Source organism: Nocardia sp. NPDC101769, from assembly GCF_044766925.1.
In the GTDB taxonomy this organism is placed as follows: Bacteria; Actinomycetota; Actinomycetes; order Mycobacteriales; family Mycobacteriaceae; genus Nocardia.
Map to the genome: position 1 here is coordinate 451,777 of NZ_JBIWMX010000002.1, position 55,623 is coordinate 507,399.

Annotated in this window: 58 protein-coding genes, 1 tRNA gene and 1 pseudogene (2 of these 60 cut by a window edge); 24 read left to right on the forward strand and 36 right to left on the reverse strand. The window is 69.5% G+C overall.

From position 1 onward, the window contains the following. Positions 1 to 54, forward strand: partial view of an inositol monophosphatase family protein gene (locus ACIRRA_RS05090; protein ID WP_402763252.1) — the end only. Its footprint begins 879 nt before the window's first position; the window shows 54 of its 933 coding nt (coding positions 880-933); the start codon falls outside the window, past its left edge; the stop codon is at positions 52 to 54. 177 nt (positions 55 to 231) lie between these two features. Here the strand turns inward: ACIRRA_RS05090 and cei are convergent, their stop codons facing one another. Next, positions 232 to 909 (reverse strand): envelope integrity protein Cei, encoded by a 678-nt coding sequence (gene cei, locus ACIRRA_RS05095; RefSeq protein ID WP_402763255.1) that lies wholly within the window; start codon positions 907 to 909, stop codon positions 232 to 234. 435 nt (positions 910 to 1,344) lie between these two features. On the opposite strand from cei, the gene ACIRRA_RS05100 reads away from it, so the two are divergent. Next, positions 1,345 to 1,647 (forward strand): DUF4193 domain-containing protein, encoded by a 303-nt coding sequence (locus ACIRRA_RS05100; protein ID WP_364618887.1) that lies wholly within the window; start codon positions 1,345 to 1,347, stop codon positions 1,645 to 1,647. A gap of 134 nt (positions 1,648 to 1,781) precedes the next feature. On the opposite strand, the gene ACIRRA_RS05105 is transcribed toward ACIRRA_RS05100, so the two are convergent. Next, positions 1,782 to 2,276, reverse strand: a complete 495-nt coding sequence (locus tag ACIRRA_RS05105; protein WP_402763709.1) for a DUF3093 domain-containing protein — start codon at positions 2,274 to 2,276, stop codon at positions 1,782 to 1,784. A 79-nt stretch (positions 2,277 to 2,355) separates the two neighbouring features. Between ACIRRA_RS05105 and dut the strand changes: the two genes are divergently transcribed. Both dut and ACIRRA_RS05115 read left to right on the forward strand, forming a co-directional pair. Then, a complete protein-coding gene (dut, locus tag ACIRRA_RS05110) occupies positions 2,356 to 2,856 on the forward strand; it encodes a dUTP diphosphatase (protein ID WP_402763257.1) in 501 nt (166 codons plus the stop codon). A 5-nt stretch (positions 2,857 to 2,861) separates the two neighbouring features. Then, on the forward strand, positions 2,862 to 3,719 hold the full coding sequence (locus ACIRRA_RS05115) for a DUF3710 domain-containing protein (RefSeq protein WP_402763711.1): 858 nt from the start codon (positions 2,862 to 2,864) through the stop codon (positions 3,717 to 3,719). Positions 3,720 to 3,901: 182 nt separating this feature from the next. Here ACIRRA_RS05115 and ACIRRA_RS05120 read toward each other — a convergent pair whose 3' ends face one another. Further along, a complete protein-coding gene (locus tag ACIRRA_RS05120) occupies positions 3,902 to 4,618 on the reverse strand; it encodes an alpha/beta fold hydrolase (RefSeq protein ID WP_402763260.1) in 717 nt (238 codons plus the stop codon). A 164-nt stretch (positions 4,619 to 4,782) separates the two neighbouring features. On the opposite strand from ACIRRA_RS05120, the gene ACIRRA_RS05125 reads away from it, so the two are divergent. From ACIRRA_RS05125 to ACIRRA_RS05135, 3 genes are all read left to right on the forward strand, one after another. Next, the gene (locus tag ACIRRA_RS05125) at positions 4,783 to 5,175 is read left to right on the forward strand and encodes an OB-fold nucleic acid binding domain-containing protein (protein ID WP_402763263.1); all 393 of its coding nucleotides are present in this window, start codon (positions 4,783 to 4,785) and stop codon (positions 5,173 to 5,175) included. Between the two features lie 158 nt (positions 5,176 to 5,333). After that, entirely contained in the window at positions 5,334 to 6,011 is a 678-nt protein-coding gene (locus ACIRRA_RS05130; protein ID WP_402763714.1) for a DUF3159 domain-containing protein, read from the forward strand. A gap of 296 nt (positions 6,012 to 6,307) precedes the next feature. After that, positions 6,308 to 6,889, forward strand: a complete 582-nt coding sequence (locus tag ACIRRA_RS05135) for a sigma-70 family RNA polymerase sigma factor (RefSeq protein ID WP_356998072.1) — start codon at positions 6,308 to 6,310, stop codon at positions 6,887 to 6,889. Between the two features lie 86 nt (positions 6,890 to 6,975). On the opposite strand, the gene ACIRRA_RS05140 is transcribed toward ACIRRA_RS05135, so the two are convergent. Together ACIRRA_RS05140 and ACIRRA_RS05145 are read right to left on the reverse strand one after the other, a co-directional pair. Beyond that, entirely contained in the window at positions 6,976 to 7,665 is a 690-nt protein-coding gene (locus ACIRRA_RS05140; RefSeq protein WP_402763266.1) for a potassium channel family protein, read from the reverse strand. A gap of 19 nt (positions 7,666 to 7,684) precedes the next feature. Beyond that, positions 7,685 to 8,350 carry a potassium channel family protein gene (locus ACIRRA_RS05145; RefSeq protein WP_402763268.1) on the reverse strand — a complete coding sequence of 222 codons (666 nt, stop codon included), beginning with the start codon at positions 8,348 to 8,350 and terminating at the stop codon, positions 7,685 to 7,687. A 212-nt stretch (positions 8,351 to 8,562) separates the two neighbouring features. Here ACIRRA_RS05145 and ACIRRA_RS05150 point away from each other — a divergent pair, with 212 nt between their 5' ends. From ACIRRA_RS05150 to ACIRRA_RS05160, 3 genes are all read left to right on the forward strand, one after another. Beyond that, the gene (locus ACIRRA_RS05150) at positions 8,563 to 10,551 is read left to right on the forward strand and encodes an APC family permease (RefSeq protein ID WP_402763270.1); all 1,989 of its coding nucleotides are present in this window, start codon (positions 8,563 to 8,565) and stop codon (positions 10,549 to 10,551) included. Then, on the forward strand, positions 10,548 to 12,149 hold the full coding sequence (locus ACIRRA_RS05155) for a class I SAM-dependent RNA methyltransferase (protein ID WP_402763273.1): 1,602 nt from the start codon (positions 10,548 to 10,550) through the stop codon (positions 12,147 to 12,149). Before ACIRRA_RS05150 ends, ACIRRA_RS05155 begins: the two co-directional genes overlap by 4 nt. 147 nt (positions 12,150 to 12,296) lie before the next feature. Beyond that, positions 12,297 to 13,106: a hypothetical protein gene (locus tag ACIRRA_RS05160; protein ID WP_402763275.1), complete on the forward strand. Its 810-nt coding sequence runs from the start codon at positions 12,297 to 12,299 to the stop codon at positions 13,104 to 13,106. 3 nt (positions 13,107 to 13,109) lie between these two features. On the opposite strand, the gene ACIRRA_RS05165 is transcribed toward ACIRRA_RS05160, so the two are convergent. After that, entirely contained in the window at positions 13,110 to 13,796 is a 687-nt protein-coding gene (locus ACIRRA_RS05165) for an SIMPL domain-containing protein (RefSeq protein WP_402763278.1), read from the reverse strand. Between the two features lie 96 nt (positions 13,797 to 13,892). After that, a complete protein-coding gene (locus tag ACIRRA_RS05170; RefSeq protein WP_402763281.1) occupies positions 13,893 to 14,492 on the reverse strand; it encodes a winged helix-turn-helix transcriptional regulator in 600 nt (199 codons plus the stop codon). A 94-nt stretch (positions 14,493 to 14,586) separates the two neighbouring features. Between ACIRRA_RS05170 and ACIRRA_RS05175 the strand changes: the two genes are divergently transcribed. Next, positions 14,587 to 15,798 (forward strand): pyridoxal phosphate-dependent aminotransferase, encoded by a 1,212-nt coding sequence (locus ACIRRA_RS05175; RefSeq protein WP_402763284.1) that lies wholly within the window; start codon positions 14,587 to 14,589, stop codon positions 15,796 to 15,798. Positions 15,799 to 15,801: 3 nt separating this feature from the next. On the opposite strand, the gene ACIRRA_RS05180 is transcribed toward ACIRRA_RS05175, so the two are convergent. The 8 genes from ACIRRA_RS05180 to ACIRRA_RS05215 form a co-directional block, all read right to left on the reverse strand. Beyond that, entirely contained in the window at positions 15,802 to 16,545 is a 744-nt protein-coding gene (locus ACIRRA_RS05180; RefSeq protein ID WP_402763287.1) for a glucose 1-dehydrogenase, read from the reverse strand. Beyond that, a complete protein-coding gene (locus tag ACIRRA_RS05185) occupies positions 16,542 to 17,741 on the reverse strand; it encodes an NADH:flavin oxidoreductase (RefSeq protein WP_402763290.1) in 1,200 nt (399 codons plus the stop codon). Before ACIRRA_RS05185 ends, ACIRRA_RS05180 begins: the two co-directional genes overlap by 4 nt. Further along, positions 17,738 to 18,313: a TetR family transcriptional regulator gene (locus ACIRRA_RS05190; protein ID WP_402763292.1), complete on the reverse strand. Its 576-nt coding sequence runs from the start codon at positions 18,311 to 18,313 to the stop codon at positions 17,738 to 17,740. Before ACIRRA_RS05190 ends, ACIRRA_RS05185 begins: the two co-directional genes overlap by 4 nt. A gap of 292 nt (positions 18,314 to 18,605) precedes the next feature. Beyond that, positions 18,606 to 18,953, reverse strand: coding sequence for a hypothetical protein (locus tag ACIRRA_RS05195; protein WP_402763294.1), 348 nt, complete (start codon positions 18,951 to 18,953; stop codon positions 18,606 to 18,608). Positions 18,954 to 19,183: 230 nt separating this feature from the next. After that, positions 19,184 to 20,182 (reverse strand): hypothetical protein, encoded by a 999-nt coding sequence (locus ACIRRA_RS05200; RefSeq protein ID WP_402763296.1) that lies wholly within the window; start codon positions 20,180 to 20,182, stop codon positions 19,184 to 19,186. 68 nt (positions 20,183 to 20,250) lie between these two features. Further along, a complete protein-coding gene (locus ACIRRA_RS05205) occupies positions 20,251 to 20,424 on the reverse strand; it encodes a hypothetical protein (protein ID WP_402763299.1) in 174 nt (57 codons plus the stop codon). A 15-nt stretch (positions 20,425 to 20,439) separates the two neighbouring features. Next, positions 20,440 to 20,859: a DUF1707 domain-containing protein gene (locus tag ACIRRA_RS05210; RefSeq protein ID WP_402763302.1), complete on the reverse strand. Its 420-nt coding sequence runs from the start codon at positions 20,857 to 20,859 to the stop codon at positions 20,440 to 20,442. Positions 20,860 to 20,952: 93 nt separating this feature from the next. Further along, entirely contained in the window at positions 20,953 to 21,879 is a 927-nt protein-coding gene (locus tag ACIRRA_RS05215; protein WP_402763304.1) for a LysR family transcriptional regulator, read from the reverse strand. Positions 21,880 to 21,943: 64 nt separating this feature from the next. On the opposite strand from ACIRRA_RS05215, the gene ACIRRA_RS05220 reads away from it, so the two are divergent. Then, positions 21,944 to 22,510 (forward strand): UbiX family flavin prenyltransferase, encoded by a 567-nt coding sequence (locus ACIRRA_RS05220; RefSeq protein ID WP_402763307.1) that lies wholly within the window; start codon positions 21,944 to 21,946, stop codon positions 22,508 to 22,510. Between the two features lie 38 nt (positions 22,511 to 22,548). Beyond that, positions 22,549 to 24,042: a UbiD family decarboxylase gene (locus ACIRRA_RS05225; RefSeq protein ID WP_402763309.1), complete on the forward strand. Its 1,494-nt coding sequence runs from the start codon at positions 22,549 to 22,551 to the stop codon at positions 24,040 to 24,042. On the opposite strand, the gene ACIRRA_RS05230 is transcribed toward ACIRRA_RS05225, so the two are convergent. Then, complete coding sequence (locus tag ACIRRA_RS05230) at positions 24,033 to 24,644, reverse strand: glutaminase (protein WP_402763312.1); 612 nt, start codon at positions 24,642 to 24,644, stop codon at positions 24,033 to 24,035. The two genes, ACIRRA_RS05225 and ACIRRA_RS05230, sit on opposite strands and share 10 nt — an antisense overlap. 18 nt (positions 24,645 to 24,662) lie before the next feature. Here ACIRRA_RS05230 and dxs point away from each other — a divergent pair, with 18 nt between their 5' ends. Both dxs and ACIRRA_RS05240 read left to right on the forward strand, forming a co-directional pair. Then, complete coding sequence (gene dxs, locus ACIRRA_RS05235) at positions 24,663 to 26,609, forward strand: 1-deoxy-D-xylulose-5-phosphate synthase (protein ID WP_402763315.1); 1,947 nt, start codon at positions 24,663 to 24,665, stop codon at positions 26,607 to 26,609. 113 nt (positions 26,610 to 26,722) lie between these two features. After that, positions 26,723 to 27,526 carry an enoyl-CoA hydratase gene (locus ACIRRA_RS05240; protein WP_356998043.1) on the forward strand — a complete coding sequence of 268 codons (804 nt, stop codon included), beginning with the start codon at positions 26,723 to 26,725 and terminating at the stop codon, positions 27,524 to 27,526. Between the two features lie 29 nt (positions 27,527 to 27,555). Here ACIRRA_RS05240 and ACIRRA_RS05245 read toward each other — a convergent pair whose 3' ends face one another. The 4 genes from ACIRRA_RS05245 to ACIRRA_RS05260 form a co-directional block, all read right to left on the reverse strand. Next, complete coding sequence (locus ACIRRA_RS05245) at positions 27,556 to 28,095, reverse strand: hypothetical protein (RefSeq protein WP_402763319.1); 540 nt, start codon at positions 28,093 to 28,095, stop codon at positions 27,556 to 27,558. A 28-nt stretch (positions 28,096 to 28,123) separates the two neighbouring features. Continuing rightward, positions 28,124 to 28,624, reverse strand: coding sequence for a hypothetical protein (locus ACIRRA_RS05250; protein WP_402763322.1), 501 nt, complete (start codon positions 28,622 to 28,624; stop codon positions 28,124 to 28,126). Positions 28,625 to 28,747: 123 nt separating this feature from the next. Then, positions 28,748 to 29,992 carry an HRDC domain-containing protein gene (locus ACIRRA_RS05255; protein ID WP_402763715.1) on the reverse strand — a complete coding sequence of 415 codons (1,245 nt, stop codon included), beginning with the start codon at positions 29,990 to 29,992 and terminating at the stop codon, positions 28,748 to 28,750. 202 nt (positions 29,993 to 30,194) lie between these two features. After that, a complete protein-coding gene (locus ACIRRA_RS05260) occupies positions 30,195 to 30,821 on the reverse strand; it encodes a DUF3000 domain-containing protein (RefSeq protein WP_356998038.1) in 627 nt (208 codons plus the stop codon). 74 nt (positions 30,822 to 30,895) lie between these two features. On the opposite strand from ACIRRA_RS05260, the gene hemE reads away from it, so the two are divergent. Together hemE and ACIRRA_RS05270 are read left to right on the forward strand one after the other, a co-directional pair. After that, complete coding sequence (hemE, locus tag ACIRRA_RS05265; protein ID WP_402763325.1) at positions 30,896 to 31,963, forward strand: uroporphyrinogen decarboxylase; 1,068 nt, start codon at positions 30,896 to 30,898, stop codon at positions 31,961 to 31,963. Positions 31,964 to 32,469: 506 nt separating this feature from the next. Next, entirely contained in the window at positions 32,470 to 33,816 is a 1,347-nt protein-coding gene (locus ACIRRA_RS05270; protein ID WP_402763328.1) for a protoporphyrinogen oxidase, read from the forward strand. 193 nt (positions 33,817 to 34,009) lie between these two features. On the opposite strand, the gene ACIRRA_RS05275 is transcribed toward ACIRRA_RS05270, so the two are convergent. Beyond that, the gene (locus ACIRRA_RS05275) at positions 34,010 to 35,017 is read right to left on the reverse strand and encodes a threonine/serine dehydratase (protein WP_402763330.1); all 1,008 of its coding nucleotides are present in this window, start codon (positions 35,015 to 35,017) and stop codon (positions 34,010 to 34,012) included. Positions 35,018 to 35,080: 63 nt separating this feature from the next. Here ACIRRA_RS05275 and ACIRRA_RS05280 point away from each other — a divergent pair, with 63 nt between their 5' ends. Both ACIRRA_RS05280 and hemQ read left to right on the forward strand, forming a co-directional pair. Beyond that, positions 35,081 to 35,278 (forward strand): hypothetical protein, encoded by a 198-nt coding sequence (locus ACIRRA_RS05280; RefSeq protein ID WP_402763333.1) that lies wholly within the window; start codon positions 35,081 to 35,083, stop codon positions 35,276 to 35,278. A gap of 61 nt (positions 35,279 to 35,339) precedes the next feature. Continuing rightward, positions 35,340 to 36,035: a hydrogen peroxide-dependent heme synthase gene (gene hemQ / locus ACIRRA_RS05285; RefSeq protein ID WP_356998029.1), complete on the forward strand. Its 696-nt coding sequence runs from the start codon at positions 35,340 to 35,342 to the stop codon at positions 36,033 to 36,035. Between the two features lie 135 nt (positions 36,036 to 36,170). On the opposite strand, the gene msrB is transcribed toward hemQ, so the two are convergent. The 4 genes from msrB to ACIRRA_RS05305 form a co-directional block, all read right to left on the reverse strand. Continuing rightward, entirely contained in the window at positions 36,171 to 36,629 is a 459-nt protein-coding gene (gene msrB / locus ACIRRA_RS05290) for a peptide-methionine (R)-S-oxide reductase MsrB (RefSeq protein ID WP_402763336.1), read from the reverse strand. A gap of 9 nt (positions 36,630 to 36,638) precedes the next feature. After that, positions 36,639 to 37,925: a glycosyltransferase family 87 protein gene (locus ACIRRA_RS05295; RefSeq protein ID WP_402763338.1), complete on the reverse strand. Its 1,287-nt coding sequence runs from the start codon at positions 37,923 to 37,925 to the stop codon at positions 36,639 to 36,641. Positions 37,926 to 38,103: 178 nt separating this feature from the next. Beyond that, entirely contained in the window at positions 38,104 to 39,666 is a 1,563-nt protein-coding gene (locus ACIRRA_RS05300; protein ID WP_402763340.1) for an alpha/beta fold hydrolase, read from the reverse strand. Between the two features lie 32 nt (positions 39,667 to 39,698). Further along, entirely contained in the window at positions 39,699 to 40,472 is a 774-nt protein-coding gene (locus ACIRRA_RS05305; protein WP_402763343.1) for a pyrimidine reductase family protein, read from the reverse strand. A 35-nt stretch (positions 40,473 to 40,507) separates the two neighbouring features. Between ACIRRA_RS05305 and zapE the strand changes: the two genes are divergently transcribed. From zapE to ACIRRA_RS05320, 3 genes and pseudogenes are all read left to right on the forward strand, one after another. Beyond that, positions 40,508 to 41,530, forward strand: coding sequence for a cell division protein ZapE (gene zapE, locus ACIRRA_RS05310; RefSeq protein ID WP_402763346.1), 1,023 nt, complete (start codon positions 40,508 to 40,510; stop codon positions 41,528 to 41,530). 153 nt (positions 41,531 to 41,683) lie between these two features. Beyond that, entirely contained in the window at positions 41,684 to 42,490 is an 807-nt protein-coding gene (locus tag ACIRRA_RS05315) for a tyrosine-protein phosphatase (protein ID WP_402763349.1), read from the forward strand. Between the two features lie 18 nt (positions 42,491 to 42,508). After that, positions 42,509 to 42,967, forward strand: a pseudogene (locus ACIRRA_RS05320) (ATP-binding cassette domain-containing protein); the annotation flags it as partial. On the opposite strand, the gene ACIRRA_RS05325 reads toward ACIRRA_RS05320, so the two are convergent. Then, positions 42,943 to 43,467, reverse strand: coding sequence for a GNAT family N-acetyltransferase (locus tag ACIRRA_RS05325; protein ID WP_402763716.1), 525 nt, complete (start codon positions 43,465 to 43,467; stop codon positions 42,943 to 42,945). The pseudogene ACIRRA_RS05320 and the gene ACIRRA_RS05325 overlap by 25 nt on opposite strands. 20 nt (positions 43,468 to 43,487) lie before the next feature. After that, entirely contained in the window at positions 43,488 to 44,720 is a 1,233-nt protein-coding gene (locus tag ACIRRA_RS05330; RefSeq protein ID WP_402763352.1) for an MFS transporter, read from the reverse strand. 221 nt (positions 44,721 to 44,941) lie between these two features. Between ACIRRA_RS05330 and ACIRRA_RS05335 the strand changes: the two genes are divergently transcribed. Continuing rightward, the gene (locus tag ACIRRA_RS05335) at positions 44,942 to 45,973 is read left to right on the forward strand and encodes a hypothetical protein (RefSeq protein WP_402763354.1); all 1,032 of its coding nucleotides are present in this window, start codon (positions 44,942 to 44,944) and stop codon (positions 45,971 to 45,973) included. Positions 45,974 to 46,116: 143 nt separating this feature from the next. Further along, positions 46,117 to 47,544 carry a rifampin monooxygenase gene (gene rox, locus ACIRRA_RS05340; RefSeq protein WP_402763356.1) on the forward strand — a complete coding sequence of 476 codons (1,428 nt, stop codon included), beginning with the start codon at positions 46,117 to 46,119 and terminating at the stop codon, positions 47,542 to 47,544. 92 nt (positions 47,545 to 47,636) lie between these two features. On the opposite strand, the gene ACIRRA_RS05345 is transcribed toward rox, so the two are convergent. The 9 genes from ACIRRA_RS05345 to ACIRRA_RS05385 all read right to left on the reverse strand — a co-directional run. Further along, positions 47,637 to 48,821: a hypothetical protein gene (locus ACIRRA_RS05345; protein ID WP_402763358.1), complete on the reverse strand. Its 1,185-nt coding sequence runs from the start codon at positions 48,819 to 48,821 to the stop codon at positions 47,637 to 47,639. 99 nt (positions 48,822 to 48,920) lie between these two features. Next, positions 48,921 to 49,220 carry a hypothetical protein gene (locus ACIRRA_RS05350; protein WP_354837076.1) on the reverse strand — a complete coding sequence of 100 codons (300 nt, stop codon included), beginning with the start codon at positions 49,218 to 49,220 and terminating at the stop codon, positions 48,921 to 48,923. A 116-nt stretch (positions 49,221 to 49,336) separates the two neighbouring features. Beyond that, a tRNA-Gly gene (locus ACIRRA_RS05355) sits at positions 49,337 to 49,409 on the reverse strand. Positions 49,410 to 49,559: 150 nt separating this feature from the next. Then, a complete protein-coding gene (locus ACIRRA_RS05360) occupies positions 49,560 to 50,756 on the reverse strand; it encodes a hypothetical protein (protein ID WP_402763361.1) in 1,197 nt (398 codons plus the stop codon). Further along, on the reverse strand, positions 50,753 to 52,435 hold the full coding sequence (locus tag ACIRRA_RS05365; RefSeq protein ID WP_402763364.1) for a cutinase family protein: 1,683 nt from the start codon (positions 52,433 to 52,435) through the stop codon (positions 50,753 to 50,755). The genes ACIRRA_RS05360 and ACIRRA_RS05365 overlap by 4 nt, the downstream gene beginning before the upstream one ends. 17 nt (positions 52,436 to 52,452) lie before the next feature. After that, on the reverse strand, positions 52,453 to 53,163 hold the full coding sequence (locus ACIRRA_RS05370) for a hypothetical protein (protein WP_402763366.1): 711 nt from the start codon (positions 53,161 to 53,163) through the stop codon (positions 52,453 to 52,455). 158 nt (positions 53,164 to 53,321) lie between these two features. Next, positions 53,322 to 54,125, reverse strand: a complete 804-nt coding sequence (locus tag ACIRRA_RS05375; RefSeq protein ID WP_402763369.1) for a MinD/ParA family protein — start codon at positions 54,123 to 54,125, stop codon at positions 53,322 to 53,324. Positions 54,126 to 54,473: 348 nt separating this feature from the next. Next, positions 54,474 to 55,229 (reverse strand): hypothetical protein, encoded by a 756-nt coding sequence (locus tag ACIRRA_RS05380; protein WP_402763372.1) that lies wholly within the window; start codon positions 55,227 to 55,229, stop codon positions 54,474 to 54,476. 352 nt (positions 55,230 to 55,581) lie between these two features. Then, positions 55,582 to 55,623, reverse strand: partial view of a hypothetical protein gene (locus ACIRRA_RS05385; RefSeq protein ID WP_402763374.1) — the 3' end only. The gene runs 1,164 nt beyond the window's last position; the window shows 42 of its 1,206 coding nt (coding positions 1,165-1,206); its start codon lies beyond the right edge, outside the window — the gene reads right to left on this strand; its stop codon occupies positions 55,582 to 55,584.

The following is a 55,623-nucleotide window of genomic DNA, read 5'->3' on the forward strand; positions in this document are numbered from 1 at the left end:
CTTTTCGGTCTGTTCGGGCGTCTGGACGTCACCACCCCTATCCCGGTGTCGTGACAGAGGGCTGGACGACCACGGGGCCCGGCTGACCGTCGCTCCGGACCGGGCAAAACGAATCGCCGCGATCGAAGGATCGCGGCGATTACTGTTATCCGGATTCATATATATGGTTGCGCCGGTTGGAGTTTCGCGCCGGGTCTGTCGGTCAGAGCGCACACCCCGCGAAAGAGATTCTCAGCACTTCGCGTGCCGCGCGGCCTCCAGCAGCTTCGGGTCGATGGCCGGCGCGGTGCCGGGCGTCGGGTTCTTCAGGGACTTCAGCACCTCCTCGGCGTCGGTACCGGGCCGGATATCGCGGAACAGCGAGCCCAGCACCATGTCCACGGTGTCGTCCTGGCGCTGATCCTCGATGAGCTCGGCACACGGAACCACCAGCTGTACCGACGCCGCGGCGGGCCGGCCCTTCGCGCCGAAACGGATCTGCCCGGTGCATTCGAGGTCGCCGTTCACGTATACCGGATCGTTACCGATCTGCACGTCCGGCGCGCTGGCGAAACCGAGGTCACCCAGCTCGGAGGCCACGTGCGCGGCCTGACCGCGCTGGCCGTTGGCATTGAACACGCGCACCTTCGACTGGCTGAGGGCCGCCGGCTCCACATCCCGCAATCGCGACGCCGACACCCGCTCGCCGAGGGGGGCGGGCGGAGCCGTGGACGTGCTCGAGGCGGGGCTGGGGGAGTTGCAGGCCATCGCACCCTGGTCACCCTCGCTCGTGGTCAGCGCCTTGTACCACACGCCGACGCAGATGAGAGCGATGACGCCCACCATGGCCGCCCACGGCTCCCAGCGCCGCCGGATGAAGGACCGTCCGTTCGGGTCGGTCGAGTTACCTTGGGTGATCAGTGAAACCACGCCCACACTCTACGAAAACGTCGGGATTGTCGTGTGAACGGCTACGGCAAGTCGGCCGCTGGGTGTGGCGGGGAGGTCTCGGACGATGCCGGGAAGATCTCGAAGAGTTCCCCTGTCGGTGACGATTACCCCTCAGTTTCAACTCGCGGGGGTTTTGATTGCGACTTTTGTCCCGGGGTCCGCTATTGTCTGGCGGCCCAGATCGTACAAGCCAGGTGAAACTGGGGTTCGATTTCGGGAACAACAAGGGCATGTCCTGCGTTGACCGAGCGCGATCCGGTGCGGATGAGGAGTATCCGGCTCGGATCTGTGACCGGTGTACGCGTGACGTACACCACGGGCGGGGCGGCATCCCACCCGATCCGGCTCCTGCCAGGAGCCGGTCAGGAGGGTGCCGGTCCGGGATATACGGAGTAAGGACGAGGGGAAGACGACATGGCAACCGACTATGACGCACCGCGGCGCAATGAATCCGACGACGTGTCGGAGGACTCGCTGGAGGAGCTGAAGGCTCGCCGCAACGAAGCCGCGTCCGCCGTCGTGGATATCGACGAATCCGATACCGCGGAATCGTTCGAGCTTCCCGGCGCGGACCTTTCCGAGGAAGTGCTCTCGGTCCGGGTCATCCCGAAGCAGGCGGACGAATTCACGTGTTCGAGCTGCTTCCTGGTGCACCACCGCAGCCGACTGGCCACCGAGTCCGGCGGTCAGCTGATCTGCATGGACTGCGCCGCGTAAGGCACGGTCCCGGAGCGTAATCCGTCAGCCCGCGCTCGGTCCGCCGAGCGCGGACCGGGCGGGGCTGCGCGGAAAACCCTTTGCGAGGCAGGGCGGAAGATCTCTTCGCAGCAGGGCGCGGAAACCTCGATGAATCAGGATTGCTCGGCCGCGTTCTTCAGGCCGAGGGCGGTGATGATGCGTTCCGGATAACGCGTACTGACCAGCCAGTACGGCGTCGGATCATCCGGATCATCGAGCACGAGCAACACCAGTGGCCCGATCCAGGCCCGATGCTGGACGAACGCGGCGGGGTCGAGCTGTCGGCCCAGCGCCGCGCTTTTCGCACTGGTCGGCACCGGCGCGGCGCGCTTGACGAAGGTCGCGGGCAGGTGGGCGCGATCGGTGCGTAGTTCCGGGACACCGGCGTCGTCGGGAGCCACTTCCACGCGATGGCGGGAGAACCACAGCAGCACCCACACCGGGACCGGGAACAGCAGCACGTACGGCAGCCAGGCCCGCACTCCCGGTGCGCCCATGTGGATTTCGGCTGCCAGCAGCCCCGTCACGACGAGCGCGACGGGCCACCACCACAGCGGCACCCAGAGGCGCTCGGTGTAGAGGGGCTCGGTCTGCTGCTTGGGATCCATGGTCACCTGAGGGGGCTGGTCGGACACGACATCAGACTAGGTCAATGACCGAGAGGGTGAACGCGTAGGCTCGGCCTACGTGACCGGTATTCCACCTATTCCCCTGCTGCGGCTCGATCCCGGCATCCCCGTACCGACGCGTGCCCACCAGGGCGACGCCGGCGTGGACCTGTGCACCACCGAGGACGTCATCATCGAACCGGGGGAGCGGGTGCTCGTCGGCACCGGCGTCGCGGTGGCGCTCCCGATCGGCACGGTGGGGCTGATCCACCCGCGGTCGGGCCTGGCGGCGAAGGCGGGACTGTCGGTTGTCAATACCCCCGGCACGGTCGACGCGGGCTACCGCGGTGAGATCAAGGTGTGCCTGATCAATCACGATCCGCGCACGGCCATCGAGCTCCGCCGGGGTGACCGCATCGCGCAGTTGCTGGTGCAGAAGGTCGAATTGGTGGACTTCGTGGAGGTCGAGGCGCTCGACGACACCGCACGCGGCGCAGGAGGATACGGATCCAGCGGTGGGCACGCCAGCCTGTCCGCGCAGTCCGGTGGGGCGGGTCAGGCGACCGGCAAGGAGGCATAACGATGGTGTTCGGACGCAAGAAGAACAAGGGCGGCGACAGAGACGACGCGTCGCAGTACGACGACGAGTACACCGAGTACGACGAGTACGAGGACGCGGACGAGTACGACGAGACCGGTTACGCGGCAGACGAATTCGAGGAGTTCGACGAACCCGCGGTCCGTGGCCCGGAGACCGGTCCCTACGACTACGAGGACGTCGCCGACCGGCTCGAGTCGATCGCCGAGCAGCGTCTGGATCTGGGCTCGGTCATCGTGCCGGTGCCGCCGGGCGGGCAGCTGCAGGTCGAGATGACCCCCGAAGGCGCGCCCCAGGCGGTGCACCTGGCCACCCAGCACGGCCGGATCACCGTGGCGGCCTACGCCGCTCCCAAGACCTCGGGCCAATGGCGTTCGGTGGCAGCCGATCTGGCCGAGACGCTGCGCAAGGACGGCGCGCAGGTGTCGGTGGTGCAGGGTCCGTGGGGGCGTGAGCTGCACGCCGTGACCCAGGGCGCGGATCTGCGCTTCATCGGCGTGGACGGCTACCGCTGGATGGTGCGCCTGGTCGCGGCCGGTCCGACCGGTGCGGCAGACGAGAACACCCCGCTGGTGGCCGCGGCTCGCGCGGTCATGAGCGAGACCGTGGTGCGCCGCGGGGACGAGCCGCTGCCGGTGCGCGAACCGCTGCCGGTGGTCCTACCCCAGGAGCTGGCCGATCAGCTCGCCGCCGCCCACCAGCAGCAGCTGGCCGCCCAGCAGCAGGCCATGCAGGCCCAGATGGCCGCCATGCAGGGCGGCCCGGCCTTCCAGCCCGAGCAGGCGCCCACCGAACCGCGTCGCGGCGCGGAGGGCTCGGCCATGCAGCAGCTCGGCCTGAACTGACCGGACGGTCCGGACCGGTCTGCCCGGATTCGGCTGCACGACAAGCGAAACGGGGCTCCGCCATAGCGGCGGAGCCCCGTTTCGCTGTCAGCGCCATGAAGGTACGCAGCGCGGTCGCCGGGCTGTCGTGGGCACGACCTACCGCAGTCACGGACGGGCGTTGTGGCGGGGACGGATTCCGGTCAGGGGGTGGGGATGCGGCGGGGGAGCAGGGCGTTGATCCCCCGGACGCCGAGGACCGACGGGTCCGCGCCCAGCTCGTCGAGGGTGATCGAGTGCAGGGTGGCGTGCGGGAGCAGCGTGGTCCAGCGTTCGGCGACGACGAAGGGGTGGACGGGATCGTCGATCGCGCCGATGATCTCGACGGGGGCGGTGACGGCGGCCAGGACCTCGGGTTCGGGCCAGCGGTAGGCGGCGGCCTCGTCCAGGGCGGCGGGCAGCTCGGGCCACTGGGAGGTCCAGGAGCGGGTGAGGGCCTCGGCCAGCCAGGCGGGGCTGGACTCGCGCATGCGGGTCAGGACGGCGTCGATGCCGTCCGCGCGCAGCTGGGCGGCGGTGGCGGCGGCGCTCAGGGCGGCGGGGCAGCCTGTGGTGTCGGCGCCGGTCCAGGCGGGAAGAGCGGCGACCACGCCGTATACCGACTCCGGGTGGTGCGCGGCCCAGTCGACGGCGACGGCCGCACCCAGCGAGATGCCCGCGATCAGCACGGGGCCCGAGCGCGCGGCGGCGTCCAGGGCGCTGCGGTAGCTGTCGATCACCCCGCGCGGGTCCGGGTCGACCGCCAGGAACGGCAGATCCAGTGCGGCGCAGGCGGATCCGAAGGCGCGGCGGACGAAATGGGCGTCGGAGCCGGTTCCGGGCAGGGCGACGGCGACCGCCGGACGTGGTAGATCGGGCACCGATCGAGAGTACTGGTGACGTGCGTGCGTGGCGGGTACAGGCCGTCCCATCTACAGTGGCGGAGGTACGGCCACTGGCGGCCGGGTGGCAGACCGCCGGGCGCCGTGGAAGGAACGAACGACGTGAGACCCACGCCGTAGAGCTCTACAGGAGAGCGTGCGAGATGCCATCCGCGGGTGGGAGGGACACCCCGTCGGGCTATTTCCGGCGGCTCGGCCGGCGCCTGACAGAGGACCTGGATCGTTTGGATGCCGAGGAGCTCGCCGAGACGTCGGAGGCGTCGGGGGCGTGCCGGGCATCGGAGTGCCGGCGTGGTGAAGAAGTCACCATGCTCGGCCGGCTCCGCAGTGTCGAGGCCTGTCCCAAGTCGGCGGGCGCCGAGGTGGAGGCCGAGTTCTTCGACGGCACCGACAGTGTGGCGCTGGTGTTCATCGGGCGGCGTCGCATTCCGGGAATCGAACCGGGCCGTCGTATCCTGGTCCGAGGCCGGGTCGGCGAACGCGACGGCGGCAAGGTCATCTACAACCCCTACTACGAACTCCGCGGGAACTCCTGACACTCATGCCGAACCCCACCAGCAGCGGCGACCAGGGCCGTGATCGCACCGAGTCCTTCGGCGCGCCTGCCCCGTTCGATCCGCCCACGGTCCAGCTCAATGCCGTCTCGGGCGACGAACCACCACTGCGCATGGACCACGCGCTGCTGGACGAGGACATGCAGGCGCTGGTAGACGCCGAGTTCGCGGCCCGGGACGACGAGGACGGGCAGGAACCCGAGCAGACGCTGCTCGAGCAGATGGGTGGCCTCAGCGGCCTGATCTACTCCTCGCTGCCGGTGCTGGTGTTCGTGCCGGTGAATTCGCTGCGTGGGCTGACCGCCGCCATCTGGGCGTCGCTGGGCGTGGCCGCGGCGATCCTGGTGTGGCGCCTGGTGCGCCGCGGTCCGATCCAGCCGGCCATCTCCGGATTCCTCGGGGTGGGCGTGTGCGCGTTCATCGCCTACCGGATGGGTGAGGCCAAGGGCTTCTTCCTGTTCGGCATCTACGCCAGCCTGGTCTACGGCGGCGTGTTCCTGATGTCGCTGGTGGTGCGCTGGCCGTTGGCGGGCGTGATCTGGGGTGCGTTGAACGGGCACGGCACCGAGTGGCGTTCCGACAAGCGCGTCATGCGGCTCTACGACATCGCGACCGCGGTGTGGGCGGTGGTGTTCGTGGCCCGCTACCTGGTGCAGAACCACCTCTACGACGCCAACAGCACCGGTCTGCTGGCCGTGGCGCGCATCGCCATGGGCTGGCCGCTGACCGCGGTGGCGGCGCTGGTGACCTTCTGGGCGGTGCGCAAGGCGGGCCATCTGCCCTCCTCGGCCGCCAAGGCCCCCGAATCCGCGGGCTAGACAACCGCCCGATCGGGCCCTTATCGCGCTGGATGTCAGGGGCGCAACACCTTCGGGGCCATCGGGGGACGAAAGGGGGTGACCAACCCACCCCTGGGGTACCTATTTCGTCGGGCCTCCGGCGAGCACGATCTTTCTCAGAAGCTCTCAGCAGCTCATTCGGAGAAAGGATCGCGGAGTTGGTTACCGACGGCAAGGCAGTGGCAGCGCAGGACCGGGGCGAGGGTCTCGGGACCGCGGTGCAGACAGCAGCCTCGCGCCGGCACCCGGCGGGGCGGGGAGGCAAAGCAGGAAGTGTGGCGACGTCGGAGTCCCGGCGCGCCGCAGCGGAATTGGAGCAGCTGATCGGCCCGGCCGCCGCCGGTGACCGGGCCGCGGTCTCGGAGATTCTCAAGATCGTGTATCCGCTGGTGCGCCGCTACTGCGCGGCGCGCATGGGCGGCGCGGGTCACCTGCACGTGACCGCGGACGATGTGGCGCAGGAGATCTGCCTGGCGACGGTGCAGGCCATCCCGCGCTACCGGGATCAGGGCAAGTCGTTCCTGGCGTTCGTTTACGGCATCTCGGCGAACAAGGTGGCCGACGCGTTCCGGCGGGCGCAGCTGCACCCGGCCTACCCGGTCGCGGAGTTCCCGGACGCGCCGATGAACGAGGCGGGACCCGAGGAGCGGGCGCTGGCGATGGAAACCCGCCGGGCAACACGCGATCTCATGCAGGTGCTGTCCTCGACCCACCGTGAGGTGCTGGTCATGCGGATCGTGCTGGGGTGGACGGCGGCGGAGACCGCCGAGGCCATCGGCACCAGCCCTGGCGTGGTGCGGGTCATGCAGCATCGCGCGCTGAACCGGCTGCGGGCCGAACTGCGGGTGGCGTCCTGACGGTTCGGTGTGGACAACGGCGAGTGGGCCGGGCGCAGGGGGTGCGCCCGGCCCATTGTTGTGTCCGGATCGGTGGTCGGCGCGGGTCAGGCCGGAGCGTCGGCTGTGCTGTTGAACCCGTTGACGCCGAGCGCTTTGCGCAGCTCGTCCTCGGCTTCGGTCGAGGCGACGAACAGCAGCTCGTCCTCGCCTTCCAGGGGGTCGTCGGCCTGCGGGACGATGACGCGGCCGCCGCGCAGGATGGTGACCAGGGCGGCGTCGCGGGGCAGGGTGAGGGTGCGAACGGCCTTGCCCGCCAAGGGGGTGTCGGTGGGCAGGGTGATCTCGACCAGGTTGGCCTGCCCCTGTCGCAGGGTCATCAGCCGGACCAGGTCGCCCACCGAGACGGCCTCCTCGACCAGGGAGGCGAGCAGGCGCGGGGTGGAGACCGCGACGTCCACCCCCCATGACGAGTCGAACAGCCACTCGTTGCGGGGGTCGTTGACCCGGGCCACCACGCGCCCCACGCCGAATTCGGTCTTGGCCAGCAGGCTGAACACCAGGTTCACCTTGTCGTCGCCGGTGGCGGCGATGACCACGTCGTAGGTTTCCAGCCCGGCCTCTTCGAGGGTTTCGAGTTCGCAGGCGTCGGCGTGGGTCCAGACCGCGGAGGGCGCGATGGTGGGGTCGATGTGGTCGAGGCGGCGTTCCAGCAGCATGACCTGATGGCCGCCGCGCAGGAGTTCCTGGGCGATGGAGCGGCCGACGGCCCCGGCGCCGGCGATGGCTACCTTCATGCTCGGGCTTCTTTCACGATCAGTCCTGGATAGCGGGGGGATTGGCGGCCAGTGCGACGGCCTCGCCGACGGTGCCGGAGGCGGCGGCGACATAGACCAGGTCGTCGGCCTGCAGCATGGACTTGCCATTGGGCAGTACGCCCTGCCCGAAGCGGATGATAAAGGCCACCCGCGCGCCGATCGCGTCCTCGAGCGAATGCACCGAACGCCCGTACCAGTTCTCGTGCAGGACGAGTTCGGTGACCGCGACGGTGCCGGTGGGGTCACGCCAGGTGGTGGTCGACTGGTCGGCGACCAGGGCGCGCAGGAAGCGGTCGGTGGTCCAGGGCACGGTGGCGATGGTGGGGATGCCGAGTCGCTCGTACACCGCGGCGCGCTTGGCGTCGTAGATGCGGGCCACCACGCGTTCCACGCCGAAGGTCTCGCGGGCCACGCGGGCGGAGATGATGTTGGAGTTGTCGCCGGAGGACACCGCGGCGAAGGCGCCCGCGCGCTCGATTCCGGCGCGGGTCAAGACATCTCGATCGAAGCCGACGCCGGTGATGCACGAACCGGGGAAGTCGCGACCGAGCCGCAGGAAGGCGCTCGAGTTCTGATCGATCACCGCGACCTCGTGGCCGATGCGGACGAGGGCGCGGGCGAGCGAGGAGCCGACCCGCCCACACCCCATGATCACGACGTACACCGTACGAACCCCATTCCCGAAAACCGTGGTGTGCGGTCTGGTTGCTTGCCCGGGTCGCAACCGTACCGTTCGAGCTTCACTGCGGGCACTTTCCCCCTCCGGACGGCATTCAAACCGGAACCGGGAAACCTCACAGCCCGTACCCGCCACCCTACGACGGCGAGGTCGCGCCCCGAACACGGTCACTCGCGCCCTGCCTTATGCTGGCTGGAGTGTCGAAGTTGACGACGGCCACCAAGCGCATGCTGGTCGGCCGCCCATTCCGCAGCGATTCTCTCGGGCATACGTTGCTGCCCAAGCGGATCGCGCTCCCGGTGTTCGCCTCGGACGCGTTGTCCTCGGTGGCATACGCGCCGGAGGAGATCTTCCTGGTGCTGTCGGTGGCCGGACTGTCGGCCTACGCCTACGCGCCGTGGATCGGTCTGGCGGTCGCACTGGTGATGGCCGTGGTGGTTGCCAGCTACCGCCAGAACGTGCACGCCTACCCCTCGGGCGGCGGCGATTACGAGGTCGCGACCAAGAACCTCGGCGCCGCCGCGGGATTGACCGTCGGCAGCGCGCTGCTGGTGGACTACGTGCTCACGGTGGCGGTGTCGATTTCGTCGGCGGCTTCCAATATCGGGTCGGCGGTGCCGTTCGTCGCCACCCACAAGGTGTTGTTCGCGGTCTCGGCGATCGTGATCCTCACCGCGATCAATCTGCGCGGCGTGCGGGAATCCGGTACGGCCTTCGCGATTCCCACCTACGCCTTCATGATCGGCATGTTCGTCATGCTCATCTGGGGCTTCGCCCGGATCGGCCTCGGGCAGACCGTGCACGCCGAGTCGTACGGCTTCGGTCTGAAGGCCGAGGACGAGCATCTGTTCGGGCTGGCGTTCGTGTTCCTCCTCGCGCGTGCGTTCTCCTCCGGTTGTGCGGCGTTGACCGGTGTCGAGGCGATCAGCAATGGCGTGCCCGCGTTCCGCAAACCCAAGTCCCGCAATGCCGCGACGACTCTGCTGCTGCTCGGCTGTATCGCGGTGACGCTGTTCATGGGCATGATCGTGCTCACCCAGAAGGTCGGCATCGTGTACGCGCACAACACCGACGACCTGATCGGCGCACCCGCCGGGTACGAGCAGAAGACGCTGGTGGCGCAGCTGGCGGGCGCGGTGTTCTCCGGATTCCAGCCCGGCTTCTACTTCATCACCATCGTCACCGCGCTGATCCTGGTGCTGGCGGCCAATACCGCCTTCAACGGCTTCCCGGTGCTGGGTTCGATTCTGGCGCAGGACCGTTTCCTGCCGCGGCAGCTGCACACCCGCGGTGATCGGCTGGCGTTCAGCAACGGCATCCTGTTCCTGGCGGGCGCGGCCATCGCCTTCGTGGTGTTGTTCGGCGCGGAGGTGACGCGCCTGATCCAGCTCTACATCGTGGGTGTGTTCGTGTCGTTCGTTTTGAGTCAGACCGGCATGCTGCGGCATTGGACGCGACTGCTGCGCACCGAGGCCGATCCGGCGGTGCGGGCGCGGATGAAGCGGTCGCGGGTGATCAACGCCATCGGCCTCGCCATGACCGCGACCGTGCTGCTCATCGTGCTGGTCACCAAGTTCCTGGCGGGCGCGTGGATCGCCATCGTCACCATGGCGGCCATCTTCGGGCTGATGAAACTCATTCGCCGCCACTACGACACGGTGTCGCACGAGCTGCACGAGTCCGAGTGGGACGGCGTGTTGCCCAGTCGAACGCACTCCATCGTGCTGGTGTCCAAGCTGCACCTGCCAACCAAGCGCGCCCTGGCCTACGCCCGCGCGACCCGGCCCGACACGCTCGAGGCCATCACGGTGAACGTCGACGAACCCGACACCCGGGCGCTGGTGCGGGAGTGGGAGCACAGCGATGTCGCGGTGACGCTCAAGGTGATCGAGTCCCCGTACCGTGAGATCACCAAGCCGGTGGTGGATTACGTGAAGCGGGTGCGCAAGGACTCCCCGCGTGACGTGGTGACCGTGTTCATCCCCGAATACGTGGTCGGCCACTGGTGGGAGCAGTTGCTGCACAACCAGAGTGCGCTGCGGCTGAAGGGCCGCCTGCTGTTCGAGCCCGGCGTCATGGTGACCAGCGTGCCCTGGCAGCTGTCCTCCTCGGCGGGCCGGGCCCGGCCCGGCCGGTTGGTCGATGCGCCCGGTTCGGTGCGCCGCGGATTCGGAGACGAGGCATGAGCGCCGGATCCGATTGGTACGGAGAGGTCTTCGAGGTCCGCTTGGGCCCGCCCGGCCACGGCGGTTTCTGCGTGGCCCGTCACGAGGGCCGCGTCCTGTTCGTCCGCCACGGCCTGCCCGGTGAACTGGTCCGCGCTCTCGTCACCGAGGACCGCGGCGGCTCCTTCTGCCGTGCCGACGCCATCGAGATCCTCGACGCCTCGCCCGACCGCATCCCCGCCACCTGCCCGGTCTCCGGCCCGGGCGGCGCCGGCTGCTGCGACTTCACCTTCGCCACCCCCGCGGCCCAGCGCGAACTCAAACGCCAGGTCGTGGCCGAGCAGCTGCGCCGCCTCGCCGACTGGGAACCGGACTTCGCCGTCGAACCGATCCCGGCACCGCCCGGACTGGCGATTCGTGGTGTGGCACAAGGAACCTCGCTCGGTGCACCGATCCCGGACCTCGGCCATCCCGGGCGGCTCGGCAGCGTGACGACCGACCTCGGTTCGACTCTGCTCGGCGGTCGCGCCGAGCCCGCCGCGACGGCCCCGCGCCCGACCCCGGGCACGAGCGTCCCGCCGGGTCGAATCGGCGGAGTGTCGACACCCTCGGCGCGTGCGCTCATCGCTCGTCCCGGTGCCGGGGAAACGACGCAGGGCGGCGAGCCTCCGGCGGAGTCGTATACCGCCGGGTGGCGGAGCCGGGTGCGGCTGGTGGTGGACGCCGAGGGGCGGGCCGGGGTGCACCGGTATCGGAGCACCGAGGTGATCGCGGATCTGCGGTGCCCGCAGCCGATGGCGGGGGCCATGGCGGGGATCGGCGAGCGGGTGTGGACGCCCGGGGCGGATCTTGTCGTGGCCGTGGACGGGGACGGGGTGCGGCATCTCGTCGAGCTGGCTCCGGCCGGGGCGGAGGAGGGCGGTCCGCGCGGGCGTCGTGAAAGAGGCGGTGGGACAGGGGGTTCCGGTCGGCGTGGCGGGGGTGATCGGCGCAGTACCGCCGCGCGGCGAGCGGCGGCGCACAGTGCGCGGACCGAGCGCGTGGTGGATGGCAGTGGCCGGGCGGTGCAGTACGTGGGCGAACGGCGGTGGGAGCTGTCGGCGACCGGGTTCTGGCAGCCGCATTACGGTGCGGCGCAGTGCTATTCGGATGTGGTGGCGGAGTGGGCCGACTGCGCGCCCGGGGCGCTGGTCTGGGACCTGTACTGCGGTGTGGGCGTGTTCGCCGCGCGGCTGGCGGAGCAGGTCGGCGTGACCGGAATGGTGCACGGTGTCGAGTTCGCGCGCACCGCGGTTGCCGAAGGGCGTGCCGCGCTGCGGGATCTGCCGTGGGTGGACCTGACCGTCGAACGTGTCGAGCGGTGGATTCACGAACAGCCGGATGCCGCACCGGATGTCGTCGTGCTCGACCCGCCGCGCGCGGGCGCGGGCAAGGACGTGATCAACGCGCTGAGTGAGCGTTCCCCGCGGCGCATCATCCACATCGGTTGCGACCCAGCCGCTTTCGCCCGGGACATCGGTCTCTACCGCGCCGCCGGCTACCAGCCGGTGGACCTGCGCGTCTTCGATGCCTTCCCCGGCACCCACCACGTCGAGTGCATCGCGGTCCTGGAGCGCTGACAAGGTCCTTCGAGATCGGGGAGCTGTCCCCCGCGGAATGTCGCCCGATGCTCCGCACCGACGCTCCCCGATCTCGGTGTCGCGCGTCGAGGTCGAGGGGGATGGGTTGGGGCGCGGGCGGTTTGGGGGTGCGCCAAGATGTTGCCCATGACTACGTTGTCGGATCCGACTGTGGCGTCGGTGGTGGAGCTGATCTATGGGGATCAGTCGCGGTTCCACTCGCTCGAGGCATTGCTGCTGGGGGTGGATCTCAAGCGGCCGGAGTACGGCGTCGAGTTGTGGGTGAACGCCGACAGCTACTGGGGGCGGCTGGTGACGCCGGTGTACGGGGCGCGGCTGGCGGCGCAGGGCGGGAACGCGGAGGCGGATCGGGCGCTGCTGGATCTGGTCGAGGTGACGGTGGCGCGGTTCCTGCAGGGAGAGTCCCTGGCGCGCAAGAGCCTTCCGGCGTGGATGCCGGCGCTGCGCACGGCGCTGCTCGAGGACGGCTACCGGATGAAGATCGACCGGGTGATCGGTGCCGGGACGGAGGCGAGCGTGCGATGTCGCCTGAAACCCACGGCGTGGCTGCCTGTGCGGCTGGCCGAGCGGGTGGCGCTATTGGTGACCGAGCTCGAGGTGCGCGGCCAGCAGACCGCGCTGGATCACCTGCGGAAGGCGGTCGAACACTATGAGCGCGGCCGGTTCCCGGCGTGCGAGAAGCGGCTGCGGTCGGCGTTGCAGCAGGTGACGGCGTATGCGGCGGGGACCGGTGATCCGGACGGCGGCCGCAATGTGCGGCACCTGGTGGACACCGGCCGCCTCACCATCACGCAGGGCACGCGGCTGCTGCACGATCTGCGCGGGATGATTGTCGAGGACCCGTTCCCGCATCGAACCCGGGCGGACGCCACCCGGTTTCGCATTCAGCTCGCCGCCGTGCGCGCCGGTTCCCTGCTGGCGCAGGTCGAGCTCTGAGGTTCAGATCAACTGCCAGGTGATCCGGACGCTGGTGGACAGCTCGCTCTCGCCGAGCTCCACCGGCACCGCGCCGCCCGGAGCGGTCATCTTGCTGGCGGCGAACGCGATTCGCGGCGCGGGCGCGGGACCGGATACGTTCTCGGTGATCTCGATGACCGATCCCAGCCTGCGGCTCGCCCGGAACACGTACTGCTCGGCTTTGCCCAGTGCGTGGTCCCAGGCGGCGTCGCGGGCGCGGACCATGAGGCTCTCCTCGTCGGCGACGGTCAGCGTCAGCCCGCCCAGGCGTACATCGTCGCCGCCCGCGTCGACGGCGTGCGCGATGATCGCGGCGGGCCCGCCGTCAGCGGCGGGTTTCGCCTCCCCGCCGGGTCCGCCGATCTCGCGCAGCGTGACCGTCAGTGCGGTGCCCGCGATATAGCCGACCAGCTTCTCCCGATTCCCTTCGGCCCATACGGTTTCCGCGCGCACCGTGAGCCCGCTGGTCGTGATGTCGCGACCCGCCACGCCGTCCGCGCGCAGTGACGAGATCACCGCGTCGGCGCGTTCCGCGGCCCGCGCGTAGGCGGTGGCCACGGTATCGGCGCGTGTCTCCACCGAGATCGACACCCGCATGATGTCCGGAGTGGCACTGGCACTGCCGGAGCCGATGATCGTGATGGTGCCGATGGTGTTCTCGCTGGTCACGGATTCCTCCTCGATCGATGCGGGCACAACCCAGCCGATGCTACCGACGGCAGCCGAGCACCCGACGTCACCGCGTCGAACGAGGCGTGACGCGGTTCAGGCGACCGGTTGCCCGGTTCCGGTCGCCTGGTCGAGGGTGGCGGCGAGCGAGCGGGCGCCGGTGGCGATCTCGCTCGCCGCGGCCAGTTCCAGCCGGATCTCCAGATCCGGCGCGGCGGCCGGGCCGTCGTGATGGGTGAGGCCGGATTCGGTGATCACGTAGTGGAAGGCGGTCTCGCCGATGCGGACCGTGACGGTGCCGGCGGGCACCAGCTCTGCCACGGCATGTCCGAGGGGGAGCGCGAACCAGTGCGCCCGCACGGCGTCGGTCGCGCGCTGCTCGCCGAGTTGTGCCGCGCCCCAAGCGGACAGCGAGTCCAGCACCGGCCGCAGCGCCGCGCCGGAGTCGGTGAGTTCGTAGACCGCGGTCCCGGCGCGGGGGCCGACGCGGCGTTTGGTGAGAATCCCGTCACGCTCGAGGTCCTTGAGCCGGGCGGCCAGCACGTCGGTGCTGATGCCGGGCAGGTCGGCGAACAGGTCGCTGTATCGGCGCGGGCCCGAACACAATTCGCGGACCACCAGCAGGTTCCACCGGTCGCCGACGATGTCGAGGGCGCGGCTGACGGTGCAGTAGTGGTCGTAGCTTCGGCGTGTCACGATCCCACTCTAACCAACAACTTGGAAATACCAAGTGCAAACTTGGAATTTCCAAGTAGAGTGTGCGGCAACCACACCGAGAAGGGGTCGTTTGATGCAGGTGAAGCAGTCGAGCAAGCTGGCGGGCGTGTCCTACGAGATCCGCGGGCCGGTCGCCGAGCACGCCGCACGGCTGGAGGCGGAGGGGCATCACGTCGTGAAGCTCAATACCGGCAACCCACTGACCTTCGGCTTCGAGGCGCCCGCCGAACTGCTTCAGGACATGGTGCGCAACCTGCCGCAGTCCAGCGGCTACTCGACCTCCAAGGGCCTGCTTTCGGCGCGGCGCGCGGTGGTGCAGTACTACCAGACGCTCGGACTGTCCGAGCTCGACGTCGAACAGGTCTTCCTGGGTAACGGCGTCTCCGAGCTCATCATGATGGCCATGACCGCGCTGCTGGAGAACGGCGACGAAGTCCTGGTTCCCGCACCGGATTTCCCGCTCTGGACCGCCGCCACCGCGCTCAACGGCGGCCGGCCCGTGCACTACATCTGTGACGAGGGCTCGGACTGGATGCCGGACCTGGCCGATATCGAGTCCAAGATCACCGACCGCACCCGGGCGCTGGTCATCATCAACCCGAACAACCCTACGGGCGCTGTGTATTCGCCCGAGGTGGTGCGCCAGATGCTGGAGATCGCCCGCCGTCACAACCTGGTGGTGTTCTCCGACGAGATCTACGACAAGATCCTCTACGACGGCCTGACCCACACCGGGACCGCCGCGCTGGCCCCGGATCTGTTGTGCCTCACCTTCTCCGGGCTCTCCAAGTCCTACCGCGCCGCCGGATTCCGCGGCGGCTGGCTGGTGGTATCGGGCCCGGTCGAGCACGCCGAGAACTATCTCGAGGGCCTGACCATGCTGGCGGGTCTCCGGCTGTGCGCGAATGTCCCTGCGCAGCAGGCGATTCAGGCCGCGCTCGGCGGACATCAGAGCATCTACGACCTCACCCTGCCCGGCGGCCGCCTGCGCGAGCAGCGCGACCGCGCGTGGGAGGCGCTCAACGCCATCCCGGGCATCTCGTGCGTGAAGCCCCGGGGCGCGCTGTACGCCTTCCCGCGCATCGACCTCGACATGTACCGGATCCACGACGACGAGCAGTTCGTGCTGGATCTGCTGCTGCGCGAGAAGATCCACATCGTGCAGGGCACCGGCTTCAATTGGCCACGCCCCGACCACTTCCGGATCGTGACGCTGCCGCACGCCGATGAGCTCGAGGCCATCATCGAGCGCATCGGACGTTTCCTGGCGACCTACAAGCAGTAGGTCTCAGACCGGGCGGCCCGCCGTCATACCGCCGTCGACGACGAACTCGGCGCCATTGCAATAGCTGGATTCGTGGCTCGCGAGGAACACCACGAGCGCCGTGACCTCATCGGGCACTCCGAGGCGGGTCAGAGTGTTCGCATCGCGATCCGTGGTCGAACCCTCGGGCACGCCCAGCATGGGGGTCAGAATCCCCCCCGGGTGAACCGAATTCACCCGCACTCCGTGCTGGGCGAGCTCGAGCGCAGCGGATTTGGTGAGCCCGCGCACCCCGAACTTCGATGCGGTGTAGGCGTGCGCGCCCGGCACGCCCTGGATCCCGGCGGCGGAGGAGATGTTCACCACCGCCGCCGGACGGGCTGCCACCAGGGCGTCGCGGGCGGCAGTCAGTCCCAGGAAGGGGCCGGTGAGATTGATGGACAGGGTCCGCTGCCACTGCTCCTCGGTGTAGGTGCCGAGCGGTCCGAAGTCGAGGATGCCGGCATTGTTGACCAGCACGTCGAGCTTGCCGAACCGTTCGACCGCGCTGTCCACGGCAGCGCGCCAGTCCGCGGCGCTGGTGACGTCGAGGTGGACGTACGTCGCGGTGTCACCGAGTTCGGCGGCCAGCTTCGCGCCCGCCTCGTCGGTGATGTCCCCGATGAGCACCGAGGCGCCCTCGGCCACGAACGCGCGGGCGTGCGAGGCCCCCATTCCCGATGCCGCGCCGCTGATCAGCGCCACCCGCCCGTCGAGTCGTCCGCTCATGCTCGGTGCCTTCCGTCGAGATCGATGATGGTCCGCTCCGGCCGGAACACGCAGCGGGTGGTGGTGTAGATGGTGGGCATGCACTTGTTGCAGTGCACGCACGCCGACCGCGTGGCCGCGTCGGCCTGGATGCGCTGCAACAGATTCGGTTCCCGCAGCAGCGCTCGGCCCATGGCCACGAAGTCGAAGCCCTCGGCCCGGGCCAGGTTCATGGTGTCGAGATTGGTGATGCCGCCCAGCAGGATCAACGGCATGGACAGTTCGCGGCGGAACTGGCGGGCCTGGTCGAGCAGGTACGCCTCCTGATACGGGTACTCCTTGAGGAAGGCGCGCCCGACCAGCCGGAAACCCAGCCGAGCGGGACCGGGCAGCACCTGCGCGAATTCGCTGCGCGGTGCGTCGCCGTGGAACAGCAGCATGGGATTGAGCAGCGAACTGCCCGCGGTCAATTCGAGGGCGTCGAGCGCGCCGTCGGCCTCCAGCCAGGCGGCCACCTGCACGCTCTCGGGGACCGTGAGCCCGCCGCGGCGACCATCCTCCATGTTCAGCTTGGCGGTGACCGCCAGCCGGTCGCCCACGACTTCCCGTACCGCACAGGCGATTTCGCGGGCCAGGCGGGCGCGATTGGCGAGCGCGCCGCCCCAGTGGTCGTGGCGGCGGTTGAGCAGCGGGCTCAGGAACGAGCTGACCAGATAGTTGTGGCCGAAATGGATTTCGACCGCGTCGAATCCGGCCTGCTCGGCCAGCAGCGCCGCATTCGCGTGTGCCGCAATGAGTTCCCGGATCTCGGAGTCGCCGGGCACATGCATGGCCCGCATGCTCAGCGGGCTGAACATGCGGCTCGGCGCGAGCGCGGGCGCGCGATTGGAGGCGGCGTTGGCGACCGGCCCGGCGTGCCCGATCTGGGCGCTGGCGGCCGCGCCCTCGGCGTGCACGGCGTCGGTCAGTTCGCGTAGTCCGGGAACGGCTTCGGGCCGCATCCAGATCTGGTGCCGGTCGGTGCGTCCGCCCGGCGCGACCGCGCAGTAGGCGACGGTGGTCATGCCCACCCCGCCCGCGGCGACCTCGCGGTGGAAGTCGATGAGCTCGGGGGTGACCAGCGCGTCGGGGGTGCGTCCCTCGAAGGTGGCGGCCTTGATCACCCGGTTGCGCAGGGTGATCGGGCCGAGTTTCGCCGGTGCGAAGATCTCGTTCATGGTTGTTCTCCCGGTGCGGTGAGTCCGGCCACCACGAAGTTCCGCAGGGCCGTCAGCGCCGGTTCGGGCATCCCGTGATCCTCGATCTCGGGAGCGCCGAACCGCATGATGATCAGGTCGAAGGCCAGCATCCAGCGCCGTCGCGCCTCGCCGGCTCCCAGGTCGGGCAGCAGCGCGGTCCAGGAGTCCATCCGGAACCACGGCCCCTGCCACGACGTCTGATGCCGGCCCAGCACGAAGCGGGCCAGCAGCCGGAGATGCAGGCGCCCCAGCGGATCCGCGGCCAGCTCCTGGAACGGCGCGAGGATGGCGTCCACCACCGCGGGCGCCGAATCCCGCCCGCCCGTGGCCCGGGCCAACCCGTCCTCCCACAGCGGCCCGAGCCGGGCCTCGATGAGGGCGGCGATCAGCGCCTCCTTGGATCCGAAGTGGTAGTGCACCGCTGCGGGATTGGCTCCCGCCGCCGCGCACACGGCGCGCACCGATACCTCGTCATAGGGCTCGGTCAGCAGTAGCCGCTCGGCCGCCGCGAGCAGCCGTTCCCGCGTTCCCGCGGACACCTTCTCGACCATGCAAGCAGTGAAACACGGTTCAATCAGTAATTCAATCATTGATTGAAAATTGCTGGATGGCGTGTGGCGTGGCGCCGGGACCGAGTGGGGCCCGCAGTAGTCCGGCGGGTGTGTCGGGCGATCCTGGTGGGGCGGTTCAGCACCTTCTTCCGCACCATGCTGCCGCAGCTGGTGGGCATGTCGCCCATGCCTTTTCGGCGTCTCGTGCTCGCGAGTGCGATCATCTGGAGCGCCGTCCGGTGTTCGCCGTGCCGGGCCTGGTCTATCGGAAGTGGCGGCCGGCAGTGAGCGGTCACTCGCTCTGCGACCAGGCCGCTACCGGCAGGGTCAGGTAGACGCCGATATTCGCGTCGACGAACTTCTCGATATCGGCGAGCAGGCGGTCGCAGCGCTCCTGCCGGTTCTCGGCCCGGCTCGCGAAATACTTCGACCGGACCTCGATGACCACATCCATCCCGGAGCGATCGAACTTGCCCAGCGGATGGAAGCGGATCTCGACATCCCCCGGCTTCAGGTCGCCGTCGTAGGGCTCCTCCGGGCATTCGACGGCGATGGACACCAGGTGCGGCAGCCATTTGCCCAGCTCACGCAACACGGTCTCGGGAAGCTCCGGCTTGTAGGTCACCTCGACGAGGGGCATTCGGCCAGTGTATTAGCCGAGGCCCCGAGGTGGACCCGGTGTGCTCGAGTCGGAAGACCTTCGGCCCCAATGCCGCTCGGATCGCCCGGGCGTCGTCGTACCAGGTGGGCCAGCGGGGTTGGGCTCCTCGAGGATCACCGGCACCGCGCAGGGCGTCGGCTCGCCGACGAACGCTGCGGAGATCTCGTCGTCGTCCATGGTGGCCACGACCTCAGCCTGATCGGCGCGGGTCAGGAGGCGCGGAGGCTGGCGACCATCTGCGCGGCCCGGTCGGCGGCGAGTTCGCCCTGGGTGCCGCGGTCGGCCAGGATGGCCAGCACCAGCAGCGCCTTGTTCGGGCCGGAGAACGCGAAGGTGTAGATCGAGTAGCTGGTCGTGGTGCAGCCCGGCGCGGACGGCTGCCAGCTGCCGGAAGTCTCGACCTGCTGGCCGGTGACGCCGCTCGTGGTGGTGACCGCGACCGGCGCGCCCTGGCTGCCGCCGGTCGCGTCCGAATAGCCGCCCTCGGCCGAGATTCTCGCCACCTTGACGGCCGCGGCGGCGGGATCGCTGCCGTCGACGTGGGCGACGAAGGCGAGGGTCCGATACGCGGAGCCCGCGCAGTAGTCGTTGCCCTCGGTGGACTTGGCGTGCCCGATGACCGAGCCGTCGGTCCCGGTCTGCACGGTGATATCGGTGGGCTCGGCGATCGTCCACCCGGCGGGCACGTCGTAACTGATACCCAGTGCCGGGGCGACCACGGTGGTGCTGCCGGGCTTGGGGGCGCCGGACCGGGACGGCCCGGTGCCGGACGGCCCGCCCGAGGATGCGGCGCCGGTCGTGGCGGGTGCGGCGGTGGTATCGCTGTCGGAGGAATCCCGAGTCAGCGCGTACGCCGCGATACCGCCGCCGGCCAGCACGATGACCGCGGCCAGCGCGGCGAGGATCACCAGGGTGCGACGGGGCCCGCCGCCGGGTGCGGGTGGCTGCGCGTAGCCCGGAATCGGTTGCTGCCCCGGATAATTCGGGACGGAATGCTGCCCGGTGACGTACTGGGGCTGCTGGCCGGTGATGTACTGCGGGGGCGCGGGTTGGTACCCCGGCGGCAGCTGCGCGGCAAAGCCGAGATACTCGGCCGGCTGCGGTGCCTCGCCGGCCGGGTAACCCCAGTCCTGTTGTCCCGCATCGGGATAGCCCCAGCCCTGTGGCCCGCCGTGGGGGTTTGCCCAGTGATCATTGTTGTCGGTCACGTGTTTTCACCCTCCGGCCGCACCGAGCCGCCTCGGCTTGGTCGAAGCCCGACCCTATCGGGTGTGTACTAGCCCTGCGACGCGGGCGCGTCCGGGCCGGGAGCCGGCCGGGCCGGGGACACCCGGATCACCCCGGCATCCAGATCGAGGCTGACCCGGGGCCGATGGCCCTCGCCGCTGCCGTCCTCGCTGCCCTCGTCCTGCAGCTTCTTGCCGGGGAACAGTTCGCCTATGACGCCCACGAATCGACCCTAGCCTCACATGCGGTGGTAGCGCGGACCGTGATACCCGTACCCGCGCCGCCCCCGCGCGATGACGAAGAACAGCACCGGGAACAGGAAGAACGGGAAGAAGTGGGTGGTCACCGCGAACGCGATCACGAACACGAGCAGCACGCCCGCACCGATCGGGGCCAGCGGCATCGGGCGGCGTGGGGCGGGCGGCGGGGTGGGGATCCGCGGCGCGGGCGGTTGTGGCCGGGGTAGGTCACCGAACAGCACCGCCAGCTCGCCCGCGGTCTTGGCCGCGTACGCCCGGCCTACCCGCTCGTCGTATTCCGCGACGTCGAGCCGGCCGGCGGCGAAATGTTCGCCCAGTGCCGCGGCGGCCTGCTCGCGTTCCGCGGTGCCGACGCGGACGGTGGACGGTCCGTAGACCGCGGGATCGAAATCGGTCATGACAATCCACCTCGGGGGAGGGAAGCAATCTCGTTGTCCGCCAGCGTAGGCGCGTTCGCGGCGGCGCGCCTGCACGCGTGTGCGTAATCCCGGCTACGCCTGCCGACGTAGGCCCGCCGCGGGCTGTCCGGCGGCCAGTCCCGCGAATTCGGCGATCTTGGGATGGTCGGTGTCGGTGCGCCACACCAGCCGGACCCGCGCCTCGGGCAGGCCGGTGAGCGGGACGAATGCCACCTCCGGATGGGTGAAGTAGGTGGGCATGGCGGTCGTGGTGGCGAAGACGGCGTTGTTGTGGGCGACGGCGGTGAGCATCTCGGGTTCGGTGCGCGCGGGCGCGACCCGCGGGATGGGCCGCCCGCGCGGGGTGGTGGCGGGCGGCCAGAAGGCGCGCGCGAATTCGGGCGCGACATCCGGATGCGGTCCGATCACCTGCAATTCGGCCAGATCCTCGACATCGATGCTGTCGCGGGTGGCCCACGGATGACTGCGGGCGATGGCCAGCAGCCGCGGGAACACTCCCACCTCCGGTCCGACGGTCAGGCCGAGCTGCTCGACCGGGGCCAGGCAGATCTGGATGTCCACCTCGCCGCGCCGCAGCGGGCCGAAGATGTCGGTCCACGCCAGCTGGGTCAGCGTGACCTGGCATTCCGGATGGCGGGCCCGGAATCCGGTCAGTGCCGTGTCGAGGGTGGACGCGTAGGGACCGAGGAATCCGATGCGCAGACCCCGTGCCGCGGTGCGGGTTTCGGCGAAGGCCCGCTGCAGCTCCCGGAAGGCCGGGCGGGTGCGGGCCAGCAGATGCTCGCCCAGCGGATTGAGGGTGACCCGGCGACTGGTGCGCTCCACCAGGCGGCGGCCGACGCGGCGCTCCAGGCTGCGGATCAGCTGGCTGACCCGGGGCTGGGACAGTCCGAGGCGGTCGGCGGTCCGGCCGAAGTGCAGTTCTTCGGCGAGGACCACGAACGCTTCCAGTTCGGCCGGGTCGACGCGGGGGTCTCGAGGCGAGTCTTCGATCAGCATTTCTTATCGATCTTCGCGGATTTCGGCGTTGATGGCTATCCGACACGTGACGGATGCTGAGGCGGTGAGTGAATCGCGTCGACTTGTGGTGGGCATCAGCGGAGCCACCGGCATTGCCTACGGCGTGCGGGTGCTGGAGCTGGCCCGCAAGGCCGGGGTGGAAACGCATCTGGTGGTGACCCCGGCCGGGCAGCAGACGCGGGCCTACGAAACGGATCTGACCGCGGCCGATCTGTCGGCCATGGCCGATGTGGTCTATCGGCCGGCCGATATCGGCGCGGCCATCGCCTCGGGTTCGTTCCGGACCGCGGGAATGATCGTGGCCCCGTGCTCGATTCGCACGCTGTCCGCGGTGGCCTACGCCAACAACGACAATCTGCTCGCCCGCGCCGCCGACGTGACGCTCAAGGAGCGCCGCCGCCTGGTGCTCATGGTGCGCGAGACCCCGCTCACCATGGCGCATCTGCGCGCCATGACCGCGGTCACCGAGATGGGCGGCATCGTCATGCCGCCGGTGCCCGCCTTCTACCTGAATCCGGAATCGGTCGCCGACATCGTCGACCACACCGCCGGACGCGCCCTGGACCTGCTCGGCATCGACGTGCCCGACCTGCCCCGCTGGGGCGAATGACCGACCCCGGCGAACACCCGACGCTAAGGAAAACCCCTGTGCCGCATTTGAAGAGCCTGCGCGAGTTCATCGAGGCGCTCGACGCCATCGGCGAGGTCCAGCACATCGACACCGAGGTCGACTGGAATCTGGAGATCGGCGCGATCATTCGCCGCTCCTACGATCTGCGAGCGCCCGCGCCGCTGTTCGGCAACATCACCGGATACCAGGACGGCGGTTTCCGTGTGCTCGGCGCGCCCGGCGCGCTGTCGGGTCCGCAGCACCGGTTGGCGCGCATCGCGCTGGCGCTGGGCCTGCCCGCCGACGCCACCGGTCAGCAGATCGTGGAGGTGCTCGCCGACGCCCGCGCCAAGCCCGGTATCCCACCGGTGGTGGTGGACCGATCGGCGGCGCCCTGCAAAGAGAACGTCATGCTCGGCGACGACATCGACCTGTTCGTCTTCCCGACCCCGAAGCTGCACGGCAATGACGGCGGCCGCTACATCCAGACCTATGGGATGAACATCGTCAAGACCCCCGACGGCTCGTGGACCAACTGGTCGATCAACCGCATGATGATCCACGACCGGAACACCCTGGCCTGCCTGATCCCGGGCCCCCAGCACCTGGGCATCATCCGCTCGAAGTGGACCGAGATCGGCGAGCCCATGCCGATCGCGCTGGCCATCGGCGTCGAGCCGGGCCTGCCGTGGGTGGGCGGCATGCCGATTCCCGAGGGCGAGGACGAAACCCATTACCTGGGCGCGCTCTTCGGCGAGGGCCTGGAACTGGTCCCTGCCGAGACCGTCGATCTGCTGGTGCCCGCCACCGCCGAGATCGTCATCGAGGGCCATATCGCCCTCGACGAGACGGTCGTGGAGGGCCCGTTCAACGAGTTCCCCGGCTACAACGCCACCGAGGCCAGCCCCAAGGCGGTCTTCCACGTCTCGGCGATCACCTATCGCGACGGCGCGATCCAGCCGACCGTGGCGGCGGGCCCGCCGGTGGAGGAGGACCACACCATCATCGGCACCACCAGTGCCGCCGAGATCCTCCACCTGCTGCGGCAGGCCGGGCTGCCGATCTCCTCGGCCTGGTACAACTTCGAGGCCGCGGTGCACTGGCTGACCCTGGCGGTGCGGCAGGACTGGCACGAGACCACCGGCCTGGGCTCGCACGAGCTGGTGGATCAGATCGCCAAGATCATCTTCACCGGCAAGCCGTCGGTCAACGCGCCCAAGATCCTGGTGGTCGAGGACGATGTCGACATCACGAATGTCGACGAGGTGGTGTGGGCCTTCGCCACCCGCTCCCACCCGGATGTCGAGCGTGGTGAATTCCATTACCCGGCAGCGGTTTCCGATCAGCTCGCGGTCTACCTGTCGCCGGAGGAAGCGCATTCCTTCATGGCGGGCAAGGTGATCTACAACTGCCTGCTGGCCGATCACTTCCCGCAGGGCCGCCGCCCGATCAAGGGCAGCTTCGAGAACGGCTGGCCCGCCGAGATCCAGCAGCGCGTCCTGGACCGCTGGCAGGAGTACGGCTACCGCTGATCGCGGGAACGACTACGGGCGGCGTCGTGCGACCGGACGAGGGGTGTCGGACGAGGCTCGGCCCGAGGCGGGTCAGATGCCGCCGTGCGCCGCGCACGGCGGCATCGGCCTGTGTGCAGGCGGCGGCCGCCAGCCGTTCCAGCAGTGCCGGTTCGATCTCCGGGGCCCGAACGGTGGGCTGGTCGAAACGCGCGGGCGGCGGGACGGCGACCCGACCGTCCGGCACGAGGAACAGGCCGCAGCGGAGACTGTCCCGCGCGCGACGATGAGCTCGCCGACTGAATCGTGAAGGCGGCGTCCAGATCTCCGCTGCCGTACATCCGCCCATCCGCGGTAGCCAGGCAGATGCCGAACGAATCGGGTTGTACTGCCGCCAGTTCCGGAATGCAGTCGGGCAGCGTTCCCGACGTGTCGGCCCGGTACAGCTCGTACACTTCGTCGTTGATGCGGGCGACGACGCCGCCGGAGGGGCCACCGGGCCACTGCAACCGGCGCAATCTGTGTTGAGCCTCACATCTGCTACGGATGTTGCAGGTGGCGTTTCGTTCCTGGCATCGGGGGCCGGAATGGGCTCCGTAGACTGTTGCAAACACAGGAGACATCCGGAGGGAGCAATAGCCGTGGGAGTGCTTTCCCGGGTCGACACGCCCGAGGACCTGCGTCGGCTGTCGGTACCGGAGCTGCACGAGCTGGCCGAGGAGATTCGTGAGTTCCTGGTGCGGAAGGTCGCCGTCACCGGCGGGCACCTGGGGCCGAACCTCGGCGTCGTGGAGCTGACCATCGCGTTGCACCGGGTTTTCGACTCGCCGGCCGACCCGATCATCTTCGATACCGGGCATCAGGCCTACGTGCACAAGATCCTTACCGGCCGCAAGGACGGGTTCGACACGCTGCGCAAAGAGGGCGGACTGTCGGGGTACCCGAGCCGGGCCGAGAGCGCCCACGACTGGGTGGAGTCCTCGCACGCGTCGGCCTCGCTGTCCTATGCGGACGGCATCGCCAAGGCGTTCGCGCTGACCCGGCAGAAGCGGCATGTGGTCGCGGTCGTCGGTGACGGCGCGCTCACCGGCGGCATGTGCTGGGAGGCGCTGAACAATATCGCCGCCGGGCAGGACCGCTCGGTCATCGTGGTGGTCAATGACAATGGCCGCTCCTACGCGCCGACCATCGGTGGGCTCGCCGAGCGGCTCGCCGGGCTGCGCACTCAGCCCGCCTACGAGCACGCGCTCGACGCCACCAAGCGGATCGTCCAGAGCATTCCGCGCGTGGGGGATTCGGCGTACTCGATGCTGCACGCCATCAAGACCGGCATCAAGGACGCGGTCGCGCCGCAGGAACTGTTCAGCGATCTCGGGCTGAAGTATGTGGGCCCGGTCGACGGGCACGATCCGGTGCAGTTGGAGGCCGCGCTGCGGCGGGCCAAGGACTTCGGCGGTCCGGTCATCGTGCACGCGGTGACGCAGAAGGGTCGCGGCTACAAGCCGGCGGTGGATCATGAAGCCGACCAGATGCATTCGATCGGCGTGATCGATCCGGAGACCGGTGAACCGCTCGCCGGATCCTCGGGCACCAGCTGGACTTCGGTGTTCTCCAAGGAACTCATCGCCCAGGGCGAGCAGCGCGACGATATTGTCGCCATTACCGCCGCCATGCCCGGGCCGACCGGACTCACCCCGTTCGGAGAACGCTTCCCGGACCGCATGTTCGACGTCGGCATCGCCGAACAGCACGCCATGACCTCCGCGGCCGGAATGGCCCTGGGCGGTCTGCATCCGGTGGTGGCCATCTACTCCACCTTCCTCAATCGGGCCTTCGACCAGCTGCTCATGGATGTGGCGCTGCTCAAGCTCCCGGTGACCCTGGTGCTCGATCGCGCCGGCATCACCGGCGACGACGGCGCCTCGCACAACGGCATGTGGGACCTGTCGGTGCTGGGCATCATCCCGGGCATCCGGGTCGCCGCCCCGCGCGACGCCGCCCGCCTGCGTGAGGAATTGGGGGAGGCCCTGAACATCCGCGACGGGCCCACCGCCATCCGCTTCCCCAAGGGTCCTGCGATCGAAGAGATTCCGGCGGTGGAACGCTTCGAGGGCGTGGATGTGCTGCGCCTGCCCGACGTGAAAGATGCTGCCGCGTACTCGGTGCACGCCGATGTCCTGCTGGTCGCGGTCGGCGCCTTCGCCGACCTCGCTCTCAAGGTCGCGGATCTGCTGGAGGCCGAGGGCGTCTCGGTGACCGTCGTCGACCCGCGCTGGGTCCTCCCGGTCTCCGACACCGTGGTGAAGCTGGCCGAGAACCACCGCCTGGTGGTCACCCTCGAGGACAGTGGCCTGCACGGCGGCATCGGCTCCACAGTTTCCGCCCGGCTCCGCAGTTCGGGTGTCGACGTCCCGGCCCGCGACCTCGGCGTCCCCCAGCAATTCCTGGACCACTCCTCCCGCGCCAAGATCCACCAGGATCTCGGCCTCACTCCGGGCGAGGTGGCCCAGCGTGTGCACGTGTGGCTAGGCGCCGCCGACGCCTCCGGCAGCGAGATCGAGCAGGCCCTGCTCCCGGCGGTCGAGTGACGTTCCGCTCGTGACGGGCCCGCGATCCTCCGATCGCGGGCCCGTTTTCTATACGGAGCTGGGGTTCTCGCGTAGATTCTGAAACAGGTTACAGTTTCGGGACGGGAGTTCGGATGTCGTTTGTGCTTGTCGAGAAGCCGCGGCCGGGGATTGCGTTGGTCACGTTGAACCGGCCGGACCGGATGAACGCCATGGCGTTCGACGTGATGGTGCCGCTGCGGGAGACCCTCGAGGGCGTGGCGGCCGACAACGACGTGCGGGTGGTGGTGCTCACGGGTGCCGGGCACGGGTTCTGCTCGGGCGCGGATCTGCAGCACGCGGGCAAGGTGCCCGGGGTAGAGGGGTTGACGCGCACCAGCATTGCGCGGCGCTCGATGGAGCTGCTGAACAATGTGATGCTCACGATCAAGCGGATGCACCAGCCGGTGATCAGTGCCATCAACGGCGCGGCCATCGGCGGCGGGTTCTGCCTCGCCATGGGGACCGATATCCGAATCGCCTCGGAGGACGCGTATTTCCGCGCGGCGGGCATCAACAACGGCCTGACCTCGGCCGAACTCGGTATCAGCTACACACTGCCGCGGGCCATCGGCTCCACCCGCGCCTTCGAGATCATGCTCACCGGCCGCGATGTGGATGCCGCGGAAGCCGAGCGCATCGGCATCGTCTCCCGTGTCGTCCCCGGCGACAAACTCCTCGAGGCCGCCTACGACACCGCCGACCAGATCATCCGCTGGAGCCGGGTCGGCGGCGAACTCACCAAACGCCTCCTCTGGAATGGCTTGGAGGCGGGCAGTTTCGAATCCCACATGCAGAACGAGGGCATGGCCCAGCTCTACGTCCGCCTCACCACCGACAACTTCGACGAGGCCATCCGAGCCCGCCGCGACCGCCGCCCACCCGAATTCCAGGACTGAGCGAACGGCCGCCGCGCGCCCGGCGCGTTCTAACTGCCGGATCCGAGCAGGTTCGCACTGCCGGAGCCGAGCAGACTGCCGCTGCCGGATCCGACGCAGGTGCCCTGCGGCGGTGGCTGCTGTGGGGTAGGTGATCCCGGTGGCGCGGCGACCACGGACACCGGGATCACTGTCGGCTGGGACGCCATGAACGGGATAACGCCTATGAGCGTGAGGGAGAGCTTGTGTGTTCCGGTGGTGGTCGGAACCCACGTGACGGCCACGTGGCCGGCGTGCGGGAGTGAGATGCTGCCGAGGCATTTCCCGTCGTCGTAGAAGTTCGCGGAAGAGTACATGGACTGCCAGGAGTCCGTGCCCCCGGGGGAACCCGTGTCGAAGGAGTAGGTGTGTCCGACGACGTAGGTTGATGGCAGCGTGCAGGTGCCGGTCGAGCAATCCCAGACATTGGGAACCTCGTACTCGATATCGGCGGTCGCGGTGGGCGTGGACAGTGCGGTGATGATCGCTGCCAGTGCCAGAGTTGTTGTGCCCCAGCCGATGCGCCGTGCGGTGTGGTGAGTGATGCGCATTTCGTTGCCGTCTATTCCGCTTTCGTGATCAGAGTCCGGCGCTGCCGGATCCGTCGAGGGCGGCGCTGCCGGATCCGATGAGGTTGGCGCTGCCGCCACCGCCGCAGCCGGGTTGCTTCGGCGGCTGGGCGGGGGTGGATCCCGCGGGCGCGGCAGTCACGTCGTACTTCTCCGAGATCTCCTTGACGCCGCCGACGATGGTGAGCGTGTGCGATCCGGTGGCGGCGGGAACCCAGGTGATCTGGAGTGCACCCGGACCCGATATCGGGGCGCTTCCGATGCATTGCCCGTTGTCGTAGAAGTCCGCTGTGCTCGCCAACATGGGCTGGAAGTTGATGCCCGCGTAGTACGTGTACGCGTGTCCGACGACCGCGGACCCCACCTCCGCGCCGGTTGCGGCATCGATGAGCACGGGAAATCCGAGGGAGGCGGCAGCGGTGGTGGTGGACAGCGCCGTGATGGTAGCGGCCAGGGCCAAAGTTGTTGCGCCCCAGTTGATGTGACGCATGGTGCGAGCGTCGCGGTGCATTCGTGGACTCCTCTTTCGTACCCCTTTGTCCGGGGTCGACAGAATCTAACTTCGCCCGTCAGTGAAATGCGCTCGCTTCAGAAAAACCGTGTGCCCCGACTTTCTTGGGCGATATTCCCGGGGTCAGTCCTTCGGGTACAGGGCTTCGCTCAGGCGCGGGACGGTCAGGGCGCGCTGCCAGGGGCGGGCGCCGCCCGCGGCGAGGTAGCCCTCGATGAGGGTCGGCGCCTCGCCGTTGGCGACCGATTTGGGCAGGCCATCCCAGCACATGCGGCGCAGCAGGTCCGGGGTGAGCAGGTTCTCGACCGGGACCGACACCTCGGCGGAGAGGTCGGTCATGGCCGCGCGGGCGCACTGCAGGCGAGCGGCGGCGGCCGGGTCGCGGCGCTCCCAGCGGTTGACCGGGGGCGGGCCGTCGAAGGGCTGGGTGAGCGGCGGGAGCTCACTGTCGGGAAGGGTGCGGGCGCGTTCCACCGCGCCGAGCCATTCACGCGAGTAGCGACGCTGGCGGGGGCCGCCGAAGATCGGCAGGGTGCGCAGCTGGGCGATGGACCTGGGCTCATTGGTGGCGGCGGCCACGATGGCCGAGTCCGGGAGGATGCGGGCGGGGGCCACGTCGCGCAGGCGGGCCAGGCGGTCGCGGGTCGTCCATAGTTCGCGGACGATGGCGAGCTGGCGGGTGCGGCGCAGGGTGTGGATGCCGGAGGTGCGCCGCCAGCGGTCGGCCTTGGGGCCGGCCGGCTCGGCGGTGCGCACGTGCTCGAATTCCTCTGCGGCCCACTCGGATTTGCCCTGGTCGGCCAGGTCCGCGGCGACCGCGTCGCGCAGCTCGATGAGTAGCTCGACATCGAGGGCCGCGTAGTTCAGCCAGTCGTCGGGCAGCGGCCGGGTGGACCAGTCGGCCGCGCCGTGGCCCTTGCGCAGCTCACGGCCGAGCAGCTTCTCCACCATGGCGGCCAGGCCCACGCGCTCATAACCCGCGAGGCGGCCACCGAGTTCGGTGTCGAAGAGCCGGGCGGGGTGCAGCCCGAGTTCGGCCAGCCCGGGCAGATCCTGATCCGCGGAGTGCAGCACCCACTCCAGATCGTTGATCGCCTCGGCCAGCGGCGCGAGTTCCCCGTCCACCGGGATCGGGTCGATGAGGAAGGTGCCCGCACCCTGGCGGCGCAGCTGGATCAGGTACGCACGATTGGAGTAGCGGAAGCCGGAGGCGCGCTCGGCGTCGACCGCGAGCGGTCCGCTGCCGGCGGCGAGCCGGCGGGCGGCGGCGGCCACTGTGGCGGCGGAGTCCAGTACCGGCGGTACACCGTCCACTGGCGCGAGCAACGGTACCGCGGCAGTGGCTTCGGGTTCATCTGGTACGGACATGGTCTTGAACTCTACGGGTTGGGCATTGGCGGGCCGCGTCACGTCGGTGAAACGACCGGCCGTGACACTGCGTCGGGCCATGGGGAATCGTACGTGGCGGCCGTCGATTTCGTTGCAGTACAGATGTTCTCGCAGGCGAGAGGGGATTTTCCGGCGACCGGCGCGAGAATTCGCGGATCGGCCGCCCCGATCTCGCGCCCAACTACTCGGTGCTCTCGCCCCGGCGCACGTCCAGAGGGGTTACCCCCGCGGGCGGCAGTCCGGCCGCATAGGCGAGCACCTCGCAGAAGGCTTCCACGTGCGGCCGCATGACGGTGTCGGACACCGTCCAGGAGGCGCGCAGTTCGAGCTGGTGCGCGCGCGGCGGCCCGGCGATGTCGCCGTAGCGCACCGAGCTGGTGGAAGTGACCGTGCCGCCGAGGGCGGTGAAGGAGGTGCGCGAGTCCAGCGCGTCGACCAGCCAGCTCCACGCCACCTCCGGCAGCAGCGGGTCGGCGGCGAGGGCGGAGTCGATGTCGGCCTGGATGTAGGCGACCAGACGGAACACCCCGTGCCAGGCTTCCTGCCCGGCCGGGTCGTGCAGCAGGATCAGCCGGCCGAACGCATCGCCCTCGGAGTCGACGGGCACCACATTCGTATCGGGTCGCGTGACCTCCGCGCCGAGGGCGTACGAGTACGGGGCGAGGCGCTGCGGCGGGCGGATCGGTGCCAGCTCGATTCGAGGATGCACAGATGCGGTTCCCATGGCCTCGACCGCGGCGCGGAACCGGGGTGGTTCTTCGGGCTCCGGGGTGGGGGCAGCGCCGTCGCGGAAGTCGAGCGGTGTCACGAAAGGCACCGTAGACCTCTCCGGTGCCCAGTAGTGCGAGGCGCGCCGCCGGGCCCCCTTTACGATGGGCGGTGATGAGTACTCACACCCGACGCCTGCTGACCGATGCCCCGTTCCTTGCCGCCGCAACCGGTGGCGTGCCGCATCGGCGTCCGGTGTGGTTCATGAGACAGGCTGGCCGGTCCCTTCCGGAGTATCGCGAGGTGCGCGCCGGAATCGGCATGCTGGAATCATGTTTCGATCCGGAGCTGGTGTGCGAGATCACCATGCAGCCGATCCGCCGCCACCAGGTGGATGCGGCAATCCTCTTCTCCGACATCGTGGTTCCGCTCAAGGCCGCCGGCATCGATCTCGACATCGTGGCCGGCGTCGGCCCGGTGATCGCGAATCCGGTGCGCAGCGTTGCCGATGTGCGCGCGCTGCCGCGCCTGCGCGCCGAGGAGGTGGGCGCGGTCACCGCCGGTGTGAGGCTGCTGCTGGACGCGCTCGGTGACACCCCGCTGATCGGATTCGCCGGTGCCCCGTTCACTTTGGCGTCGTACCTGGTCGAGGGCGGGCCCAGCAAGAACCACGAGCGCACCAAGGCGATGATGCTCGCCGATCCCGAGACCTGGCACCAGTTGCTGGGCGTGCTCACCGACATCACCATCGAATTCCTGCGCGCCCAGATCGACGCGGGCGTGGACGCCGTGCAGCTGTTCGACTCCTGGGCGGGCGCGCTGAGCCTGGCCCAGTACCGGGAATACGTTCTGCCGCACTCGGAACGGGTCTTCACCGAGATCGCGTCCGCGGGTGTGCCGCGCATCCACTTCGGCGTCGGCACCGGAGAACTGCTGGGCGCCATGGGCGAAGCGGGCGCGGACGTGGTCGGCGTCGATTGGCGGATTCCACTGAACGAGGCCGCGCGCCGGGTCGGTCCCGGAAAAGCGTTGCAGGGCAACCTCGATCCGGCCGTGCTCTTCGCGGGCCCGGCGGCGATCGACGCCGAGGTGCGCCGCATTGCCCGCGAGGCCGACGAGGCAATCACCTTGGGCGCCAAGGGTCACATCTTCAACCTCGGCCACGGCGTCCTCCCGAATACCGACCCCGGCGTCATCACCGAGACCGTAGCCCTGATCCACAGCCTCCCGCTCCCGCTCTGACCAGCGCTTCCCGCCGGCCGAGGGAGGTGGGGAGTTCGGGGTGGGGTCGCCGAGGCCACCCACCGCCGATATGACGGCCTGCGTGAGGGCCGGCTCGACGACGTCGGGTGTGAGCTTCCGCTCGTCATCCAGGGATGGCCGCCTGCTCGAAGCCCGGCATCGGTTCGGCCGGGATTCATCGAGATTCCGGCCGAACGCTCGCCGGAATGACCGGGCGGATGCGCGCCGGGTGTGACGGGCAGGACCGTGACCGGCGGGGTGTTCGCGGGGCGGTGTCGATCACGTCCCGATGCGTGCCATTTCTGGGCGGACGGCTCGAAGGTGCTGGTGAGCGTGATTCGGGGCGGCTGTGCCGACGTGGAACGGGGCTGCGAGAGGCGGGCACCGGAGGCGGGGACAGCGGGTGGCGGGAGTAGGTTGGCTCGGGGCGGCTCGAGGTCGAGGTGCGGGTCGCGGGTCGCGGGTTCGTGTGGTCGCGGCGTTCGACGAGTGGCGAGGAGTTGTCGATGCGGGTCGCGGTTGTCGGTGGTGGCATCAGTGGGCTGGTGGCGGCGTATCGGCTGCGGAAGGCACTCGGGGAGTCTGCGGAACTGATGCTGGTGGAGCGGCGGGATCGGGTCGGGGGGATCCTGCGGACCGTGGAGATCGAGGGGGATCCGGTCGATCTGGGGGCCGAGGCATTCGTGGGCCGGCGGCCCGAGATTCCCGAACTGATGGGGGAGTTGGGGATTGCGGACCAGCTCGTTCATCCGGCGGGCAAGCGGCCGCTGGTGTGGTCCGAGGGGGTGGGGCATCGGCTGCCGGAGCGGACGCTGATGGGCATCCCCACCGCGCCGGAATCGGTTGCGGGGCTGGTGGATGCGCAGACCCTGGCCGCCGTCGCGGCGGAGCCGTCCCGGCCGCTGCGGTGGGAGCGGGGCGGGGACATGTCGGTGGGGGAGCTGGTGCGGGATCGCTTCGGGGAGCAGGTGGTCCGGCGCAGCGTGGACCCGCTGCTCGGGGGAGTGTATGCGGGACTTGCGGATTCGATCGGCGTGCGGGCCGCGCTACCGACGCTGGCCGCCGCCCTGGATCGCGGCGCGACCAGCCTGACCCGGGCCGTGTCCGAGGCCCTGCCGCCGCCCAGCACCACACCGGTGTTCGGCGGCATCCGTGACGGTTACCGCGCCCTGTTGGACGCGCTGCGTGCCGCCGCCGATGTGAAGGCCGAAACCGGCACGGCGGTCACAACTCTCACCCGCACCGCGCAGGGCTGGCGGCTCGACCCGGTCGGCGACGTGGACGGCGTGATCCTCGCGACCCCCGCCCCGGTCACCGCGGAACTCCTGCGCGAGGTGGCCCCGGAGGCCGCCGAACTGGCCGCCGGAATCGACCTGGCGTCCTCGGCGGTGGTGGCCCTGGCCTTGCCGCCCGAGACCCCCCTCCCCGACAACTCCGGCATCCTGGTCGCCACCGGTGAACCGTTGCGCGCCAAGGCCTTCACCCTTTCCAGCCGCAAGTGGCCGCACCTGGCCGCCCGTGACGTGGCCCTGGTCCGTGCCTCCTTCGGCCGCTTCGGTGACCCGGCCCCGCTGTCCTGGTCCGACGACGACCTCATCACCGCCGCCGTCGAAGACCTCACCACCGTCACCGCCGCCGCCATCCGTCCCCTGCGTGCCGTGGTCCAGCGCTGGCCCGGCGGCCTCCCGCAGTACGCCCCCGGCCACACCACCCGCATCGCCGATCTGCGTTCCGCCACAGCCGACCTGCCCGGCCTGGCCCTGGCCGGCGCTTACCTCGACGGTGTCGGCGTCCCCGCCTGCGCCGCCACCGGTACCAAGGCCGCCGCCCGCATCATCGCGCAGCTGTCCTGACCCACTCGCCGGGACCGCTATCGTTCCTGGCTCCAGTCCCGCCCGGCCCACCCCGGCCTCCGTCGATACCGGGCGCTGACCCTCCGTCACGCCGCCACCGCGACGAGCCGCGGCGGGCACGGGCAGACGCCAGTCGTGACCGATTCCGACGGACTGGTCAATGTGATTGCCCGCGAAAGGTTTCCGGCTGGGTTCAGCGGGGTACCAGGTCGACTGGATCGGTGTTCGCGCCGCAGACGATGACCGCCACCCGTTCACCGGGGTCGGGGACGTAGGCGCCCGACAGCAGGGCGGCCAGGGCCGTCGACGCGCCGTGCTCGACGGCGATACGGCGGCAGTCCCACAGGGTTTGCCGAGCAGCGATGATCTGCTTGTCACTGACCAGGACCGAGCGGACATCGCCTGCGTTCGCAGCGGACAGGGCCATCGGCGTGACGCGGCGCGCGCCGAGGGAATCGGCTGCGACGGAGTCGATTTCGACATCGACCGGTTCCCCGGCCTCGACCGCCGCATTGAAGGCGCGGCAGTGTTCGGGTTCGACCGCCACCACCCGCACACCGTGATGATTGGCCGACACCGTGATTCCGGTCAGCAGCCCGCCGCCACCGACCGCGACCAGCACGGTGTCGAGTTCCGGCACCTGCGCGACGATTTCGTCGAGCAGTGTCCCCGCGCCCGCGGCGATGTAGGGATCGTCGTAGGCGTGTGAGCGCAGCGCCCCGCTGGCCGCGGCGTAGCGCTCGCATTCGGCGGCCGCGTCGGCGTAGGCGTCGCCACCGCACAGCACCTGCGCCCCCAGTGCCCGCAGCCGCGCCACTTTCACCGCGGGTGCGGAGTCGGGGAGGAACACGGTGGCGGCGGAGTCGACCAGCCGGGCGGCCCACGCGCATGCCACCCCGGCGTTCCCGCCGGACGCGATGGTGATCCCCACCTTGGGCAGCATCCCCTGTTCCCGCTGTGCCAGTACGAAATTCGCGGCCCCGCGCGCCTTGAAGCTGCCGGTGTGCTGCATGTGCTCGAGCGCGAACCAGACCTCGCCGGCCACCGGGACGGTGTCGGCGTCCGCGCGGGCGAGAACCACCGGGCGGGTGTGGCCGGCGATTCGATCGGCAGCCGCTGTCACGTCCCCATATGTCGGATGCACTGGCGCTTCTCTCGTTTCCGTCGCTGATTCTCGTTCCGCCGAGCGGCCGCACGGCACGGCTCACGGAACACACCCGAGTCGATGGACCCCCCTTGTTCCACTGTAACCGACGCTGGTCGTGTGCCTGGGAACTCGAAGTTGCTCGAGGAGGCGACGCCCGAGGCCATCGCCCGGTCCAGCCCGGCCGCCCTCGGCCCGGACGAATACCCGGTGCCGGCAACTCATCTGGACGTCAACAGTGAACTGCTCACCAGCGACGCGGTTTTTCACGACGGCCTGCGGCGTCTCATCGCCGCCCGGGCCGCCGGTGCGAGCTGAATCACGCTGTCCGCCGTGCCCCATTTCGGGCGGGTTCGGGCGCAGTGGCACGATGGAGGCCATGGCGCGACTCGACTACAAGGCCCTCAACGACACCATCCGCTACCTCATGTTCTCGGTGTTCCAGGTGGAGCCCGGCGTGCTCGGCGAGGATCGCCAGGCGGCGATCAAGGAGGCGCGGGCCTTCTTCGACTCGCTCGAGGAGCGCGGCGTGGTGGTGCGCGGTATCTACGATGTCGCCGGCCTGCGCGCCGACGCCGACTTCATGATCTGGTGGCACGCGGAGAAGATCGAGGATCTGCAGGCCGCCTACGCCGACTTCCGCCGCGTCACCGAGCTGGGCCAGATCTCCAACCCGGTCTGGAGCAATGCGGCCCTGCACCGCCCGGCCGAGTTCAACAAGTCCCACATCCCCGCCTTCCTCGCGGGTGAGGAGCCGGGCAACTACATCTGCGTCTATCCGTTCGTGCGCTCCTACGACTGGTACCTGCTGCCCGACGAGGAGCGCCGCAAGATGCTGGCAGACCACGGCAAGGCCGCCCGCGACTACCCGGACGTGCGCGCCAACACCGTGGCCTCCTTCGCCCTGGGTGACTACGAGTGGATCCTCGCCTTCGAGGCCCCCGAGCTGCACCGCATCGTCGACCTCATGCGCGACCTGCGCGCCACCGAGGCGCGTCGCCATGTGCGTGAGGAGATTCCGTTCTTCACCGGCCCGCGCGTGGAGCTCGAGCAGCTCATCGCCGCCCTGCCGTAGCGACGCCGTGATGAGAAGGGCCCGGCCGCATACCGCGGCCGGACCCGATGTCGTCAGTGGGAAGATCGCCGGTGTCCTGCCCGCACAATTCGGGGCATGCGCGAAATTGCGCATGCCCCATAGTGTTTCTGCGACTCACTCAGCTGCGCTGTCCGAGGGGTGCAATCGGAGCGAGATCGAGTTGATGCAGTAGCGCTTGTCCGTGGGCGTGGGATATCCCTCGCCCTCGAACACGTGCCCCAGATGACTGTGGCAGTTCGCGCACAGCACCTCGACGCGCCGCATCCCCAGCGAGTTGTCCTCCACCAGCAGCACGGCCTCCGACTTCGCCGGATCGAAGAACGACGGCCACCCGCAGTGCGAGTGGAACTTCTCGGCGCTGCGGAACAATTCGGCCCCGCAGGCCCGGCAGGAGTAGACGCCCTCGGTCTCGGTGTCGGTGTATTCGCCCGTGAACGCCCGCTCGGTGCCCGCTTCGCGCAGCACCCGGTATTCGTCCGGGGTCAGCTTGGTCCGCCATTCCTGCGGGGTCAGCTGGATGCGAGGGGCGGGCAGCCCCTCGGTCCCTGTGGAGCTGTCAGCATCGGAACTCATGGCCCCACGCTAATACGAGGCGGTTGCCTTCGTCCGGGGCGAGAGGGTGACCTCGGGTTCGGCGCTGACCCATTCGGGGTGCATCCACGCGGGATCCAGGGACTTACCGGCCTCGAGGCGGCCTTCGCGACGGGCGGCGAGGTAGCGGTCGCCCAGCACGCAGAACACCACGATCAGCAGCAGCCCCCACCCGAAGGTCGTGCGCAGGTACTCCAGATCGCGGCCGATGCTCTGCCAGCGGTCCGAGAGCCACTTGTCGTAGGACATGAATCCGAAGATCGCCACCCACGCGGGCCAGTTGCGCAGCAGCGAGTTGCGCAACACCACGGTCATCAGCATGGGGAACAGGAACATCGAGTAGTACATCTGGCCCAGCGGGCCCAGCAGCATGGCCGCGGTGATCAGGATGCCGGAGGTGTTGCAGATGTAGAACACCTCGTCCTCGCGGTAGTACCGGTACAGCAGCCACAGTGAGATCAACACCAGCACGCCGACGGTGATGCGCATGGTCCAGGTCAGCCACTCGGCGACACCGTAGTACCCGGCATTGCCGACGATGGCGCTGTTGAAGTAGTCCCGGGCCTCCGACAGGTACGGCAGCGTATGGGTCCAGAACTGCTTGTAGTCCACGATCAGCGGCCAGGCCAGCAGGTTCAGCGCCACCGGGATACCCAGCGCGGTGATGAACACCCTCCACTGTCCGCGCACCAGCGGAATCAGCAGCAGGGGCGCCAGCAATGGACCCTTCACCGCGATGGTCAGCCCCAATGCCACACCGGCCCACAGGTCTCTGCGCTTCAGGAGTAGGTGGATGAACACCAGCATGGCCATGAACAGACAGCCGTTGATATTGGTGAAGGCCAATGTGTTCGTCACCGTCTCGGAGACGAACATGGCCAGCAGCAGCGCGGGCGCGGCGACGGAGTTCAGCGTGTAGTTGAACAGTTTCAGCAGCAGATACCAGGCCAGCAGCAGGGCGATCGCATTGACCAGGATGAAGGCCCACCGCGACTTTTCCGGATCGATGATGGCCAGCGGCGAGATGAGCAGCGTGCCGCTGGGCGGATACAGATAGGCCGGATCGGTGGAGCTGAAGTTCGCGTTGTACACGGGCCGGTGGTTGAGGAACGCGAGGGACGCGTTGTACACCGGTGTGAAGTCATTGGTGATGTGGTAGTTGACAGCGTTGATGAACACCCGGTGCAACACGGTGAGGATCGCGAGCGGCCACAGTGCGAAGTTCAGCACCTCGGCGGTGGTGCGAGCGGTGCGGGGCTCGAGCTGTCGAAGGAACACTCGGGCACGGTACACCGAATCCGCGCGTCACACATGCGCCGACCCGCCTAATGCGTTGTGCGGGCCACACCACACACACCGGTCGGATAAAACCCCGGCCAGCCCCGAATGCTCAAGCCGGTCAAGCACACTCCGCACTCCATCGAGTAGTGACCGGCGTCACTTCACAGGTGTGTACTCAGGCCGGGCAGGCGGTGCCGTCGGCGGGCAGCGTGGCGTCCTTCAGGTAGTCGGCGAGGGACTGCTGGGCGCAGCCGGAGTGGGCGAAGGTCGGGTGCCCCCAGCCCTGCCAGACGACGGTGGAGGTGCGTGCGCCCGCCGCGCCGAGCGCGCCGGTGACGGTGGGCCGGCCGTCCTGGCCGGTGACGGGGTCGGCGCTGCCACCGAGCACCAGGACCGGCAGGTCGAGCTTGTCGGGCAGGGTCATGGGGGTGGCGGCGGGCCAGGCCGAGCAGGCCATCAGGTCGATGGCCGCGACCTTGCCGAACACCGGATACTGTGTACCCCAGGTGGTTTCGAGCTCCTTGGCCTTGGCGGGGGTGGAGGGCTCGTGATTGTCGCTGCAGCGGTTGACGAATTGACCGTCGGTGGCGACCCCCGCGGCGGCGCGCAGCACGAACGGCGTGATCGGGCCGTGGTCGCCCTTGCCGAGGGCGCTGAGGGCGTCGGCGAATTCGCTGATCTGCGCGTTGCCGGGCGCCCGGGAGTCGCCGAGGAAGCCGCTCAGGGTGGTCACCAGCACGGCGGCCGACAGGTCGCCGAGCTGTCCGGCGCCGGCCCGGTTCACCAGATCGACGACGGCTGCCCGCGGGTCGCCCCCGAGCGAGCAGTTCAGCGAGGCGCACCGCTGCCCGAACGCGGTGAGCGCGGCCTCCTGTCCCTTGACCCGCTGCTCGGCGCGCCCGTTGGCGTCCGTGCCGACCCCCTGCGGCGAGTCCAGCACCAGCCGGCCCAGATGCTGTCCGTACTTCCGCGCGTAGTTCAACGCCACGTTCGTGCCGGTGCCGGTGCCCAGCAGCGCGAGATGGTCCACCTGCAACTGCTTGCGCAGCTGCTCGAGGTCGTCGGCGGCGTGTGGTGCGTCGAAGGTGGCCTGGGCCGGGGCCAGGAAGTCCAGGCAGGCGACGGTGGCGTCGCGCCCGACGGTGCTCATGGTGTCCACGGCATCGGTTGCGCCCCGGGTGAATTGGGTCTGATCGGCGATGGCCTTGCGTTGCGGGTCGGTCATGCAGGTCACCGGCTGGGAGCTGCCGATGCCGCGCCGGTCGACCGCGATGATCGGCCGCGCGGCCAGCAGCGCGCTGGCGGGCCCGGCCGCGAGCCCGGCCAGGGTGGCAGTCGAGGACCGGTCGGAACCGGAGGTCAGGATGAGCGGCGCGGCGTCCTTGGGCGTCCGGTCGTAGCGGGCCCGCATGGCCGCATTGCGGAAGTTGCCCGCCACATTTCCGGCCACATCCACCTGCGAGGTGTATTCGGCGCATTCGAGCACCAGCCCCTGCGGCGGCGCGCCCAGCGACAGCAGGTTCAATGTCGGTGCGGTGCAGTCCTTCCAGGCCAGGTCGGCCTTGGGTACCTCGGGTGCGGGCGGGGTCGCGTCGGCGGGCGCGGTGGAGGTGGCGATTCCGGCCTGATGCGGCTGTTCCACGGCGACGGCGGGCCGGTCGGACGGCCCGGCCCCACAGGCGGTGGTCACCAATATCGACAGTGTCGACGCCAGCAGAGCGGCCCGAGTCCAGCGCATGCGCTACAGCCTGCCAGGTCCGGCACGCGGTTTCAGCCTCGGGTGTGCGCGCGTTCCCATCGGGTCAGGATCGTGCCGTCGGTGTCGAGCAGCAGGTGGCGGGGGCTCATCGGGGTGGGCAGGGCCTTGGGGGACACCGCGATTCGCCCCGCTGTCCCGCCCACCAGCTGCGGGGATACGGTCAGGCACAGCTCGTCCACAGCCGCGGCGGTGAGGAATTGGCCGAACAGTGAGGGCCCGCCCTCGCACAGCACTCGCCGCAGTCCGAGACCGTCCAGTGCGGTGCGGACGGCGGTCACGGTGGATTCGTTCGCGTCGGATTCGATCACTTCGGCGCCCGCGTCGAGGAGCCGCTTCTTGCGGTCGCCGGGCGCGGCGGTGGTGGTGAGGATGATCGGCCGCGCCCCGGTGTCGGTGAACAGCTTGCTCGCCGGATCCAGCGCGGCGGAGCCGGTGACGACCGCGATGCGCGGCGGCGTCCCGTCCGGATCGCCGCCGAGTCCCTCCCGGTGCAGCCGCTTGCGCAGTTCCGAATCGGTGTGTGCCGCACCGTAGTTCTCCGCGCGCACGGTTCCTGCTCCGACCAGCACCACGTCGGCCAGATCCCGCAGCAGCGCGAAGACCTGCCTGTCGGCGGGCGTGCCCAGCGCGCCGGAGCGCCCGTCCACGCTGACCGCGCCGTCGATGCTGGTGACGAAGTTGACACGGACGTACGGTGCGGATGGCTCGACCGGATACGCGTATAACTCGACCAGGTCGTCGCGGGTGAGATCTGTGAGCTGAATCGCATTCGGCATACGCTGCATAAGGACCCATCCCACCACGCATCTACGCTGACGCAGTGCAACAACGCCTCGTCGATCGCCACCCGGAGGTTCCGGCAGACCAGCTCGTGGCCCAGATGGTTCCCCCGCCCACCTTCGACGAGGTGAGCTTCGGTTCCTATATCCCGGATCCGAAGGAACCGTCCCAGGCCGCGGCCGTGCTGAAGGCCGAGCTGTTCGCGGATCAGGTGACCAAGCTCCGCAAGTCCGCGGACAAGAAGAGCCTGTTCGGTAAGAAGAAGCAGGTGCACGGCATCGGCCTGTACCTGGACGGCGGCTTCGGTGTGGGCAAGACCCACCTGCTGGCCTCGATCTTCCACAGCGTGCCGGAGCCCAAGTCCTTCGGCACCTTCGGTGAGGTCACCAATCTGGTTGGCGCGCTGGGCTTCAACAATGCCGTCGAGCGGCTCTCGGCCAACAGCGTGCTGTGCATCGACGAGTTCGAGCTCGACGATCCGGGCGACACCATGCTGGTCTCGCGCCTGCTCACCGAGCTGACCGACCGCGGCGTCTCCGTGGTCGCCACCTCCAACACCCTGCCGGGCCAGCTGGGTGAGGGCCGCTTCGCCGCTCAGGACTTCCTGCGCGAGATCAAGAAGCTGGGTGCGCTGTTCGAGGCCGTCCGCGTCGACGGCCCCGACTACCGGCACCGCGATCTGCCGCCCGCCCCGGAGCCCACCGCTCCCGAGCTGCTGGCCGAGAAGGCCGCCGACACACCGGGTTCCACGCTCGACGACTTCGACGCGCTGGTGAAGCACCTGAGCACGCTGCACCCGTCCCGCTACGGCGCCCTGATCCACGACGTCTCGGCCGTGTACATCTCGGATGTGCACCCGGTGACCGATCAGGCGGTCGCGCTGCGCATCGTGGTGCTCGCCGACCGTCTGTACGACGCGGGCATCCCGGTCACCATCTCGGGCGCGAAGCTGGATCAGATCTTCACCCAGGAGATGCTCGACGGCGGCTACCGCAAGAAGTACCTGCGCGCGATCTCGCGTCTGCTGGCGCTGTCGCGGTTCGAAGCCCCGGCTCACGTGTAACCGCAGCACCGGCCCACGCGTAACTGCCGGTCCGGCACGCACGTAACCGCCAGGTAGGACCCGGTTTCTCTCATAGTTTCCTTAGGTAATAAATTCCGGGGGTCAGCGAAAGCCGGGCCGGATTCGGTTTTCGGCCCCGGAAGGAGATCTGCCTTGCGTAACCGTGCTGTCCAAGCCGCTGCGGTGGTCACCATCGCCCTGTCCGCGAGCCTCGGGTCGGTGGCGACCGCCTTCGCCGCCGACCCGCCCGCCGCCACCAGCAGCGTGCTCGTCGATACCGACAACCGTGCCCTCGGCCTGACCGGCGTGCTCAACGCCCGGGACGCCGGCGGCTACCAGACCATGAACGGCCACACCGTGCGCACCGGTCTGGTCTTCCGCACCGGCGACCTGAGCAAGGCCACCGATGCCGACCTGGCCAAGCTGGCGTCGCTGAACGTGGCGTCCATCCACGATCTGCGCACCACCTACGAGCAGCAGTTCATGGGCGTGGACAAGGTCCCCGCCGGCGCCGCCGAGCACCACGACGACATCATCGGCCAGGCCCCGCCGCAGGTGATGGCCTCGACCCTGTCCGCGGGCACCGACCTGTATCGCGCCTTCATCACCGCTCCGGGCGCGAACGAGGGCTTCGCGAACGTGCTGCGCGACATCGCCTACAACCCGGGCGGCGTGCTGTTCCACTGCACAGCGGGCAAGGATCGCACCGGCTGGACCTCGGCAGTGCTGCTGACCATCCTGGGCGTGGACAAGGACACGGTCTACTACGACTACCTGCTGTCCAACTACTACCGGGGCGCCAAGGACGGCGACATGATGAACGGCGTCACCGCCTCGGCGCTGGATTCGGCCTTCGACCAGGTCGACAAGAGCTACGGCAGCTTCGACAACTATGTGCGCGACGGCCTGCGGCTCTCCGACGCGGACGTGGCCGCGCTGAAGGCGAAACTGCTGGCCTGACAAGGTCGTTCACGATGTGACGGCGAACGCCGGGTGGTCTCACCGCCCGGCGTTTTCCTTGTCCACGGGGGAGTTGGGTGCGCGGCGGGCCAGAGTCTGGAGCTGCCGCCCACCGCCACAGTCGGCGCGGCAATCGACTTGGCCCTCAGCGATATTCGTGACCCGGAGGCCCGGATGCGTACGGCCGAGGCCGAATTGACCGCGCCCGGCACGCTCGGCCGCCGCTGGGCACGATGTCCGGCGGTCAGCGCCGCCGCCTGGCGCTGGCGGCCACCCTGGCCTCCGCACCGGAGTTGCTGTTGCTCGACGAGCCCACCAACGACCTTGACGGCAATGCCTCCGGCCCTGGTGGAGGATCTGGAGCAGGCCCTGGACGGTTACCCCGGCGCGGTGGTGCGGGTGACCCACGATCGCTGGATGCGGCAACGCTTCTCGGGTCGCCGCCTGGAGCTTCAGAACTCGTGCAGCATGACGTAGTCGTGGTGCAGCTGGCTGCCGACGGTGAAGGTCTTGGTGCCGGCGACGGTGAAGCCGTGTTTGCCGTAGAAGCGCTGTGCGCGCGCGTTCTGCTGGTTCACGCCCAGCCACACGGCCTTGCTGCTGTCGGCCCGGGAGCGCTCGAGCGCGCTCTGCATGAGTGCCGCCGAGACGCCTTTGCCGTGCTGACCGGGCAGCACGTACATCTTGCTGAGCTCGGTCACCGGGCGCAGGGTGATGACCTCCGCCACGGCGGGATCGGCCGGCTCCGTGGCATCGAGCAGCGCGTAACCGACGATCTCGCCGCCCAGCACCGCCTTCAGAACCACACGGCCGGGATCGGCGAGGTACTCGCGGAACCGGTCCGCGGACAGCACCTCCGCGATGAAGGCGGCCATGTCCTCGGCTGTGGATCCGGGCGGGCAGGCCAGCGGAAAGGTCGCGGCGGCGACGGCGGCGAGTTCGCCGGCGTCGTCCGCGGTCGCCGATGTGATGGCCATTGTGTCGCTCACCGTTCCAGTCAAGCAGGCTCCGCGGCGGGCTGGGCGGCCGCGGGGGCGTCGTCGGTGCGGCGGTGGAAGACCCGCGCGCAGCCGATCAGCACCACCGCGAAGGCGAGCGGTATCGCGAATCCGGCACGCAGATTGGCGGCGTCGGCGACCGCGCCCACCACCGCGCCGCCGACCAGGGTGCCCGCGTAGTTGAACAGGTTGAGCCGCGCGATGAGCGCGTCCAGTTCGCGTCCGCTGGTGAGTTGCCCGGCCTCGCTGAAGCACAGCGGCGCGATCACCGGCAATCCGATTCCGGCGACCAGGAATCCGAGGATCGCGGCCACCGGTCCCGGGGCGGTGACCACGATCACCAGGCCGACCGACCCGACCGCCGCGGCCACCCGCACCACCGCGCGCGGCCCGAACCGGCGCACCCACAGGTCGCCGGTGAGGCGGCCGAGCAGCGACGCGCCCTGGTAGGCGGCCAGCGCCAGCGCGGCGGTCGCGGAGGAGGACAGCAGTTCGTCCTTCAGATACAGCGCCGACCAGTTGCCCACCGCCAGGTCGATGGCGAAGGCGAGGGCGATCACCGCGCCGAAGATCCAGAAGATGCGCATCGGCACCGAGCCGGCCGGTTCGTGTTCGGCCGGACCGGCTTCCGCCTCGTCGGTGCCCAGCAGTCGAGGTCCCGCTGCCAGGCAGCCGATGGCCACCACCGCCGCGGCCACCAGGATCGACGCCTGCAACGGCACCTTCAGCGCCTCGAACGCCGAGACGAACAGCGCGCCGGCGATCGATCCCGCACTCCAGGCCGCGTAGAACGAGACCAGAATGAATCGGCCATAGCCATGTTGTATGAATACCGCCTGCATATTGGTCCCGGCGTCCACGATGCCGACGGCCACGCCGTACACGCCCAGGGCCACGAAGGCCGCGATGATGTTCGGCGACAGCGCGATCGCCACACCGGAGACCGCGATCAGCGCCAGCCCGATCCGCAGCGCGGTGCGGCTCGACCAGTGCAGCGCGATCCGCTCGGCGGTGATGCTGCCCGCGCCCGCGAGCAGGGAGATGAGCGCGACGATCGCCACGATCAGTCCGTCGGAGAGCGTGAATTTGTCCTTCAGCTGCGGGAGCTCGGTGAGAATCACGGCCAGGAAGAACCCCTGCAGCGCGAATGCCACCGAGTTCGCGGAGCGCGCCGCCCGCAATGTCGGATGGAGAGCGCTGAGCTGCGGCTTCGGGGACTGACTCGGGGGCATTTCGAAAGAGTAGCGGCGGCGGGCCGGGCCGGCATCCCGGGCACGGGTTACGATCCGCGCCGTGCTTGATCACACGCGGCTCGCGGTTGGGTAACGAATCTGGTCGCTTTCGTGTCTTCGGGCGCATGCCCTGCGGCACTCTGGAAGTGACGGCTCGGGCTGGTGGTTTCCGATACAACGGAAACGGTCCTTGCGGTGAGTGTGGTGGCTGGGGTGATCTTGTGAGCACGAGGCGAGTGGAAGTTCCGCGGGAGCGGTCGGTGGCCCTGGCCGACCCGGATCCGCGCGCGAATTCTGCGACGGCCGTGGGGGATTCGGACAAGTCTGTGCGTGGGACGGTGGAGAAGTCTGTGCGGGGCGACGCGGACGCGGCTGTCCGCGGTGCTGACGGGCGTGGCCATGCGGCGGGGGAACGGTGCCGGGAAACCGACTGTGCGGACTGCCGCTGGGATGTGCAGCGGCTCAAATTCTGGCTGCGCGGTCGGCTGCTGGCGGCCGGTGCCGAGGATGTTCAGCTGGATGTCGCTGTCGGCGCGCAGCTCTCGGATGTGCTGTGGCGCAAGGGTGATCGCTGCGGCGCAATCGAGGTGTCCAGCGCGCCACCCGAGTTGGCGCGCGCCCGCGCGGTCACCGCAGAGCTTCGAGCCGGCGGTTGCGGCGAAGTGCTGTGGATCTGCCCGCCGGGTTTCTGGACCGCGCAGCTGCCCGCGCTCGGCCTCGACGACTTCGCCGCCGAGGGTTGCGAGTACCGGGTGGTCGGCGGCATGCTGTCCTCCGGCCCGGGCGGTGTGGTGTCGGCTCGCCAATCCGCCTGTGAACTACGTGAATTCGTGACCGGCTGGGTGGCCGGAGAAATAGCGTTCGGCTGCCGCGACGAGCACACGGGAGGATGGGCGACGGTGACCGACTGGGAACGCCACACTCGGACACAGGCGGCCGTCATCGCACGGCAGCGCCAGGAACTCATGAATCAGCGCACCGCTCTGGCGCTGGCCCGCAAGGCCACCCGCGACAAGACCAAGCAGCTGCTGCGCATGACCCACCGCCTGGAGCGTGCGGAGATCGCCGCCCAGCAGCAGGCCGATGATCTGGCCCAGACCCGCCGCAAGATCGCCGACCACAATCGGGTCGACGCCACGCTCCGGCTCACGGTCGCCGGCCAGAAGTCCGCGATCCTGCACTGGCAGCTGATCACCTGGTTCGCGGTGATGGTGATCATCACCCTCATCGCCGCGGGCATGGTTCTGAAGTAGCCGTCGTATCGCGAATTGCGACCTGAATTTCCCTCCCCTTTCAACGTATATCGCAGAGGGGGTCTTGCGGCAAGGCCCCGGGGGTGCCGCAGAATCGTCGGCCGAAGGGCGATTACCTGCGGAAATCAGGAGGATGGCGATTCATGGCCGAGGTGATCATTGCGGGTGCCGGGCCGACGGGATTGATGCTGGCCGCGGAGTTGCGGTTGCATGGGGTGGATGTGGTCGTGCTGGATCGGGATCCGGAGCCGACCAAGGTGGTGCGGGCGATGGGGATGCACGCACGCAGTGTCGAGGTGCTGGATCAGCGTGGTGTGGCGGATCGATTCCTGGCGCTGGGCAAGCAGCACGATCCGAGTGCCTTCTTCGCCGGGATCGTGCCCGCGCGGCCGGTGCGCTTGGACACCACGTTTCCGTTCGTGCTGGGTCTGCTGCAGCCGATCACGGATCGCCTGCTGGCGGAGCGCGCGGTCGAGCTGGGGGCGGAGATCCGGCGCGGGTGTGAGGTAACCGGGCTGAGTCAGGACGCGAACGAGGTGACGGCCGAGTTGGCCGACGGTTCCCAGCTGCGCTCGCGCTACCTGGTCGGCTGTGACGGCGGCCGGTCCACGGTGCGGAAATTGCTCGGCATCGGGTTCCCGGGCGCCCCCGCCCGCCTCGAGACGCTGATGGGCGAGGTGGAGCTGACCACACCGCAGGAGGAGGTGATGGCGCTGGTCACCGAACTGCACAAGACGCATCGGCGCTTCGGTGCCATGCCGCTGGGCAATGGCGTGTACCGGCTGGGCGCCCCCGCCGACGGCGTGGCCGAGGACAGTGACGTCCCGCCCACCCTCGACGAGCTCAAGCGTCAGGTCCGGGCCGTGGCGGGCACCGATTTCGGCGCCCACTCACCCCGCTGGCTCTCCCGCTTCGGCGACGCCACCCGCCTGGCCGACCGCTACCGGTCCGGTCGCGTCTTCTTGGCGGGCGATGCTGCGCACATTCACCCGCCCAATGGCGGTCAGGGCCTCAACCTCGGCGTCCAGGACGCGTTCAACCTGGGCTGGAAGCTCGCCGCGGCCGTGAACGGCTGGGCCCCGGCCGATCTCCTCGACACCTACGAATCCGAACGCCGCCCGGTGGCCGCCGACGTCCTCGATACCGCCCGCGCCATGAGCGAACTCACCTCGCTCGAACCCGGCCCCCAGGCCCTGCGCCGCCTGCTCACCCAGCTGATGGAATTCGAAGAGGTCCACCGGTTCCTGATCGAGCGCGTCACCGCCCTCGGCGTCCGCTACGACTTCGGCCTGGGCGACGACCTCCGCGGTCGCCGCCAGTGTGACGTGGCCCTGAAGCGCGGCCGCCTCTACGAGCTCATGCACCGGGGCCGCGGCCTGCTCCTCGATCAGACCGGCCAGTTGTCGGTCCATGGCTGGTCCGACCGCGTCGACCACGTGGTCGACGTCAGCGACGAACTCACCGCCCCCGCCCTCCTGCTGCGCCCGGACGGCCACATCGCCTGGGCGGGCTCCGACCAGCAGGACCTGCTCGAAGTCCTGCCCCGCTGGTTCGGCACCGCCACAATCTGATTCGGCGCGCTCTGGACCGATTCGGCGCCACGACAGGCCGATTCGGCCGTGACCGAAATTCCTCTGTGAGAGCTCCCTGATCTTCGAAAGGGTCAGGGGGTCAGGCGGAAGGGGGCGCGGAGCCAGTGCCAGTTGTGGCGTAGGACGAGGGCGGCCAGGTCGAGGAGGTCGATTCCGGTCTCGGTGCGGTAGGCGTCGATGGTCGACCAGGTCATCGGACCCGTGGACAGGCGGCTCGTCAGGGTGGACTCGTGGTGGCGGTTCACGGTGCGCGACAGCAGTTCCGGGATGCCGTGGCGGCTGCCGGTCCAGGTGAGCCAGCCCCAGCCGCGGGAGAAGGCGTGGGCACGGGTGGCGGCGGAGCGGGCGCGCTGTGGGTGCAGTGCGGTGTGGGCGAGGGGGAGGACGTCGATGAGGACGGTGCGGCCATCGGTGAATCGCGCTGCGGCGGTGGGGTAGTGGACGCGGTCGGCGCCGTCGAGTTCGTAGGTGACGGCGGCGGGCAGCTCGCGGAAGGATTCCACGCGCGGGCTGGCGTCCAGCAGGCGGAGCAGGCGCGCCTGCAGGGCGGTGTCGAAAGTGACTTCGCGGCCGAGCTTTTCGGAGTACATGCGCCCGCGCCCGTCATCGTCGTAGTCCAGGCGTCCGGCCGGGAGGACCGGAAGTTCCTCGGGACTGCCGTCGCCCCATTCGACGCGCCGCAGCCACGTGTTCCACATGTCGTCGGGTGTGTCATCGGATTGCGCCGCGGGCAGCAGATGCCAGCGTCCCTTCTGCTGCCAGCCCGCGATGCGCTGGAAGACGAAGCCCGCCAGTCGTTTCGAGTCCTGCAGATCGTGCCCGGCGAGCCGTAGCTTCAGATACGCCCAGTCCTGTGCCGCGATATCGCCGTCGGTGGCATAGGTTTCCGCGAGCAGCGTCCGCACCAGTCGCTCGTCACCCCACCCCACGGGATACCGTTCCGCGAACACCCCCAGATCGTGCTGCCCGGTGGCCATTGTCTGCCGCAGCATGGTGCCCACGGCCCGCGTGTACAGCTGCCGCGCCCGATCGCGTGACACCCCGAATCGCGCACCCAGCAGCATGAGCGTCTCCGGACCCTCCCCGTCCAGTCCGAGCCGGCAGGTGATCAGCTCGGCATCGCGCGGCCGATCGGCCACGACATCGCCGACCATGGCGGCCAGCACCTCATTGACATGCTCCAGCCCGAAGTCGACTCCCTCGGCCGGGTCGTCGCGCGGTGTGGCGCGCGCGGTGCGTGCATCGCTCGTCGTCAAGGCCCCTACCCGTCTTCGCCAGTCTGTTCGACGAGCCTAACGGTGCCCACCGACACACGGCGCACCACGCGCTGAACGGCCGGAATTGCCGTGGAACGGTCAGGATCCGATGACGGCATTCATGATGGTGCCCGCGCTGGTGGCGATGATCCCGCCGATCATCGCTCCGGCCACCATCTTCGGGGAGGCGAGCCCGCCACCCGACCACTTCTCCCAGGCGAAGCGGCCACCGGCGTAGGTGATGCCCAGGACACCCGACAGCAACACGAACCAGGTGAAGTACCGGACGAGCTTCATGAGCTTGTCCGCCACCGGCGGTGTCTCCGGTGTCGGATTGCCGAGCTGGGCGAGCACGGCGTGTTGGGAAAGCACAGTGTCGTGGAAGGCGCTGAGCAACATGGTCACTCTGACAAGGTTACCGCGAAATCGCGCCGATATGGCTGCGAATGTACTCGGAATCTACTGTGTGAGAACAACTTTCGCGGCTCAGGCTCTGCGTCTCGTTGTCTGTGTTGAGCGGATGACGGGATTCGAACCCGCGACCCTCACCTTGGCAAGGTGATGCGCTACCAGCTGCGCTACATCCGCATCGCTTCCGTCCGGCCCGTTTCGGCCCGCCCGGCTGCGAGAGAGAACATTAGCCCACCTTCCCCGCATTTCCAAAACGCCTGGCAAACCCCGAGTTGCCCCGGTGCGCTGCCAGGGCGGGGTGGTGGCGTTCCGGTTGTGGCGCGGTGGCTATTTGGGGGTGTCCTCGTTCATGGGCACGATGGCGGAGACGAGCGTCGCGTCTCCGATCTTGGTGGTGATGACCAGCTGTGGGGACCAGGTGCGTTTGGTGGCGTCGGGGTGCTGTTCGGTGACGACCATGATGTGCTGGCCGTCGAAGGGGCCGGGCATGATCTGCACGCAGTAGGTGGTGCCCACCGGGATGCTGTCGATGCCGGCCTGGATCTGGTCGACGGTCGGCGTGGGTGCGTCCGGCGCGAACATCTCACGGACCGCCTTGCCGGAACGGTCGACGTAGTAGCGGTTCTGCAGCGCGAGAATGGCGTCCGGGCCGGATTTGGTGCTGCCGGGACCATTGCCGCGGACATTGCCGCCGTTCACCTCATTGGGGCAGAAGTTGGCGGGCGGGCCCGACGCCGGTTGGTCGGTGGGTGACGCTGCGGCGGGTGTGGATGCGGCGGGTGCGGCCGCAGGGGTGGCGACATGGGGTTTCGCGGGCGCGTCGCCGCCGGTGACCTTGGCGATCTGGACCGCGATCGCGGCCGTCACCGCGAGGACGGCGAGCAGGCCCAGCAGGGGGACGGCCCACTGACCGCCGTTCAGCGTGGGGAGCGCGAATCTCGGTCGCGACCTGGTCGGCCGCGCGGCCCGCTTCAAGGGACGGCGGGCGGTCGGGTAGCCCGGCGGGGGACCGTCGGTGCCCGACGCGTGCCGGGCGAGGTCGTAGGCCGTGAGAGCTGGTGGCGGATCGCCTGCCCGGGCGCGACCCAGCCGGGCGCGGGACGCGCTCGCCCGCCGGGTGTCCGACGGGTCCTCGATCGACCGAGCGTGGGCCGAGCCGGAAGTCGGCCGGGTGCCCGGGCCGCTGTACTCCGAAGCGGCATCGGCCCAGCGGGTCGCCTGCCGGGGACTCGATTCCGCCGACCGCGGCTCGTAGTACTCGTCCTCGTCGTCGAAATCGTCGTACTCGTCGTCGAATTCGTCGGCTTCGTACTCGTCGTGACCGGCCGCATAGCTCTCGCGGCGGGCCGCGCTTCCCCTGCGGCCGCCGGACTGCTCGGGGTACTCGCCGTATCCTGCGCGTCCCGGCCCGGCCGCGCCGGTGATCCAGTCCGACCAGCTGCCCGTGTACGCCTGCGCGCCCTCGTGCGGCGGGGTGGGCGGCTCCGATTCCGTTGTCCGCGACTCCGATTCGGTGGTGCTCATGGCGTCGCCCGCGGGCTGAGGTCGGGGATCAGTGCCGCCCCGCTGGTGGTGGGTGTGGTCGGGGCGGGGGAGACGCTCAGTACCGGGACGCCGCTTTTGGGCGTGCCGGTGTCGGTGCCGCCGCCGAGCGGGAACTGCCCGTTGGGTGCGACGCTGGTGGGCGTCGTCGAGGTGCCCGCGAAATCCATTCCCAGCGTGGGTTTGTCGCTGCCGCCGCTCGGGACGGCGCCCGGGGTGGCGGCCCCGGACAGGTCGTGGGCGACGGCCGCGAACCACTGGCCGACCCAGTCGGTCGGGCTCTCCCCGAATCCCGCGCCCTGGGCATGGGTGTAGTCGTGCTTCTGTGCGGTGTCCCAGTATCGCACCCAGGTGGTGATGTCGAGCAGATCCTTGTTGTCGGTGACGTTCTGGGTGACGGCCGTGAACGCCTGCGTGGTGAGCCGGCTGATGGTGGTGGGCGGCACCAGGTTGGTGACCGCGCCGACCAGCTTGGTCCCGAACACCGCCAGTCCGGCGAGGGGGTTGGCCAGTCCGGCGGTCGCGATCTCGGTGATATTGGCCGGGGTCAGAATGTCCTTCACCACGGCCACAATGGAATTGATGGCGATGGTGCCGACCTTGAGCAGCGCCTGGAACGCCCCCGGGACGTCCACCTGGTTGTTCGGGTTGGAGGCTTCGGCGATGCGCTGCGAGATCGACTTCTGCGGCTGGTACGACAGATCCGTGAGCGAGTTGCCGGACACGTCGTTGTTCACCACCGAGGTGACGGTCTTGATCGAGGTGTAGGCCAGCGCCTCCGCGATGGACTTCAGCGACCCGATCGGGTCACCCGCCGAAATCTCGACCTGCCCAGCGATGTTGGCGACCGTCCGCACCAGCGGCGCGCCCACGGGGGTATCGCAGGCCAGGTCGCCCTCGGTGCAGAATTCGGCGACCCGCCCGACCAGGGTCCCGAAGTTCTCCAGTGTGGCGCTGTCGGGGGCGATGCCAGCCCCGGACGCGGTCTTGGTGGCGGGCGGATCCCCCAGTGCCGCCACCGATTTGCCGTCCGTGCCGGGTGCGGCGGTGGGCAGCTTCTGATCCGGCTTGCCCGGGAACAGCGGTGCGTTGGCATTGCGGTTGGGATCGCCGAAGAGCGCGACGGCCGCGATCCGGTCGGCCGGGACGGTGCCCTGGCCCGCGCCGACCTCCTGTGCGAACTGCGAGGCCACGTGTGCGCCCTGCGAGTACCCGGCGATGGCGAGTTTCGTGCTGGGGCAGCGGTCGGCGACCTGTTTGGCCATGGACCGCAGCCGGTCCAGGCCGCCGGTGACGGACTGGCTGTAGGTGGTGGTGGACACCGTCACCGCGCCGCCGAAGGACGCCTCGTAGGGCACGTAGGCGCGGTCCACCAGACCGGCGTCGCTGGCGGCGGCCATCATGGGCCGGAAGACTTCCGACAGCATGCCGGTGTCGGTGGTGACGGCGGCGTCGGGGGAGGATTCGCCGGTGCCCTGGACGCCGAGCGCGAACAGCGCCGGGCATTTGTCGATGGGGACCGTGGTGTCCGGTGGCCCGCCCCGGGCTTCCGCCGAATTCAGCACAGCAGGCCCGACGGCTGCCGTCGCCACGATGCAGACGGCTGCGGTCAAGAGTGCCGAACTCCGAAACCCCACGGTGGGCAGCAGTTTTCGATGCATGTCGCACCTCGATCAGGTTATGGACTGGCTGGTTCCGCGCCTTGCTGCGCGCGTTCGGTGATCCGCGCCCCGGCAAAGCGCGCCGCGGTGAGGATCTGCTCGGCCAGAAGCCGAACCGGTTGCGGGGGAGTACGAGTGGGATCCCCGTCGTCCACCGGTGAGCCACCGGCGGCGGGATCCCATTCCGCCATTTCGTAGGGTTCGAGGGCTCGCCACTGTTCGAGCCAGCCCAGCCGCCAGGTGCGGGCCCCGAGCGCGACGGCCAGGCCCTCCATCTCCTCGCGCCGCTGCGCGACCGGAATCGGCAGCGGCCGAGCCGAATCCGACACGGTCACCACGCCGACCACCTGACTGCCGGCGGGCGTGGCCCTGGCCTGATGCGCCAGCAGCGCCCGGTGCAGGGCATTCACCCCGTGCAGATGACTGCGCCCGACGAGCACCACCAGCGGCGAATCCAGATCCCCCGCCAGCCCGATCCGCGCGGGCCACCGCTGCCCCGCGTCCCCCGCCCAGCTGAGACTGGCCGCGAGACTGCTGACCCCCGCACCCCCGTGCACACCGACCAGCCAGACCAGTGGCGGGCGCGACGGGCGATTGGGTACCGCGCGATGCCACATCGGCACCGGAGGAGCCGCGGGCGCGGGCGGGCTCGGCGGCGGCACGTCGGAATGGTCTGCGCCGCCGCGCCATTCGCCGCCGCCCAGCGGTCGCCATGCGGTGCTCGGCACAGACGGCCGACCAGGGGTTGTCTCGTCGCCATCGAAGGGACTTGTGGCGGTTCGCGGTGCTGGACCCGAGTTGCCGGTGGCGTGCGGTGTCGGGGTGTGGGCGGTGTGCGGTGCCGGGTCCGGTTGTGGTGAGGCGCGGCGTGGGTCGTGGAGCGTGGTCATCGCAGCGCTCCGACGAGGGTGAGGTAGGCGTCGCGGGTGGGGGCGGTGAGATGGTGCCAGGTGATGGGGCCGCCGGTGGCGAGGTGGAGGTCGAAGGGGATCGGCACCACGGCGCGGACCCAGGAGCCGAGGTGGGTGCGTACATGGTCGAGAACCGCTGCGGCCGAGCCTGGTACCTGTTCGGTGAGGACGATGACCGCGTCGCCGACGACGAATTCGCTGAAGTTCTCGTCCAGCCAGGTGAGGGCGGGCTGGAGGCGGTTGATGGCGTCAGGGCGTGCGGCCACGGTGATCACCAGCCCGACCCGGGGATCCGCCAGCAGCGGAGCCGCCAGCCGGCTGGTGAGCGGTGCGCCCGCATCGAAAACCCCGAGCAGCCCGGCATTTTCGAGATGCCGCGCGACCGACACCAGGGATTCCCTGCGCGGCAATGGATCCGGCGTCCGCCCCAGCACGCGAACCCCGGTCGACGTCTGCCCCGAGTATGCGCCCACGCTCGACGCCAGCCCCGGATACGTAGTGCCGAGCCACTTCTGCAGGCTCCCCACGGGAGCCGCCGCATCGCACCCGCGCAGCGCCACGTCCCCGCCCCCGAGTGTGGCGTCCACCACTACCGGCCACACCTCGCCGTCACTGTCCACGGCCGCCGCCGCGGCCAGCCCCAGCGCCGTCGTACTGGCCCCCGACGCCCCCGACCCACCCAGCACCAGCACCGGTGGCACGGCAGCCCGCACCAGCCGCCCCTGCCCGCCCCGCAACGGCACACCATCGGTGGGCGAACCGGCGGGCCCGGGTTGCATCAGCTCACTCCACCCCGAATCCCCTGAGCCCCCAGCCTCATTCGCCCGCACCGCCTCCACCAGCCGTGCCTCCACAATCGCCCGCTGTATCGACCCGCCCGGACCGGCCGGACCGACCGGGTGCGCTGAGTCGATCTGTCCCGCAGGATCGGTTGGGTGTGCCGAGTCGATCTGCCCCGTCGGACCGGTTGGGTGTGCTGAGTCAGCGTGGCTCGACGACTCGGTTGTGCGTAATGAATCAGGTTGGCGCGCACTCGTGTTCGGGTGCTCCAGACCCGGTCGGGGTCTGGGGATTGCGGGGGGACCGGGGGGTGTGGGGCGGAGCCGGTCGTCGATGTCGACCATGGCTCACCGGCTTCCGGCGACGATGGAGGTGATGCGGAACTGGCCGTCGCGGGCGGCGGTGGTGATGACCTGCTGCCAGGAGGTCTGACTGCCGTCGGGGTGTTTCTCGTCGACGGTGACGTTCCAGCGGTCGGCGTCCGCGCCGGTGATGGTGACGCAGTGCTTGGTGCCGGCCGGGGTGGCCGAAATCGCGTCGCGGGTGGCCTGTTCCGGGGCGACGCGGGCGTCCGCCGTGAGCAGGGCGCGCACCGCGCCCGCGTCGCGCAGCACGTACCAGGCGTATTCGAGGTGCATGATGACGCCGGGCCCGCTGATGAGGTCGCCCGCGGTATCGCCGCTCACCCGCTGTGGCGTACTGAGTTGCTGGCACCAGGCGACCAGCCCCGGCTGATTCCCGCCGGAGGCGCGCGTGCCCGCCGTACTGGTCGCCGGAACCGCCTGCGGCGCCTGCGAATCGCCCGGCGTGAGCGCCAGCCACCCGACCATCGCCACCAGCACCAGTGCCAGCGAAACTCCGGCAATCGCGAGCGCCCGATTGCGAATCCGCAACCGCCGCTGCGTCTGCACCGCCCGCCGCCGTGCCTCCGACACCAGCGCCGCCATCGGATCCTCGGCCCTCAACTCGTCCGCCCGAACCGACTGCCGCCCCGCCTCACCCACCGCCGGCACCGCCCCCTCGGTCAGCCACGAGGCCCACCCCGGCGCCTCCGCCTCCACCGCCCCCACCGGCTCCCCACCGCCCGGAGCGAGCACCGGCATCACTGGCCGCCCCCCACTCGCCCCCGAACCCCCAACGCCCCCGCCCACATTCCCGCCGCCCCCGTCCCGCTGCGCCGAGAACCCTTCCCAACCTTCCGCGGCCCGATGCCGCCCAGCCCCGGCTCGACCGTCCATAGCGGCACTTTCGGCCTGGGCTGTGCGGCCTTCGGTCCGAGCCGTGGCGGATGCCGGGACGGCGGGATCGGGGTCGAGGGCGAGGAAGTCGTGGGCGCGGCCGGTTGGGGTCAGGTCGGGGTGCGAGGGTGGCGTGGCGGGGTCGGCGAATAAGTGGCCCGGGGTGGAGTTGGAGGCGTTGGTGTCTGGAGTCACGGCGTTGCCCGTGCCGTTCCGGTCACGCACCCGGCAGGGCGGGTTGCAGGGCGGCCATGAAGGC

Excerpts from the sequence above, each read along its gene's own strand:
- ACIRRA_RS05100 (WP_364618887.1), top strand. The coding sequence starts at position 1,345 with ATGGCAACCGACTATGACGCACCGCGGCGCAATGAATCCGACGACGTG.
- ACIRRA_RS05105 (WP_402763709.1), bottom strand. The coding sequence starts at position 2,276 with ATGGATCCCAAGCAGCAGACCGAGCCCCTCTACACCGAGCGCCTCTGG.
- ACIRRA_RS05125 (WP_402763263.1), top strand. The coding sequence starts at position 4,783 with ATGCCATCCGCGGGTGGGAGGGACACCCCGTCGGGCTATTTCCGGCGG.
- ACIRRA_RS05130 (WP_402763714.1), top strand. The coding sequence starts at position 5,334 with ATGCAGGCGCTGGTAGACGCCGAGTTCGCGGCCCGGGACGACGAGGAC.
- ACIRRA_RS05140 (WP_402763266.1), bottom strand. The coding sequence starts at position 7,665 with ATGAAGGTAGCCATCGCCGGCGCCGGGGCCGTCGGCCGCTCCATCGCC.
- ACIRRA_RS05155 (WP_402763273.1), top strand. The coding sequence starts at position 10,548 with ATGAGCGCCGGATCCGATTGGTACGGAGAGGTCTTCGAGGTCCGCTTG.
- ACIRRA_RS05160 (WP_402763275.1), top strand. The coding sequence starts at position 12,297 with ATGACTACGTTGTCGGATCCGACTGTGGCGTCGGTGGTGGAGCTGATC.
- ACIRRA_RS05175 (WP_402763284.1), top strand. The coding sequence starts at position 14,587 with ATGCAGGTGAAGCAGTCGAGCAAGCTGGCGGGCGTGTCCTACGAGATC.
- ACIRRA_RS05180 (WP_402763287.1), bottom strand. The coding sequence starts at position 16,545 with ATGAGCGGACGACTCGACGGGCGGGTGGCGCTGATCAGCGGCGCGGCA.
- ACIRRA_RS05185 (WP_402763290.1), bottom strand. The coding sequence starts at position 17,741 with ATGAACGAGATCTTCGCACCGGCGAAACTCGGCCCGATCACCCTGCGC.
- ACIRRA_RS05190 (WP_402763292.1), bottom strand. The coding sequence starts at position 18,313 with ATGGTCGAGAAGGTGTCCGCGGGAACGCGGGAACGGCTGCTCGCGGCG.
- ACIRRA_RS05195 (WP_402763294.1), bottom strand. The coding sequence starts at position 18,953 with ATGCCCCTCGTCGAGGTGACCTACAAGCCGGAGCTTCCCGAGACCGTG.
- ACIRRA_RS05210 (WP_402763302.1), bottom strand. The coding sequence starts at position 20,859 with ATGACCGATTTCGATCCCGCGGTCTACGGACCGTCCACCGTCCGCGTC.
- ACIRRA_RS05215 (WP_402763304.1), bottom strand. The coding sequence starts at position 21,879 with ATGCTGATCGAAGACTCGCCTCGAGACCCCCGCGTCGACCCGGCCGAA.
- ACIRRA_RS05230 (WP_402763312.1), bottom strand. The coding sequence starts at position 24,644 with ATGTCTCCTGTGTTTGCAACAGTCTACGGAGCCCATTCCGGCCCCCGA.
- ACIRRA_RS05240 (WP_356998043.1), top strand. The coding sequence starts at position 26,723 with ATGTCGTTTGTGCTTGTCGAGAAGCCGCGGCCGGGGATTGCGTTGGTC.
- ACIRRA_RS05245 (WP_402763319.1), bottom strand. The coding sequence starts at position 28,095 with ATGCGCATCACTCACCACACCGCACGGCGCATCGGCTGGGGCACAACA.
- ACIRRA_RS05250 (WP_402763322.1), bottom strand. The coding sequence starts at position 28,624 with ATGCACCGCGACGCTCGCACCATGCGTCACATCAACTGGGGCGCAACA.
- ACIRRA_RS05255 (WP_402763715.1), bottom strand. The coding sequence starts at position 29,992 with ATGTCCGTACCAGATGAACCCGAAGCCACTGCCGCGGTACCGTTGCTC.
- hemE (WP_402763325.1), top strand. The coding sequence starts at position 30,896 with ATGAGTACTCACACCCGACGCCTGCTGACCGATGCCCCGTTCCTTGCC.
- ACIRRA_RS05270 (WP_402763328.1), top strand. The coding sequence starts at position 32,470 with ATGCGGGTCGCGGTTGTCGGTGGTGGCATCAGTGGGCTGGTGGCGGCG.
- hemQ (WP_356998029.1), top strand. The coding sequence starts at position 35,340 with ATGGCGCGACTCGACTACAAGGCCCTCAACGACACCATCCGCTACCTC.
- msrB (WP_402763336.1), bottom strand. The coding sequence starts at position 36,629 with ATGAGTTCCGATGCTGACAGCTCCACAGGGACCGAGGGGCTGCCCGCC.
- ACIRRA_RS05300 (WP_402763340.1), bottom strand. The coding sequence starts at position 39,666 with ATGCGCTGGACTCGGGCCGCTCTGCTGGCGTCGACACTGTCGATATTG.
- ACIRRA_RS05305 (WP_402763343.1), bottom strand. The coding sequence starts at position 40,472 with ATGCAGCGTATGCCGAATGCGATTCAGCTCACAGATCTCACCCGCGAC.
- ACIRRA_RS05325 (WP_402763716.1), bottom strand. The coding sequence starts at position 43,467 with ATGGCCATCACATCGGCGACCGCGGACGACGCCGGCGAACTCGCCGCC.
- ACIRRA_RS05330 (WP_402763352.1), bottom strand. The coding sequence starts at position 44,720 with ATGCCCCCGAGTCAGTCCCCGAAGCCGCAGCTCAGCGCTCTCCATCCG.
- rox (WP_402763356.1), top strand. The coding sequence starts at position 46,117 with ATGGCCGAGGTGATCATTGCGGGTGCCGGGCCGACGGGATTGATGCTG.
- ACIRRA_RS05350 (WP_354837076.1), bottom strand. The coding sequence starts at position 49,220 with ATGTTGCTCAGCGCCTTCCACGACACTGTGCTTTCCCAACACGCCGTG.
- ACIRRA_RS05360 (WP_402763361.1), bottom strand. The coding sequence starts at position 50,756 with ATGAGCACCACCGAATCGGAGTCGCGGACAACGGAATCGGAGCCGCCC.
- ACIRRA_RS05365 (WP_402763364.1), bottom strand. The coding sequence starts at position 52,435 with ATGCATCGAAAACTGCTGCCCACCGTGGGGTTTCGGAGTTCGGCACTC.
- ACIRRA_RS05375 (WP_402763369.1), bottom strand. The coding sequence starts at position 54,125 with ATGCAACCCGGGCCCGCCGGTTCGCCCACCGATGGTGTGCCGTTGCGG.
- ACIRRA_RS05380 (WP_402763372.1), bottom strand. The coding sequence starts at position 55,229 with ATGCCGGTGCTCGCTCCGGGCGGTGGGGAGCCGGTGGGGGCGGTGGAG.